The sequence below is a fragment of the Acidovorax sp. IB03 genome (assembly GCF_016406015.1).
Taxonomy (GTDB): Bacteria; Pseudomonadota; Gammaproteobacteria; order Burkholderiales; family Burkholderiaceae_C; genus Acidovorax; species Acidovorax temperans.
Genome location: NZ_JAEFCH010000019.1, coordinates 1 through 57671 on the forward strand (window position 1 = coordinate 1; position 57671 = coordinate 57671).

Here is a 57671-nt window from a genome sequence, read left to right on the forward strand (position 1 = left end):
AACACGCTCCCTTTTACTGGATCAAGCCGCCTGCGGGCTTAACTGACTGGCATTGGGCCAACGCCAGCCTTGGTGTGCAGTGATGAACGCACTGCGCACAGTGAAGCTCAGGTCGTGGCCCGCGCTGCCTCGTCATCCCCTGGGGCGGGAATCATCTCCTCACGCTCGGCCAAGGCGTCTGGCACGCGGTCGATGGCGCCCTCCCACTTGGCCACCACGGCGGTGGCAATGGCATTGCCCATCACGTTGGTCAGGGTACGGCCCATGTCAAGGAAGTGGTCAATACCCAAGATCAGCAGCACACCGGCCTCTGGCAGGTTGAACATGGGCAACACGGCCGCCACCACAACGAGCGACGCGCGCGGCACACCCGCAATCCCTTTGCTGGACACCATCAGTACCAGCAGCATGGTGATCTGCGCCGACAGCGGCATATCAATGCCATAGGCCTGGGCGATGAAAATTGCCGCGAAGGTGGTGTAGATCATCGAGCCGTCGAGGTTGAACGAATACCCCAGGGGCAACACAAAGCCCGTCACTTTGGGCCGAACACCAAACTTCTCCAGCTGTTCCATCAGCTTGGGATACACAGACTCGCTGCTGGCCGTGGAAAAGCCAATCAGCATGGGCGTGCGAATGAGCTTGAGCAGGCGAAACACATCGCGGCCCAGCACCACATAACCCGCAAACACCAGCACCAGCCACAGCGCCGCCAGCGCCAGGTAGAAGCTGAGCATGAACTTACCAAAAACACCCAGCATCCCCAGGCCTTGCGTGGTGATGGCACCGGCCACTGCGCCGAACACGCCCACAGGTGCAAAGCGCATCACGTAGTCGGTGACCTTGAGCATCACATGGACCACCTCGTCCAGCGTGGCGACCAGCGTGCGCGCAGCCTGGTTGTGCAAGTGACCCAGGGCCATGCCGAAGAACAGCGAGAACACCAGGATCTGCAAGATAGCGTTGTTGGCCATCGACTCCACGATGCTCTTCGGAAACACCTGGGTGATGAAATCGCGCAGGTTCAGCGCTCCGGTCTTGAGCTGCGTGGCGGTGCCCGCCTCAGGCAGCGGAATCGACATGGAACTGCCGGGCTGGGTGACGTTGGCAATCAGCAGGCCCAGCGTCAGCGAGATCAGCGAAGCGCCCATGAACCAAGCCAGCGCCCGCGTGCCGATACGCCCCACGGTGCGCGAATCGCCCATGGTAGACATGCCTGCAGCCAGGGTCGCAAACACCAGGGGCGCGATGATCATTTTGATCATGCGCAGAAAAATATCCGTCAGCAGGCCAAAGTAACCCGCGATTTCCTTGGCGGCTTCGGGTGTCGGCGCCCAAGCGTGGCAGGCATAGCCGACCAGTACCCCCAGAACCATGGCCAGGATGACCATGGTGGTCAAGCGATTGAGTTTCATGCGATGTGTGATGGATGAGTAAAGAAAACCCAGGTCTCTGCGCCCCATGAGACACCGTGCACAGACCAGGGTCACCGGGTAGCGCTCAGCAACGCTCCACACGATTGGCGCTGCACCGGGGCTCCGGGCTGCAGGTGCAATGGCACTGCACTAGCGGGACTTGCGCCCAGGTCCAGATCAGCGCGTTGACCACCGTGAGTTGTTGCATGGCTCGTCTCCAAAGAACGTTGGGCCGGCTATTGCGCGGCTTGCTGCTGTCATTGCACGCAACGTGCCAAGCCTGCGCGCTGATGCACTGCGCTCTAAGTCATTGATTTACCGAGCGTCATCAGTGCCCACCCCACGCACTTCGTTCGGTATTTCGAACATCTGCCTCGGCCCTGTCCGGAAACCAGAACACTGCATGGCCACACGCACAGCTCGCCCCCGTCTGCCTACGCCCCAGGCCCGTGGCACATCACCAAAGAAAAAGCCGGCCACAAGGGCCGGCTTTTCAGCAACGGGGAGCGCCCCAGAGGGGCGCCAGGGCTTTCGCCCTTCCATCAATCGGTCGTTGCCTCCTCAGGCTCCGCAGGCTCTGATTTGGCTGAGCGCTCTTTCTTGGGCAGTGGCTGAATGTCCAAGCGCACCTCAGAAGTCTCCACACCTTTGTCATCGGTCTTGACGTCAATGTCCACCGTCAGGCGGCCACCTTCCGTCAAGCGACCAAACAGCAGCTCGTCAGCCAGGGCACGGCGAATGGTGTCCTGGATGAGGCGCTGCATGGGACGTGCACCCATGAGCGGATCGAAGCCCTTCTTGGCCAAGTGCTTGCGCAAGGCGTCGGTGAAGGTGACTTCCACCTTTTTCTCGGCCAGCTGGGTTTCCAGCTGCAGCAGGAACTTGTCAACCACACGCAGAATGATCTGCTCGTCCAGCGCCTTGAAGTTGACGATGGCATCCAGCCGGTTGCGGAACTCGGGCGTGAACAGGCGCTTGATGTCACCCATTTCGTCACCCGCCTGGCGCGGATTGGTGAAGCCGATGGTGGCCTTGTTCATCGTCTCTGCGCCCGCGTTGGTCGTCATGATGATGAGCACGTTGCGGAAGTCGGCTTTGCGGCCGTTGTTGTCCGTCAATGTGCCATGGTCCATGACCTGCAGCAGCACGTTGAAGATGTCCGGGTGGGCCTTCTCGATTTCGTCCAGCAGCAGCACGGCGTGCGGCTTCTTGGTGATGGCCTCGGTCAGCAAACCACCCTGGTCGAAGCCAACGTAGCCGGGAGGCGCACCAATCAGGCGGCTCACGGCATGGCGCTCCATGTACTCGGACATGTCGAAGCGGATCAGCTCGATGCCCATGATGTAGGCTAGTTGCTTGGCCGCTTCGGTCTTGCCGACGCCGGTGGGGCCGCTGAACAGGAAGGAACCGATCGGCTTATCCCCCTTGCCCAGGCCGGAGCGTGCCATCTTGACGGAGCTGGCCAGCACTTCGAGAGCCTTGTCCTGACCGAACACCACGCTCTTGAGATCGCGTTCCAGCGTCTGCAGCTTGCCGCGGTCGTCATTGGACACATTGGCGGGCGGAATGCGAGCGATCTTCGCGACGATCTCTTCGATCTCGGCCTTGCCAATGGTCTTCTTGCGCTTGCTGGGCACGAGAATGCGCTGCGCTGCGCCTGCCTCATCGATCACGTCGATGGCCTTGTCGGGCAAATGACGGTCGTTGATGTACTTGGCGCTCAGCTCCGCCGCTGCTTGCAGGGCGGCTGCAGCGTACTTCACGCTGTGGTGCTCCTCGAAGCGGCTCTTGAGCCCTTTGAGGATGTCCACCGTCTCTGCCACGGTCGGTTCCACCACATCCACCTTCTGGAAGCGGCGGGACAGGGCAGCGTCCTTTTCGAAGATGCCGCGGTATTCCGTGAAAGTGGTCGCGCCGATACACTTCAGCTGGCCGCTGGACAGCGCCGGCTTGAGCAGGTTGGACGCGTCCAACGTGCCACCCGATGCGGCACCCGCACCGATGAGCGTGTGGATCTCGTCGATGAAAAGGATGGCGTTTGGCTTGTCCTTCAAGGACTTGAGGACACCCTTGAGGCGCTGCTCGAAATCACCGCGGTACTTGGTGCCCGCCAGCAGTGCGCCCATGTCGAGCGAGTACACCGTGGCCTCGGCCAGGATCTCGGGTACATCGTTTTGCGTGATGCGCCATGCCAGGCCCTCGGCGATCGCGGTCTTGCCGACGCCAGCCTCACCCACCAGCAGCGGGTTGTTTTTGCGGCGGCGGCACAGGATCTGGATCGTGCGCTCCACTTCGTAGTGGCGCCCGATCAGCGGATCGATCTTGCCGTCCTTGGCAGCCTGGTTCAGGTTTTGGGTGTACTGCTCCAGAGGCGACGCCTTCTCGTTGCGCTCACCACCACCCTCTTCGTTTTCGGTGGGGCTGTCAGTCTTGGCGGGCTCTGGCGGCTCACCCTTCTTGATGCCGTGGGCGATGAAATTCACCACATCGAGGCGGGTAACGCCCTGCTGGTGCAGGTAGTACACCGCGTGCGAGTCTTTCTCGCCAAAGATGGCGACGAGCACGTTGGCCCCGGTGACTTCCTTCTTGCCATTGCCCGTGGACTGCACGTGCATGATGGCGCGCTGGATCACGCGCTGGAAGCCCAGCGTTGGCTGGGTGTCCACCTCGTCGGTGCCCGCCACCTGAGGGGTATTGTCTTTGATGAAATTGGCCAGCGAGGACCGCAGGTCGTCGATGTTGGCCGAACACGCGCGCAGCACTTCGGCTGCGCTGGGGTTATCAAGCAGTGCAAGCAACAGATGCTCCACGGTGATGAACTCGTGGCGCTGCTGGCGGGCCTCAACAAAGGCCATGTGCAAGCTGACTTCCAGTTCCTGGGCAATCATGTGAACTCCTTTGTGCTTGCGTGGAAGGGATGACTGTAGATCGGGATCAAAGACCTGTTATTCAACAGGTTCACTGACACATTGGAGGGGGTGCCCCGCCTTTGCGGCGGCATCGAGCACCTGCTCCACCTTGGTGGCAGCAATGTCGCGGGAGTAGACCCCGCACACGCCTTTGCCATCCAGATGGATCTTCAACATGATTTGGGTGGCCTGCTCGCGGTCTTTGCTGAAAAACTCCTGCAGAACCACGATGACAAACTCCATGGGGGTGTAGTCATCGTTGAGCATCACCACCTGGTACATCTGCGGAGGCTTGGTTTTCTGGGTACGTCGTTCAAGCACGACTGAACCGCCGTCATCCCGCGCAGGCCGGGAGACGGGCAGCGCGGTGGGGGGAGAAGGTGGTTTTGTTGCCATGAAATTCATTCTAGCGACCCGCGAGACCGATGGCCGCATGAGAAAACTGGTGACTGCAGTCTATTTTTCAAGTGACTGCAGCCCCGCGTACCCATGAGGTGATGTGCAGTGCCCTGTTTCAGCGCCGCTCACTCGTAAACCACGGTAGCGGAGCCGCTTCCAGCCTGCGCGCTCCATGCCGCCAGCGCAGCGTCCGTCGGGAAAAACCGGCTCCCTTCACCCAGCTGCAGCTCCGCCACGGCACCGCCCTGGTCGGACTGGCAGCGCACGCCCATGCGCACGCGCAGGCCGTGCAGGATTTCACCCTCCTCGGTTTCTTCACGGCGCGGCGGAAACTCCGACACGAGACGCTTCACATCGGGCTGCGTATCCCCCATGGCAATGTGCAGATACTTGCCGAAGCGGCAACGCGCACCGGCCAAATCCCACACCTGTTGCACCTTGACCCGCAAGCCACCGCTGAAATGATCCATCTGCAGGCGCCCCACCACCACCACAAACTCATCTTCCTTGAGTTGATTTCGGTACGTGTTGAGCAGCGCTTCATCCGCCGAGGCTTCGATCATTCCCGACTTGTCGTCAATCTTGAACAAGCCCAGCTTGCCCCGTTGACCGTTGATCACCCGGAAATCGCTCACGATGCCTGCCAGCACCTGCGGTTCGCGGCTATCGATCAACTCGTCGATCTGCGTGCGGACAAACTTGCGCACTTCAGACGCCACCTCATCAAACAGGTGGCCTGACAGGTAAAAACCAATGGCGGTTTTCTCCTGAGTCAGGCGCTCCTTGATGCCCCACGGAATCGCATCTACCAGGTCGGGCTCTTGTGTGCTCGAGCCATGGGCGTCGTCGCCCATCATGTCAAACAACCCGCCCTGGTTCACGTTGGCCAAAGTGGCTGCGGCAAAGTCAAAGGCCCGGTCGATGGATGCCACCAGCGCGGCACGGTTCATGTTCATGGAGTCAAACGCCCCGGCTTTGATCAAGGCCTCCAGCGTGCGCTTGTTCAACCGCGCCTTGTCCACGCGAACACAGAAGTCGAACAAGCTCTTGAATGGGCCTTTGGTGGAGCCCTGAGGCCCTTCACCGCGGCCTTCGCGCGCAGCCACCATCGCCTCTATCGCCTGCTGACCGGTGCCCTTGATCGCACCCAAACCATAGCGTATGACCTTGTCGGTCACCGGCTCGAAACGGTAGGTGCCACGGTTGACGTCAGGCGGCTCAAAACTCAGACCGAAGTTTTTGACAGCATCTTCATAGAGCACCTTCAGCTTGTCGGTGTCATCCATTTCCACCGTCATGTTGGCGCAGAAAAACTCCGCCGTGTAATGGACTTTGAGCCAGCCGGTGTGGTACGCCAGCAAGGAATAGGCAGCCGCGTGCGACTTGTTGAAGCCGTAGCCCGCAAACTTCTCCATCAAGTCGAAGACCTCGTCCGCCTTGTCTTGATCGATCCCCTTTTCAGCAGCTCCCTTGCGGAAGATGGCCCGATGCTCGGCCATTTCTTCGGCCTTCTTCTTGCCCATGGCACGGCGCAGCATGTCGGCGCCGCCAAGGCTGTAGCCCCCCAGCACCTGGGCGGTCTGCATCACCTGCTCCTGGTACACCATGATCCCGTAGGTTTCGGCCAGCACAGGCTCCACCAGCGGATGTGGGTATTCCACCGGCTCTTTTCCATGCTTGCGGTTCACGAAGGTGGGGATCAGGTCCATCGGCCCTGGGCGGTACAGCGCGTTCAGCGCGATCAGATCTTCCAGACGGCTCGGACGTGCCTCTTTGAGCATGCCCTGCATGCCTCGGCTTTCAAACTGGAACACGGCCTCCGTTTTGCCGTCGGAGAACAGCCGGTAAGTGGGGCCGTCGTCCAACGGTATGTTCTCGTAGGCAAAGTTTTCCTGGCCCTTGTGGCGCTTGATGATGAATTCGCGCGCAATCTCCAGGATGGTGAGCGTGGCCAGCCCCAAGAAGTCGAACTTCACAAGGCCAATGGCTTCCACATCGTCCTTGTCGTACTGGCTCACTGCCGATTCGCTGCCTGGCTGCTGGTATAGCGGGCAGAAGTCTGTGAGCTTGCCCGGGGCGATGAGCACCCCGCCCGCGTGCATACCGATGTTTCGCGTCATGCCTTCGAGCTTTTGTGCCATCTCGATCACGGTCTTGACGTCTTCTTCCTTGCGCACGCGCTCGTACAGCATGGGCTCCAGCTCGAGCGCGTAGTTGTTCTTGTCGCCTTCTTTCTTCACTTCCGGCGGATACGCCAGCGTGTACGACATACCCGGTTTTCCGGGAACCAGCTTCGAGATGCCGTCGCAGAAGGTGTAGCTCATGTCCATGACACGGCCCACGTCACGAATCGCCGCCTTGGCAGCCATGGTGCCAAAAGTGGCGATCTGGCTGACGGCATTTTTGCCGTACTTTTCCTTCACATAGTCAATCACCCGGTCGCGATTGGACTGGCAGAAGTCGATATCGAAGTCGGGCATCGAAACCCGCTCGGGGTTCAAGAAACGCTCAAACAGCAGGTTGTATTCCAGCGGGTCCAAATCCGTGATCTTGAGGGCGTAGGCCACCAACGAACCGGCGCCCGACCCCCGACCCGGGCCCACGGGGCAGCCATTGTTCTTGGCCCACTGAATGAAGTCACCCACAATGAGAAAGTACCCGGGGAACCCCATCTTGAGGATGGTGCCCAACTCAAACTCCAGGCGCTCTACGTAACGCGGCCGCTCTTTGTCGCGCCGTGCCTCGTCCGGGTACAAGTGCTTGAGGCGCTCTTCCAGACCTTCAAACGAGGCAAAGCGGAAATACTCCTCCGCCGGCATGCCGTTGGGCGTAGGGAAAGCCGGCAACTGCGGTTTGCCCAGCACCAGCGTCAAACTGCAGCGCTTGGCAATTTCTATGGTGTTGGCTAACGCTGAGGGCACGTCTGCAAACAACTCTTGCATCTGCTGTGCCGACTTGAAGTACTGCTCGCGGGTAAAACGCCGCACGCGACGCGGGTTGGCCAGTATTTCGCCGCCCGCAATGCACACCCGCGCTTCGTGTGCCTCGTAGTCATCAGCCGTCAGAAACTGGATGGGATGGGTCGCCACCACCGGCAACTGGAGCCTTGCCGCCAGTTGCACGGCTGCCGCCACATGGCTTTCGTCATCAGCCCGCCCAGCACGCTGAAGCTCCATGTAGAAGCGATGGGGAAAGATGCCCGCGAGTTTCAACGCCAAGCTGGCAGCTCTTGTTTCATCCCCTTTGAGCAGCGCTTGCCCCACAGGCCCAGCCTGCGCCCCCGAAAGCGCCACCAAGCCTTCGGACAGTTCTTGCAGCCATGCCCAAGTGCACACCGCCAGGTTTTTGACGACGTTTTTCGTCCATGCCCTGGCGAGCAGCTCTGAAAGATTCAGATAACCCTGCTTGTTCTGCACCAGCACCAGCATCCGGGATGGGTCGCTACCTCCCTCGGTTTCAAGGTAAATCTCGGCGCCCAGCAATGGCTTGACACCCTTGCCACGCCCTTCCTTGTAAAACTTGATGGCTCCGAACAGATTGTTAAGATCAGTGATGGCAAGGGCGGGTTGCCCGTCTGCCGCAGCGGCTTTGACCACTTCATCGATACGAGTGGTGCCGTCAACGACGGAGAATTCTGTGTGCAGGCGCAAGTGAACGTACATGCCGCCATTGTAGAAAGCGCCCATGCTGCAAATCCCCATCCGCGCCCAATGTCGGGCACAAACAGGGCCATTACAATGCCGACTCGGTCCATTGCCTTGGTGGGTGAAACGCTCCTACAGAGCGATTCGAACTACCGCGGAAGATGCGTTCCTCTAATTGCCTGAAAGCTGCTTGCGATGCGTTTTGCTCCCCTGCCTGTTTGCTCCGTTGTGCTTGTATCTCTCGCACTTGTCGGGTGTTCCAGCACGCCAGAAGACAAAACTGCGGGCTGGAGCCCGAACCGCATTCATTCTGAAGCTAAGGACGAAATGAACAGCGGTGCCTACGACAAGGCCGTCCCGCTGCTGGAAAAGCTCGAAGGCCGTGCGGCAGGCACCCCGCTGGCGCAACAGGCGCAGCTCGATAAAGCCTACGCACAGTACAAAGGCGGCGAAAAAGCCCAGGCCATTGCAACGCTCGATCGCTTCATGAAGTTGCACCCCGCCAGTCCCGCGCTGGACTACGCGCTGTACCTCAAGGGCTTGGTCAACTTCAATGACAACCTCGGCATGTTCTCCTGGATTTCGCGCCAAGACCTGTCGGAGCGCGACCAAAAAGCGGCCAAGGACTCGTTCGAGTCCTTCAACGAGCTGGTCACCCGTTTTCCTGAGTCGCGTTATGCCCAAGATTCGCGTCAGCGCATGACGTACATCGTCAATTCGCTGGCCCAATATGAGGTGCATGTGGCCCGCTACTACTACGAGCGCGGCGCATACGTGGCAGCCATCAGCCGCGCGCAGGTGGCGCTGACCGACTACAAGGATGTGCCAGCGCTGGAAGAAGCGCTGTTCATCCTGATCCGCTCATACGACGCACTGGGCATGACGCAACTGCGCGACGACGCTCGCCGCGTGATGAGCGCCTCTTATCCTCAAAGCACCTACTTGCGCGACGGCAAGTTCAGAGAAAAGTCTGATCCGTGGTGGAAGTTCTGGTGACAGACGCCAGGTCTTCCAGGGCAGCATGAAATTCCTCAGCACCTGACAGCCGCCGCATGGGCGGCAGCGCGGCAATCAGTCGTTTGCCGTAACCCATGCGCACCAGGCGTGAATCGCAAACGACCAGAACGCCTCGGTCGCTTTCGTGGCGAATCAGGCGTCCGGATCCTTGCTTGAGCGCCAGGGCGGCTTCTGGAAGTGCGTATTCCTTGAACGCACTACCGCCAGACTGCTCGATCTGTAAGGTACGGGCCTCCACCAGAGGGTCACCCGGCGGGGGGAAGGGCAGCTTGTCAATTACCACCAATTGCAGCGCGTCCCCTGGCACATCAAACCCCTCCCAAAAACTGGCGGAAGCCACGAGAATGCAGCCGCCCTGTGGCCCTGCCCCTGCGCGGAACCGCTCCATCAGACGAAGTTTGGGCCACTCCCCTTGCGCCAGCACGTCCAGGTGTGAACCACGTTGCGCCAACTGCTGCCGCAGCACCTGAGCAATGATCGCAATGGCGCGCAACGTGGTCGTCAGGACCAGAGTGCGACCACTCAGCGACATGGCGGCATTCGCGACCAGCGCAGCCACAGCGCTACCGTGCCGTGGGTCGGAGGGTGACGGGAAATCCTCAGGCACATACATAGCGGCCTGCGCGGCGTAGTCAAATGGGCTGGGTACTCGCAAAATGCGCGCCCCTTCCAATCCGCAGCGTTTCACAAACCATGAAAGCTCTGCATCATGGCCCAGCGTGGCAGAGGTGAAGATCCACGCCCGCCCCAGGCCTTCACTGGTGGCAGGCCAGCCATCGTCGTCCACACTTTCTTGCGGCTGGGGCAAAAAACGGGTGCGCATGGCATCGGCAATATCCAGTGGAGACTCTACGAGCCGCAACCCGCCGCCCACATCAAGCCACCGCACACTGCCCTGCGGGCAAGGCTGACCAAAGCGCTCCAGGCGCGCCAACAGGGACGTACCGCGCTCCGCCAGGCGGGTGATGTCCGGGGCGATGTCGTGGTACGCGTCCAGCGCCTGCACCAGCAGGCTGCATGCCTGGAGCACCGCAGCCATGGCAGGCTCCCAGTCAGACGGAAAAACACCGTCGGGCGCACCTTGTGCCCAGCCTCGCTTTCCTGAAGATGCAAGACCATCGCCCGCTGCATGGCGCCACCGCAAGACCGCGCCTTCCAGGCCAGCTGCAAGTTGTGGCCAATCGGCATAGCCACGGGCATGCGCCAGACCGGCTGAGAGCGCATCGCGGGCAAATTCAACGAACTGCCCGGTCGATAGTTGGATTCCCAAAAACTGCAGGCCTGCATCGCTGAGCTGGTGCGCCTCGTCAAACACCACCACGCGCACTGATGGCAACAGCTCTGCTACCCCCGACTCGCGCACGGCCATGTCGGCAAAAAACAGGTGGTGGTTGACTACCACCAGATCGGCCGCCATGGCTTGCCGGCGGGCCTGGTTCACGTGGCAGTCCTTGGCATTGGGGCAATGGCTGCCCAGGCAGTTTTCGCGCGTTGAAGTGACCCAGGGAATGACGGGCGACCGGTCGTCCAGGCCCGTGAGCTCCGACAAGTCGCCGCTGCGGGTGCTGCGTGACCACTCTTCAATCTTTGCGAGCACACGGATCTGCTGCGGCGACTCGCCCCCCACGGCATGGCGCGCCATACCAAGGCGGTGCAAGCACAGGTAGCTGCTGCGCCCTTTGAGCAACGCCACACGCACGGGAACCTCCAGCGCCTGCACAAGGCGGGGAATATCGCGTGAAAACAACTGGTCCTGCAACGCCTTGGTGGCGGTGGACAACAGCACCCGCTCACCGCTGAGCAAGGCGGGCACCAGGTACGCATAGGTTTTACCCACACCGGTGCCCGCCTCGGCCACCAACACCTCCCCTGCTCCCATCGCATGGGCCACCGCCTGGGCCATGGCCAGCTGACCTTCCCGCGGCTGGTAATGCGGGTCCGCCCGTGCCAACACGCCATCCACCGAAAACACCGACTCCACCATGGCGCAAAGCTCCACAGCTGAGGTCTGGGAATCGGTCATCGTCATGCGTATCTCAAGCAGATGTTCCAGTGCACCAGGTGCGCTGGCGAAACGGGGCCAACCAGTGAATTTGTGAGGAGATGTTGGAGCAGACGGAGCTTGCCGTACTTTTCACCAAAGTCCGGTGCATACCAAAATGGCGAAAATGCCACAGGCGCGCCGATAATAAGCGGCTCAGCACCCCAAAACGACCGGCAGCGCTCCCGCACGCACCACAATCTTCAGAATGACCAAAGCGTTCCGTCTTATCGCCTCCACCGGTATCCACAAAGGAGACCGGGAGTACCAGCAGGATCAGGTGTCCTTGATTTCTCACAGCCGTCACAACGGCTGCGTGCTGGGGGTTGTGGCGGACGGCATGGGCGGGCGCAGTGGTGGCCGCAAAGCGTCTGACCAGGTCATGATGACGGCCCGCCAGCTTTTTGAGCGCTACTCCCCCGAAACCGACGACCCTGCCGCCATGCTCAAAGCCATGGTGGAAGAAGCGCACATCGTTATTCGGCTGACCGCCATTTCGGCAGAGCAGGAACCGCACAGCACCATTGCAGCATTCCTCATCAACCCGCGGGGCGACTGCCACTGGGTGCACGCCGGGGATTCGCGCATCTACCATTTCCAGGGTGGTCGGTTACTCCACCGCACCAGTGACCACTCCTACGTTCAGGCACTGGTAGATCGCGGAGAGCTGACGGAGGCTGAAGCCAACAACCATCCGCATTCGAACATTCTGGTCGGATGCCTGGGCACAGAAAGTGACCCACCCGCCACAACCCACATGATTTCGCAATTGCGCCCAGGGGATGTCCTGCTGGCCTGCAGTGACGGCGTGTGGCACTACTTCTCGCCCACCGAGCTGGCCTCCGTGGTGGATTCGCTCTCCCCGCGCGAGGCGACGGAATTTCTGATCGAGAAAGCACGCTCACGAGCCCGAGGCGGCGGCGACAACCTGTCGCTCGTCATCGTCAAGATCGAAGCGTTGGTCGAAGAGAAAAAGATACCGCGCCTGGCTTCCACCGCGCCTTGAGAGAAATGGGCGCCAGTCGCCCCCCATCCGCCCAAACCATTGCACTGCAATTGCAGTGATGCAGGCGGTATGCTTTCTGCCCCGCTTCTAGCCAAGAGTGCTCCAGCTCTTGCAAAGCGAGTAGCTGGCACGCTGTGCCGACCTAAAAGACGGTCAGCCGATCACTCTCCAGGCTCAACGCCTCTCAAGGAGGCGTGGGCAGGGTGGCCGCTGGCTTGTGTCCATTGGCTGCAGCATCCGCCTTCTCCTGCTCGCGCTTTGCGCGGCGGGCCTGAGCGGCCTTCTCCACCTCCAACTGCCTCTGGCGAGCCTGGGCCGCACGCTCTGTCGACTCCTTCTCTCGCAAGGCTTGCTCTGCCGCCTGGCTTTGCTGACGCTCGCGTTGCTGGCTGGCGCGGGCTGCGGCTTCTCGGTCGCGCAGCTTTACGGAACCGGCGGTATTTTCACGTGCCCCAGACCTGCCTGTCGGTTCAGCCTTGCGCACTACAGCCGATGCAGGCGGTGTCGTCGCCGCAGCAGCTGAGGCCTGCTTCTCCTCGATTTGCCGAAGACGTTGCTGGGCTTTTTCCTTGCGCTCGGCATCATTGAGCTGAACCTCGCGCGCGCGCAGCCGGGACTCAACCTCTCGCCACTGGTTGCGAACATCACGCAAGCAGTCCTCCACCGCAAACAACTGGTAGCACTTCGTTTGCGCTTGCGTGCGCTGTTCTGCGTTGCGTCGGCGTGCCTGCTCAATCGCTGCGCGCTCAGCATCCCGCTGGGAGGCTGCCGAAGCCTCCTGACCCGCTGCGGCGTGTTGACCGAGAGCCTCCTGCTCGCCCGACTGGGCCCCGGCCGTCCCCAGCCAGAGGGCAAGGACCGCTATGGTGGTGAGTTGTCGTGCTTTCATGTCAGCCCCGTGTCCACCAAGCGCCGCTCCAGATCCAGGAATTCTTTGGACTGCATTTCATTCAGGCGCGATACCGTGCGAGGAAACTCGTGGGACAGCGGCCCCTCGGTATACAACTGCTCTGGCGACACGGCAGCTGAGACGATCAGCTTGACGCGGCGGTCATACAGCACATCGATCAGCCAGGTGAAACGGCGTGCCGGCGAAGCCATGTTGACTGGCATGTAGGGCACGCCCGACAGCAGCACCGTATGGAACTGAGTGGCAATTTCGAGGTAATCGTTCTGCGAACGCGGGCCGCCGCACAGCGTAGTGAAGTCAAACCACACCACCCCGCCCGCCTTGCGGCGCGCACGAATCTCGCGCGCCTCAATGTGCAGCACCGGGTCTTCATCATGTACACCGACCAATTGGTTGAACGCTTCGTTCATGGCCGCGTCAGCCTCGGGCCCCAGCGGGGTGTGATAGAGCTTGACATGCTCCAACGCACGGCGGCGGTAGTCGGTGCCGTTGTCTACGTTGACGACTTCCATGCGCTCGTTGAGCAAGGCAATCGCAGGAAGAATGCGGTCACGGTGCAGACCGTCTGGGTACAGGCCGTCGGGCACGAAGTTCGAGGTGGTTACAAATCCCACCCCGTTGTCAAACAGGGACACCAGCAAGCGATGCAGGATCATCGCGTCCGTGATGTCAGCGACGTGAAACTCGTCGAAGCAAATGAGCTTGTAGCGCTTGGAAATGCGGGCGCCCAGCACATCCAGGGGGTTCACCATGCCCTGTAGCGCCACCAGTTCGCGATGCACCTCGCGCATGAATTCGTGAAAGTGCAGGCGCACCTTGCGCTTGATGGGCACCGCATTGAAAAAGCAGTCCATCAAAAAGCTTTTGCCGCGCCCCACCCCCCCGTACATGTAAACACCCTTCGGGATGTCGGGCCGGTTCAGCAGCTTTTTGAGGGCATTCGACCGCTTGGACTTGTACGCAGCCCAATCGTCGGCACAGCGCTGTAAAGCGTCGATCGCACGCAGCTGCGCAGGGTCACTTTGAAAGCCTTTGGCGGCCAGCTCGGCCAGGTACGCCTGTTTGACGCTCACGGTGTTGATGCCTCAGAAAAGGCTAACCCCCGCAGTGGCGCGATGGTTAGCTATTAATTTAATAGCTGCCAGCGCTTATCCATAGTGCGCTAGCGGCCATTTTGACTGAAATTCTGAAATCAGAAGTTCAGTGTGCGCTTGTCCACGGCCAGAGCCGCTTCCTTGGTGGCTTCGCTCAGGGACGGGTGGGCGTGGCAAATGCGCGCGATGTCTTCGGCGCTGGCCTTGAACTCCATGGCCACCACGGCTTCAGAGATCAGCTCGGAGGCCATGGGGCCCACGATGTGCACGCCCAGGATTTCGTCCGTGGTTGCGTCGGCCAGGAACTTGACCATGCCAGTCGTGTCACCCAGCGCGCGTGCGCGGCCGTTGGCCAGGAAGGGGAACGTGCCCGCCTTGTACTTCACGCCATCGGCCTTGAGCTGCTGCTCGGTACGGCCCACCCAAGCGATCTCAGGGCTGGTGTAGATGACCCAGGGGATGGTGTTGAAGTTGACGTGACCATGCTGGCCAGCAATGCGCTCGGCCACGGCAACGCCTTCTTCCTCGGCCTTGTGCGCCAGCATCGGGCCACGCACCACGTCACCCACAGCCCACACGCCGGGCAGGTTTGTCTTGCAATCGCCGTCCACCACGATCTCGCCACGCTCGCCCAGTTGCAGGCCCACGGCTTCGGCGTTCAGGCCAGTGGTGTTGGGCACGCGGCCGATGGAGACGATCAGCTTGTCGGCGTCCAATGTCTGGGCTTCACCCTTGGCATTGGTGTAGGCAATGCTCACGCCAGACTTGCTGTTCTTGATCTCGCCCACTTTCACGCCCAGTTCGATCTTCAAGCCTTGCTTGTCGAACGCCTTCTTGGCTTCCTTGGCGATCTGCTCGTCCACGGCGCCCAGGAACGTGGGCAGGCCTTCCAGAATCGTGACATCTGCACCCAGGCGGCGCCACACGGAGCCCATTTCCAGGCCAATCACGCCAGAGCCAATCACGGCCAGCTTCTTGGGGGTGGCACCAATGCGCAGTGCGCCATCGTTGGACAGCACATTCACTTCATCAAACGGCACGCCAGGCAGCGCGCGGGCATTGGAGCCCGTGGCAACGATGATGTGCTTGCCCACCAGCGTTTCTTCGGCAGCGCCAGCCACCTTGATCTCATAGCCGCCTTCGGCAGCCTTCACGAACGAACCACGGCCGTGGAAGAAGCTGACCTTGTTCTTCTTGAACAGGTACAGGATGCCGTCGTTGTTCTGCTTCACCACCGCATCTTTGCGGCCGATCATCTTGGCCACATCGATCTTGATGTCCTTGGCAGAAATGCCATGGTCGGCAAAGTGGTGGTTGGCGTGCTCGAAGTGTTCGGAAGATTGCAGCAATGCCTTGGAGGGAATGCAGCCCACGTTCGTGCAGGTACCGCCGGGTGCAGGGCCGCCCTTCTCGTTCTTCCATTCGTCGATACAGGCCACGTTCTTACCCAGTTGGGCGGCACGGATGGCCGCGATGTAGCCACCAGGGCCACCACCGATGACGATGACGTCGAATTGCTTGCTCATAAGAAATCTCGTTGATTCAGTTGAAGAAAAACCCACCAGTGAACAGCGCCGCGCAGTGTTTGCGCCAGGGGCTTCACAGGTGGGTTTCCGGTTTCAGAGGACGGGTGTCAAAGCTCGATCAGATGTCGAACAACAGACGGGCTGGGTCTTCCAGCGCTTCCTTCATGGCGACCAGGCCCAGCACGGCTTCGCGGCCGTCGATGATGCGGTGGTCGTAAGACATTGCCAGGTAGTTCATCGGACGGATCACGATCTGGCCGTTTTCCACCACAGCGCGGTCTTTGGTCGCGTGCACGCCCAGAATGGCGGACTGGGGTGGGTTGATGATGGGGGTAGACATCATCGAGCCAAAAGTGCCGCCGTTCGAAATCGAGAACGTGCCGCCAGTCATTTCCTCAATACCCAGCTTGCCTTCGGCCGCCTTCTTGCCGAACTCGGCGATCTTCTTCTCGATCTCGGCAAAGCTCATCTGGTCGGCATTGCGCAGGATGGGCACCACCAGACCACGGGGCGAACCCACGGCGATACCGATGTCGAAGTAGCCGTGGTAGACGATGTCGTTGCCGTCGACCGAGGCGTTCAGCACGGGGAACTTCTTCAGGGCGTGCACAGCCGCCTTCACGAAGAAGCTCATGAAGCCGATCTTCACGCCGTGTTCCTTGGTGAATGCGTCCTGGAACTTCTTGCGCATGTCCATCACGGGGGCCATGTTCACTTCGTTGAACGTGGTCAGGATGGCGTTGGTCGATTGCGACTGCAGCAGACGCTCGGCCACACGGGCGCGCAGGCGGGTCATGGGCACACGCTGCTCTGGACGGTCGCCCAGGTTGGGGGCGGCAGGAGCTGCCACCTGGGGCAGCGCCTTGGTGGGCACGCCTGTGGGGATCACGCTAGGAGCGACAGCGGGCTTGGCACCGCCGGCCACGGCGGCCAACACGTCACCCTTGGTCACGCGGCCATCCTTGCCGGAGCCAGCCACGTCGCCAACAGACAGGTTGTTATCGGCCAGCAGCTTGGCGGCGGCAGGCATGGCCACGTCGCCCTTGGAGCCACCAGCAGCAGGTGCTGCCACGGCTGCCACTGCGGCAGCAGGAGCCGCAGCTGCGGCTGCGGGGGCAGCTGCAGGTGCAGCGGCGCCAGCCTTGCCTTCGGTGTCGATCTTGGCGATGACCTGGTCAGACACCACGGTGCCGCCATCACCCACCACCAGCTCAGCCAGCACGCCAGCCGCAGGTGCGGGCACTTCGAGCACGACCTTGTCGGTTTCGATTTCGATCAGGATTTCATCGGCAGCAACAGCTTCACCGGCTTTTTTCTTCCAGGTCAGCATGGTGGCTTCCGCCACGGATTCAGACAACTGGGGGACTTTGACTTCTACGATAGCCATGACAAATTCTTTCAGTGAGGGTTTTGTTCTGTATTCGGGTTTCCGGCCTTACTTGGTCAGGACAAAACCCTTGAGCTTGGCGAAGGCGGCATCCACCAGAGCCTTTTGCTGTTCCTGGTGCAGGTGCGAGTAACCCACCGCAGGCGATGCGGAGGCTGCACGGCCGGCATAACCCAGCTTCTGGCCATCGAGCATGTTCTCGTGGATGTTGTGCTGGATGAAGAACCAGGCGCCCTGGTTTTGGGGCTCGTCCTGGCACCACACGATTTCGGTCGCATTGGGGTACTTCTTCAGCTCAGCGGCAAATGCCTTGTGCGGGAAGGGGTACAGCTGTTCCACACGAATGATGGCGACGTCGTCGGCTTCCTTTTCGGTGCGCTTCTTCACCAGGTCGTAGTACACCTTGCCCGAGCAAGCGATCACACGCTTGACCTTGGCTGCCTTCTTCTCGATGGCGTCATCCTGCTCAGGGATCACCGTCTGGAAGCTGCCCTTCGTGAACTCGGTCAGCGGCGAAGTGGCGTCCTTGTTGCGCAGCAGCGACTTGGGCGTGAAGATGACCAGCGGCTTGCGCAGGTCACGCACCATCTGGCGACGCAGCACGTGGAAGATCTGGCTGGCCGTGGTGGGCTGCACGAGCTGCATGTTGGCGTCAGCGGCCAGCTGCATGAAGCGCTCCACGCGGGCCGAGCTATGCTCCGGGCCCTGGCCTTCGTAGCCGTGCGGCAGCATCAGCGTGATGCCGTTCAAGCGGCCCCACTTCACCTCACCCGAGGCGATGAACTGGTCGATCACCACCTGCGCGCCGTTGGCGAAGTCACCGAACTGCGCTTCCCAGATCACCAGGGTGTTGGGGTCGTTAGAGGCGTAGCCGTATTCGAAGGCCAGCACGGCCTCCTCGGACAGGATGGAGTCGATGACAGTGAACGGAGCCTGGTTCTCGGCGACGTTCTGCAGCGGCACGTAGGTGCCTTCGTCCCACTTCTCGCGCTTTTGGTCGTGGATGACGGCGTGGCGGTGCGTGAACGTGCCGCGGCCGCTGTCCTCGCCCGACAGGCGCACCGGGTAGCCCGAGGCCACCAGCGATGCGAAGGCCATGTGCTCGCCCATGCCCCAGTCCACGTTGATCTCGCCACGGCCCATGGCGGCGCGGTCGTCGTATACCTTCTTCACCAGCTGGTGTGGGGTAACGGTCTCGGGGATCGTGGTGATCTTCTCGGCCAGGCGCTTCCACTCGGTCAGAGGAATGGCGGTGTCACCAGCGTCCGTCCACTTCTTGCCCAGGAAGGGCGACCAGTCCACTGCGTACTTGCTCTTGAAGTTGGTCAGCACAGGATCCACGGTGTGCTTGCCAGCGTCCAAGGCGGCCCGGTAGGCCTTGGCCATCTCATCGCCCAGAGTCTCACCCAGGCCTTGAGCAGCCAGCTTGTCGGCGTACAGCTTGCGCGTGCCGGGATGCTGGGCAATCTTCTTGTACATCAGCGGCTGGGTCAAAGCAGGAGTGTCCTGCTCGTTGTGGCCCAGCTTGCGGAAGCAGGTGATGTCCACCACCACGTCCTGGCGGAATTCCATGCGGAACTCCAGGGCCAGCTGGGTGGCCAGCACCACGGCTTCTGGATCATCGCCATTGACGTGCAACACGGGCGACTCGACCATCTTCACGATGTCGGTACAGAACGTACTGGAGCGCAGGTCGCGCGGGTCGGAGGTGGTGAAGCCGATCTGGTTGTTGATGATCAGGTGCACCGTACCGCCCGTGGTGTAGCCACGGGTTTCGGACAGGGCCAGGGTTTCCTGGTTCACGCCCTGGCCGGCAAAGGCCGCGTCACCGTGCACCAGCACGGGCAGCACCTGTTTACCCTTGGGGTCGCCGCGGCGGTCCATGCGCGAGCGCACCGAGCCCTCGACCACGGGGTTCACGATTTCCAGGTGCGAGGGGTTGAAGGCCAGCGACAGATGCACCGGGCCGCCGGTCGTGGAGACGTCGGAGGAAAAGCCCTGGTGGTACTTCACGTCACCGGCGGGCAGGTCCTCGGGGGCGGTGTGCTCGAACTCGGCGAACAGGTCCTTGGGCATCTTGCCCAGGGTGTTGACCAGCACGTTCAGGCGGCCGCGGTGGGCCATGCCGATCACCACTTCCTGCACGCCCTTTGCGCCTGCGGAGTTGATCAACTCGTCCATGGCGGCAATGAAGGACTCGCCCCCCTCGAGCGAGAAGCGCTTCTGGCCCACGTACTTGGTGTGCAGGTAGCGTTCCAGGCCTTCGGCGGCCGTCAGGCGCTCCAGGATGCGCTTTTTCTTGTCGGCAGAGAAGTTGGGCTTGCTGCGGATGCTTTCCAGCTTTTGCTGCCACCAGCGCTTTTGCACCTGGTCGGTGGCGTACATGTACTCCACGCCGATGGTGCCGCAGTAGGTCTCGCGCAGCGCGTTCAGCAGCTCGCGCAGGGGCATCTTGTCCTTGCCGAAGAACGTGTTGCTGGTGTCGAACACGGTTTCCTGGTCGGCGTCGCTGAAGCCGTAGAACGAAGGCTCCAGTTCTGGAATGTTGGGGCGCTCAGTGCGCTTGAGGGGGTCCAGATCAGCCCAGCGCTGACCCACGTTGCGGTAGGCGGCAATCAGCTGCTGAACGGCGGTGCGCTTGCGGCCCATTTCGGCGTCAGCGCTTGCAACCACCACTTTGGTGCCGCCAGCCTTGGCGCGTTCTGCGAACGCGTTGACCACGGGAAGGTGCGGAACGTCCTTGGCATTGGAGCCATCCACAGCGGGTACGTGCTGCAGTGCATCAAAGTATTCGCGCCACGTGTCGGGCACGCTGCCAGGATTGGCAAGGTAGTTTTCATACATCTCTTCGACATACGGCGCATTGCCGCCGAAGAGGTAGGTGTTGCCTTGGTAGGCTTGATAGACGGATGTCGTATCGCTCATATTCCGCTGACCTCCGCTCCCCTGCAGGGAGCATTAGCTGGTTGGTAAACCTTCCGCGACACGGCTGAACCGGTTGGCGGATGCGACTGTGGCTGGGGAAGGGCCTAGGGTTGCGGTGGCGATTGTGCCACTGAACCGGGCATTGACCAAGGTCGAGCTGGAAAGTGCCTTTGCTCTGCCGCGAAATAATCAGGTGGCGTGTCGTACATTGCGGGGCTGTATTGCCCGAATGCAACCTGGTAAATGACTCAACACCCACTTCAAAACAAGGCATTTCTGCTGCTGCTGGCCATCGTGAGCGTCGCATTTGGCGCCATCCTCTGGCAGTTCCATGGCGCAATTTTCTGGGGAATCGTGCTGGCTATCCTCTTCACCCCCCTGCACCGCATAATGCTGCAGCGCATGCCCCGGCGCGAAAATTTGGCCGCCCTTTGCACGCTGGGGCTGTGCATGGTCATGGTGATTTTGCCCATGACGCTCATCGGTGTGTCGTTGATACAGGAGGCCACGGCCATTTTTGAGCGGGTCAAAAGCGGCCAGCTCAACTTTGGGGCCTACGTTCAGCAGGTGGTAGCGGCGCTGCCCGCCTGGGTCACCCAGCTGCTGGAACGCTTGAACCTCACCACTTTGGCAGAGCTTCAGCAAAAGCTCTCGTCCGTGGCTGTTCAAGCCAGCCAATTCCTGGCCTCCCAGGCGGTGAGAATTGGCCAAAACACGCTGGAGTTTCTCGTCGGCTTCGGGATCATGCTGTACCTGCTGTTTTTCTTGTTGCGCGATGGGCGCGCTCTGGCGCTTCGCATCAACCATGCCACGCCGCTCGACAACGACCACAAGAGAAAGCTGGTGAGCAAATTCACCACCGTGATCCGCGCCACAGTGAAGGGCAACATCGTTGTGGCAGCATCTCAAGGGGCTCTGGGCGGGCTGATTTTCTGGATTCTGGGCATCCAGGGGCCGGTGCTGTGGGGCGTGCTCATGGCGTTTCTGTCGTTGCTGCCCGCTGTCGGGGCTGGCTTGATCTGGGTGCCGGTGGCCATCTACTTTTTGGCTACGGGGGCCATTTGGCAAAGCGCAGTGCTCACTCTTTTCGGCGTTTTCGTCATCGGCTTGGTGGACAACGTGCTGCGCCCGATACTGGTCGGCAAGGACACCAAAATGCCCGACTATGTCGTGCTGATCTCCACCCTGGGAGGTATGGCCTTGTTTGGATTGACCGGCTTTGTGATCGGCCCGGTCATTGCCGCCCTCTTCATGGCCTGCTGGGATCTGTTTGCTCCTGCGGAAGGTTCTGGAGCGCCGCCGCCCAACCCGTGATCTGCTGAAATAAAAAAGGGAGCCCTTCCGAGCCCCCTTCCATCCGTCAGTCCTTGTGGCCGCCATGCCCGCGGCCATTGCCACGAGGGTGCCGATCATCACGGTGCCCATGACGGTGGTCATCGCCATGCGGCCCCGCATGGTGACCGCCCCGCTTCGGCGGACGGCTTCCAGGCTCTTTCACGAAGTACACCGGCTGACCACAGGCGTTGTAGCGCCCACAGTGTTTGGCCCAGTTCTTCGCATGCCCTGGCGGCACATACATGTAAATAGGAGAGCGGTGAACCGCTACCGGGGGCCGTTGAATGATGACGGGCTCTGCATAGATCAACGGAGGTGGACCACCGCTTCCGATCTGAATCCGACCGTACACACCCGGCGCCAACTGTCCATCCACGGTGGCGTTTACGTAGCTCTGCGCCCAAGCCACGTTGCCCGCCAACCCCAGCAAAAGCCCTGCGCCAGCAGCCAAGAGCTTGTGCGGCAACAAATTCACGATCATTTGTTCACTCCAAAGTACTTTCATCATCATTTGTGACCGCCTCCGCTGGGCTGAACATTGCTCCACGATGTTTTTTTGTAAGCGGCTGTTGGCAGCCGTCCAGAAAATGAAACGGCTATCGCGTCACTTCACGCACCGATAGCAAGTACAGACGGCACTAAATATTTGGTAACCGGATTGGCGCAGTGGATTAGCATGCGCCAAACCCCCCTCATGAAAGCCTGCCATGCCCTATGAACGACGCCACTACGTGCGCGTGCAGTTTGATGCACCCGCTGTGTTGACCCTGGCCACAGCAGCCTTCAACGTGCAGGTGCTGGACTTGTCTCTCAAGGGTGCGTTGATCACCCTGCCTGAAAACGCGCAGGTTCCTGCCGGCATGCCCTGCCAGCTCGACGTGCCGCTGGCCGAGACGGAGGATTGCATCTCGATGACCGCAGGCATTGCCCATGTGGATGGGAATCGCGCAGGGCTGCTGTGCAGAAGTATTGACCTGGACAGCGTCACCCACCTGCGGCGCTTGATTGAACTGCAACTGGGCGACCCCGCATTGCTGGAGCGCGATCTGGCAGAACTCATTCAGTCATCGCGTTCTGCCGAGTAATCCCCCGCGCGTTGACGGGGGCGACCGTCAGGCCTTTGCCTCAGCGGCCAGCTCGCTTTCCTGCAACGCGCGCCACATCACCTTGCCACTGCCGCTCTTAGGCAAGGCGGGCACAAACTGCACGATGCGCGGCACCTTGTACACCGCCATGTTCTCGCGGCACCAGTCAATGATTTGCTGCTCGGTGGTGTCCTTGTGGGTAGCGCGCAGCACCACCACCGCTTTCACCGTTTCGCCCCGGTAGCTGTCCTTGGCGGCGATGATGCAGGCCTCTTGAATCGCTGGGTGGCGGAACATCAATGCCTCCACCTCGGCCGGCCAGACCTTGAAGCCGCTGGCGTTGATCATGCGCTTGAGCCGGTCCGTCAAAAAGAAATAGCCGTCTTCATCCATACGCCCCAGGTCGCCCGAGCGGAAAAACCGCTTGCCCTCGAACTCGATGAACGCCGAAGCCGTGGCGTCGGGCCGCTTCCAGTAGCCCTCAAACACCTCGGGGCCGTGGATGATGATCTCGCCCTGCTCACCCACAGGCACCTCCTGCAGCGTGTCAGGGTCAATCACCCGGGCATCAGTGCTCATGAAGGGGATTCCCAGGCACTGCTGCTTGGGATTGTCAGGCGGGTTGGAGTGCGACGGCGCAGCGGTTTCGGTCAGTCCATACCCCTCGGCATAACGCAGCCCATATTGCTCCAGCAACCGCTGTGCTACCGCCTGCGGCATGGCTGCGCCGCCACCGCCGATGTAGACCAGGCTCGACAGGTCATAGCTTGCAAAATGCGGGCTGGCCAGCAGGTCAATGACCATGGTGGGGATATTGGTCCAGTTCGTCACCTGCCAGCGTGAAATCAGGCGGCCCGCCAAATCGCGGTCCCATCGGGGCATGATCACAATGGTGGCAGCACTGTAGATCGAGGCATGCATCACGCTGACCATGCCGGTGATGTGGAACATGGGCACCACCGCCAGAGTAACGTTGTCGGCCGACCCAGCCCCCCAAAGCGCACTGGCCACCGCGTTGTGCATGATGCTTTTGTGCGGGTGCATACACCCCTTGGGCAGCCCGGTGGTGCCGCTGGTGTAGGGCAACAAAGCCAAGTCCTGCGGTCCTACCACCAGCTTGGGCGGTTCGCTGGCGCAGGCGATGGCATCGCTCCAGGCATGGGCCTGCCCTTGCTGCAGCGCAGGCAAAGGGTGGCGCGTGCCCAGCCAGTCTGCCCACGCAGGGGGCGGAGCATCATCACCGCTCACGCCGGCATCGAACGCATCGGTGAACTGGGTGACGACGAGGTGCACCAAGCGCTCGGCTGGTGGCAATGCATCACTGGCCTGAACCCATTCAGCCGCCAGGTCGCCCGTGGTGATGGCGATCTTGGTGTCGGGATCGGTGATGTAGTGCTTGAGTTCTTCGGCCCGGTTCATCGGGTTGACGGGCACTACCACAGCGTTGGCCCGCAAAATGGCAAAGTGCGCCATCACGAGTTGAGGGCAGTTCTGCATGCACAGAGCCACGCGATCGCCCCGTCTCACGCCCAAAGTCGCCAAATAGGCGGCAAGGCGTTCAGCGCCCTCCTTGAGCTGACGATAAGTCAGCGTCCGGCCAAAGAAAACCAGCGCCATCTTGTCCGGATAACGCTGGGCGCTGATGGCCAGGTTGTCCCACAGCGAGGTGGATGGAACAGTGATGGAATGGGGCAGACGACGGGGCCAGAACTTGTGGTGCGAGCGCATAGGGCGAACAGTCTCCTTTGCCTGCAAGCCTAGATGCCTACAGGCAAGCGGGCAATGGGGATCGCCCGCCAAGCCGTCACCAAGGTGACCAAGACACAGGCATCGCCGTCACCGCCGCCTGCGTGATCTGCTGAGCCCCTGGCGTGCCTTGATGGGCAAGGCACAGCGCAAGCAGCGAAGCCCCACCCTCAGCTGTTCACCTGCGCCCACAGCTTATCGAGCCGCTTCACGCTCACTGGCTGGGGCGTGCGCAGCTCTTGAGCAAAAAAGCTCACGCGCAGCTCTTCCAGCAGCCAGCGCAGCTCTTGCATGCGGGCGTCCACCGCGCCCTTGCGCTCGGCCACCAGACGCCAATAGCGCTGCTCTTGCGGGCGCAGTTCGGCCAGCTTGGCGGCGTCGCGGGCGGGGTCGGCGCGGTACTTGTCCAGGCGCAGGGTGATCGCTTTGAGGTAGCGCGGAAAGTGCGCCAGTTGCGCCCAGGGGGCCTGGGCAATGAACTGCTTAGGCATCAGGCGCTGCAGCTGCTGGGCCACATCGGCCGTAGCGTCCGGCGCGTTCTTGGTGTCCTTGAGCTTGCGGGCGGCAGCCGCGTATTCGATGAGGATGGTGCCCGCCAGCCGGGCCACCTCGTTGGCAATCAGCGTCAGGCGGCCCCGGCCTTCGTCCACGCGACGCTTGAAGTCGGCCTCATCGGTGGGCAATGGGTCCAGCAAGAAGGCGCGGTCCAGCGCCACATCGATGATCTGGGCACGCAGCTCATCCTGCGTGCCCAGCGGCATATAGGCCACAGCCATCTTCTGCAGGTCGGGGATGTTCTTCTCAAGGTACTTGAGCGCGTCCTTGATCTGCAGCGCAAACAAGCGACGCAGACCCGCACGGTGCTTGGCGGCGGCCACCTCGGGCTCGTCAAACACTTCGATGGTGACGGCATCCCCGCCATCGATCAGCGCCGGGAAGCCCACCAACGTCTGTCCGCCCTTTTTGATTTCCATGAGTTCGGGCAGCTCACCAAACGTCCAGGTGGTGTAGCGCTGGCCCGCCGGGGCTGCTGGCGCAGAAGCTGGTGCAGGGGCAGCCTTTGCTACATTTTTGATAGCTGGCTGCGCTTTACCTTCGGGCGCTGGAGCCGTTTTTTGCTCTGATCCACTCTGCCCGCCCAGCTTGAGCCCCGCCAGCGCCTGGAAGGCCCCCCGCGCCTTGGCGCCCCACTCGGCCTTGAGGGCACCCAGGTTACGGCCGTGGCCGAGCTGGCGGCCGTGCTCGTCCACCACGCGGAAGTTCATGAACAGATGCGGGCTGAGCATGTCGAGCTTGAAGTCCGCCCGCTTCACATCCAGCGAGGTCTCGTCGCGCACCTGCTTGAGAAGGGCGTCGGTCAGGCTGCCAGTGCCAAACCGCTCGGGCGCAGTGAACAACTCGGCCAGCCGCGTGGCCGATTCGGGCAGCGGCACAAAGCGGCTGCGCGGGCGCTGGGGCAGGCTTTTGAGCAGGGCCTGGATCTTGTCCTTGAGCATACCGGGCACCAGCCATTCGCAGCGCTCCTCGCTCACCTGGTTCAGCACAAACAGCGGCACCGTCACGGTGATGCCGTCGCGCGCATCGCCTGGCTCGTGCAGGTAGCTGGCGGTGCAGTCCACGCCGCCCAGGCGCACGGTCTTGGGGAAGGCGCTGGTGGTAATCCCCGCGGCCTCGTGTCGCATCAACTCATCGCGGGTGAGCTTAAGCAGCTCGGGGTTCTCGCGGCTTGCGTCCTTGTACCAGCGCTCGAAGCTCGCGCCGCTGCACACGTCCTGCGGCACCTGCTGGTCGTAGAAAGCGTAGATCAGCTCGTCGTCCACCAGCACGTCCTGGCGGCGGGATTTGTGCTCCAGCTCTTCCACCTTGGCGATCAGCTTCTGGTTGGCGGCCAGAAACGGCAGGCGGGTTTCCCACTCGCCCTGCACCAGCGCCTCGCGCAGAAAGATGTCGCGCGCACCGTGGGGGTCCACCTTGCCAAAGTCCACCCGGCGGTTGTTGTAGATGACGATGCCGTACAGCGTGGCGCGCTCCAGCGCAGTGACCTGGGCGGCCTTTTTCTCCCAGTGCGGGTCCAGCATCTGCTTCTTGAGCAGGTGGCCGCCAATCTGCTCTATCCATTGCGGCTCAATCGCGGCAATGCCCCGGCCAAACAGGCGCGTGGTCTCCACCAATTCGGCCGCCACGATCCAGCGGCCCGGCTTCTTGTTCAGGTGCGCGCCGGGGTGCTTGTAAAACTTGATGCCGCGCGCGCCCAGGTACCAGTCGTCCTCGTCGCTCTTGCAGCCCACGTTGCCCAGCAGGCCTGCCAGCATCGACAGGTGAATCTGCTCATAGCTGGCCGGTTGCGTGTTGATGCGCCAGCCGTGCTCGGTCACCACTGTGAGCAGCTGGGTGTGGATGTCGCGCCACTCGCGCAGGCGGCGGATGCTGATGAAGTTCTGCCGCAGCAGCGCTTCGTACTGGCGATTGCTGAGCTTGTGCGTGGGTGCAACCTCAGGCGTTGCGGCGGGCGCAGGAGCTGGCGCTGCGGCCCGCTGCCCCACGGGCAAGATGGCCTGCGAAGGCGCTTTCTTGAGCGCCATGGCCTTTTGCGCACGGGCCGATGGCAGGCTGGGTGCCCCGCCCCGAGCTTCGCTGATCCACTTCCACAGCTTCAGGTAGCCGCTGAACTCGCTCTTTTCGTCATCAAACTTGGCGTGCGCCTGGTCGGCCTGCTGCTGTGCTTCCAGCGGGCGGTCGCGCACATCTTGCACGCTCAGGGCGCTGGCAATCACCAGCACCTCGTCCAGCGCTCGGCGTTCGCGGGCTTCCAGAATCATGCGGCCCACGCGCGGGTCCAGCGGCAGCTTGGACAGCTCCACGCCCATGGGCGTCAGCTCGTTCGCATCGTCCACCGCGCCCAGTTCGGACAGAAGTTGGTAGCCGTCGGCAATGGCGCGGCCCGAGGGCGCCTCGATGAACGGAAACTGCGCTACGTCGCCCAGGTGCAGCGACTTCATGCGCAGGATGACACCGGCCAGGGACGAGCGCAGGATTTCCGGGTCTGTAAAGCGCGGGCGGCTGTTGAAGTCCGCCTCGTCATACAGGCGAATACAGATACCGTTGGCCACGCGGCCGCAACGGCCCGCGCGCTGGTTGGCAGCAGCCTGGCTGATGGGCTCCACCAGCAACTGCTCCACCTTGCTACGGAAAGAATAGCGCTTGACGCGCGCTGTGCCTGCGTCAATCACATATCGGATACCTGGCACCGTGAGCGAAGTCTCGGCCACATTGGTGGCCAGCACGATGCGGCGGCCCGTGTGGCCATCAAAAATACGGTCTTGCTCGGCCTGCGACAGGCGCGCGAACAGTGGCAGCACCTCGGCGTTGCGCATTACCGGCTGGTGCGACAAGTGCTTGCGCAGGTGGTCGGCCGCCTCGCGGATCTCGCGTTCGCCTGGCAGGAAGATCAATATGTCTCCACCCGCATTGCCCTGCCACAGCTCATCCACCCCATCGGCAATGGCCTCGTTCAGGCCGTAGTCGCGGCTGTCTTCAAACGGGCGATAGCGCTGCTCCACCGGAAAGGTGCGGCCCGACACCATGATGACGGGCGCGGGGCCTTTGGCGCTCTCAAAGTGTTTGGCAAACCGGTCCGCGTCGATGGTGGCCGAGGTGACGATAACTTTCAGATCTGGCCGGCGCGGCAGGATCTGGCGGATATAGCCCAGCAGAAAGTCGATGTTGAGGCTGCGCTCGTGCGCCTCGTCGATGATGAGCGTGTCGTAGTTTTTGAGCAGCGGATCGGTCTGCGTCTCGGCCAGCAAGATACCGTCCGTCATCAGCTTGACAGAGGCTTCGCGGCTCAGCCGGTCCTGGAAGCGCACCTTGTAGCCCACCACCTCGCCCAGCGGCGTCTTCAGCTCTTCGGCAATCCGCTTGGCCACGCTGCTGGCGGCAATGCGGCGCGGCTGGGTGTGGCCAATCAGCTGGCCTTTTTGCCCCGGCTTGGCATTGCACTTGCCCCGGCCCAGGGCCAGCGCAATCTTGGGCAGCTGCGTGGTCTTGCCCGAACCCGTCTCGCCGCACACGATGACGACCTGGTGCTTTTCGATGGCAGCCATGATCTCTTCGCGCTTGCCCGATACCGGAAGCGACTCAGGAAACTCGATGTGCAGGGGGGCTGCGGGGCGCGAAGGGGTGCGGGGAAGCTCTGGCGGACGCTGTTCTGAAGACATAGCCGTGCATTATCGATAGCCACGCCCCTGTTCCAGCCCGAAACAAACCGTGGCCACGCTGTTTCCACGGTTTCATGCCACTTCTTTTTTCCACACATCAGCGCTTCGCATGCTTATGATGCGCGACTTGGCGACCCCGGCGGTCGCCTTCCGTCATCTGTGCCTCCTGCATATTCCAAGGCTTCTTCCCCACCGCCATGTCTGCCGTTTTCAATTTCACTTTCGTGCCCTGGTTCCGGTCGGTGGCGCCCTACATCCACAAGTTTCGCAACCAGACCTTTGTGATCGGGCTGACGGGTGAGGCCATTGCCGCCGGCAAGCTGCACAACATTGCGCAAGACTTGGCGCTGATCCAGGCCATGGGGGTCAAGATCGTGCTGGTGCACGGCTTCCGCCCTCAGGTGAATGAACAGTTGGCCGCCAAGGGGCACGCCGCCAAGTACTCGCACGGCATCCGCATCACGGATTCGGTGGCGCTGGATTGCGCGCAGGAAGCCGCTGGCCAGTTGCGTTACGAGATTGAAGCCGCCTTCAGCCAGGGGTTGCCAAACACGCCCATGGCAGGCGCCACGGTGCGGGTAATTTCAGGTAACTTTCTCACCGCACGGCCCGTGGGCATTGTGGATGGGGTGGATTTCCAGCACTCGGGCCTGGTGCGCAAGGTGGATGTGGCCGGCATCCAGCGCACGCTGGACATGGGCGCGCTGGTGCTGCTGTCACCCTTTGGTTTTTCCCCCACGGGCGAGGCGTTCAACCTGAGCATGGAAGAAGTAGCCACCAGCGTGGCGATTGAGTTGCGGGCAGACAAGCTGATTTTCCTCACGGAAGTGCCCGGCATTCGCATGCAGCCCACCGAGCCCGAGAGCGAGGACAACCCCATCGACACCGAACTGCCGCTGGCGGCAGCACAGGCCTTGCTGGCAAAGCTGCCGCCCGCGCAGCAACCGACTGATACGGGGTTTTATCTGCAGCACTGCGTGAAGGCCTGTAAAGCGGGCGTGGAGCGCAGCCACATCATTCCGTTTGCACTCGACGGCTCGCTGCTGCTGGAGGTGTATGTGCACGACGGCATCGGCACCATGGTCATCGACGAAAAGCTGGAAGAGCTGCGCGAGGCCACCATTGATGACGTGGGCGGCATCTTGCAACTGATCGAGCCGTTCGAGAAAGATGGCACGCTGGTCAAGCGCGACCGCACCGAAATCGAGCGCGATATCGCCACCTACACCGTGATCGAGCACGATGGGGTGATTTTTGGTTGCGCAGCCCTCTACCCCTACCCCGAAGCCAAGACAGCGGAGATGGCGGCGGTCACGGTATCGCCCCAAAGCCAGGGCACGGGCGACGGTGAAAAGCTGCTCAAGCGCATTGAGCAGCGCGCCCGCGCCATGGGGCTGGACAGCATCTTTGTGCTGACCACCCGCACCATGCACTGGTTCATCAAACGCGGCTTTCAGCCCGTGGACCCTGACTGGCTGCCCGATGCACGCAAGCGCAAGTACAACTGGGACCGCCGCAGCCAGGTGCTGGTGAAAAAGCTCTGATTTACTGCCCGGCGAGCTGCATGCGCAGCCATGCCGGGCAGCCCTGACTGACCAAAGCGACTACAACGCCACGGCCTCGAAGGCCGGGTAAAGCTCGTCGATCCAGTGGTTGAGCTCATCCTGCGTGACATGCAGGTGGTCCATGCATGCCTGGCCGTGCAGCGTCCATTCACGGGTCGGCGTCAGGTTTTCGTGGTGGTGGACCAAATATTCCGCCAGCAACCCCAGCGCTACCAGATGCCGCACGGTGGCATCGAATCGTTCATCGCTCAGGCAGGAAAAGTCGTGATGCAGCCAGATGGCCTGGGCCACATCAGGGGGCAGATGCCAGGTGCGCGCCACGATGGCGCCCATCACCGCATGGTCCGTGCGGTGTGCGGCATTCTCGGTTTGCGTGAAGGTGCGGTCTTTGCGCGCCAGGGCTTCTGTCACTGTGCCCGCATAGCCGCGCACCGCCTTCACCAGCACAGGCATGCCCACATGGCAAAAAAGACCAAAGCTGTAGCCCAGCCCCGGGTCAAAGCTGTAAAGCTGGCGGCCAATGTATTCACAGGCGATGGCCTTGCGCTGGGAGCTTTCCCAAAAATGCTCCAGTAGCGGAGTTCGCACATGCAGGGCATTGCGGGTGATGAAGGCGGAAAGCAATTCCAGGGCAGGCTGCAAGCCCAGCACCGTGAGTGCCATGCCCACGGTCTGCACCGGTTGCGCCAAGGCGTACAACGGGCTGTTGGCGGTGCGGATCACCGCAGCCGCCATGGCCACATCTGACGAAGCCAGTTGCTCCAAGGCCTGCGAATCGAGCTCGGGGGCCGACGCGATCTCCTGCAACCTCACCAGCGAGTCTGGGCAGGGCGGAATGACGATGGCGCGCACGCTGGGGTGGGCGCGGGCGGTCTCGATGTCATGGTCTATGGAGTGGGAGGTCGCGGCGGTGGATCGCACTGACATCAAAGCCGGCATGGTCGCGCTTTCGGTACGGGTTCGACACGGTTTCAATTGGTTGCATTGTGCCGCCAAAAAGATCGCCAACGGGTTCTGCCGCACGGTAACGAGGGGGCATTGCGCAATGCCCGCCTCCCCAGCACCTCAAATACCAGCGCCGCCCACGCCCTGCAGTCCCGCGCGGCTGTCCAGGCTGTTGCGCCCCGGCATGGTCTCGCCCAGGTAGTCCAAAAACCGGCGCACTGCAGGCGAGAGCCCCCTGCGAGACGCGAACACTGCATGCACGATGGCAGGCTGAGGCGCCCAGTCGGGCAGCACGCGCACCAGCCGCCGATCGCGCATCTCCTCCTGGCACATGTAATCGGGCAGCCAGCAAATGCCCGTGCCCGCCACGGCGGCAAATTTGAGGGTGAGCAGGTCATCTGCGACGTAGCGCGGGGTGTAATGCACCACCTGGTGGGCGCCACCGGGGCCGATCAAGTTCCAGGAAGCCCGCCCGTCGGGCGCCGACATGGCAATGCTGTCCAGTTTGGCAAGGTCTTCCAGCTTGGTGGGTGTGCCCTGGCGAATGAGCAAGTCGGGGCTGGCCACCAGCACCTGGCGGGCTTGGTCCAGGCGTTTGACCACCATGCTGGCACTGTCTTCGAGCGAGGGACGCACCCGCAGCGCCACGTCAATGCCCTCCTCCACCACGTTCACCGCCCGGTTGGTCACCTGCATTTCCACACGAACCAAAGGATGCTGGGCCAGGAAGGCGGGCATCAATTCAGCCAACACGGTCTGGGCCAGGGTGACGGGGCAACTCACCCGCACGGTGCCACGCGGCTCGGTCTGCACCTGGGCCACTGCATCAGCCGCCGCCTGGGCCGATTCGCGAATGGACTGGCAGTGCCGCAGGTAAGCCTCTCCCACTTCGGTCAATGACAGCTTGCGGGTGGTGCGCTGCAAGAGCCTCACGCCCAGATGGGCTTCCAGATCAGACACACGCCTGGACAGTCGCGATTTGGGAATGCCCAGCGCCCGGCCGGCGGCAGCAAAGCCGCCACGCTCCACCACCTCGGCAAAGTACAGCATGTCGTTCAGATCTTGCATGTCGCGCTCCCTCCGTTGTCAGCTTGAATACTGTTCCATTAATAGAACAATCTATCGCGATTCGGGCGGCTTATCAAATTTTTTGAACAAATCGACAATTCACCTCAAGCCGTGACCGTCGCGGCAACTTAACGAGGAGAACCCCATGCAACTGCTTCACATCGACTCATCCATCACTGGCGATGCTTCCGTTTCGCGTCAACTCACGGCCCAGGTCGTGGAAGCCTGGAAGGCCAGCCACCCAGGCACGCAAGTCACTTACCTGGACCTGGCTGTCAACGCCCCCAACCATTTCACGATGGACGCAATGGCCCCCCGCACTGGCCAGACCGATGGTTTGACAGAAGCGCAGAAGCGTGAAAACGCCGTGTCCGAACAGCTCGTGAGCCAGTTCCTGGCAGCAGACGTGGTGGTCATTGGCGCCCCGTTCTACAACTTTGGCATCCCCACCCAGCTCAAGGCCTGGATTGACCGCATCGCCCAGCCTGGCCGCACATTCAAATACGGTGCCAACGGCCCCGAAGGCCTGGCCAAGGGCAAGACCGTGATCGTGGCATCTGCCCGGGGTGGCGTTTATTCGACCAGCGCTGGCGGCCAGGCCATGGAACACCAGGAAAGCTACCTGCAGACCGTGATGGGGTTCTTTGGTGTGACGGACGTGCGCTTCGTGCGCGCCGAAGGCGTCGCCATGGGGCCTGATGCCAAAGCGCAAGCCCTGGCTGCCGCCGCCGAGCACACACGCCAGCACACAGCGGCCTGACCGTCGCCACAAAGCCCCGGCTTCTGAATGTTGCACCCATGCGCAACATTCAGAAGCCGGGGCTTTTTTCATTTGCAAACAATTATTACCCCTACGCACAAAAAACCAGGCAGTAATGTCACACTTACACTGTAAGCATCTTTCGGTGGTGTACGAGATGTGAGTGGGTACCTGGGACGATTGATTTGGCAGCTTCGTATGTGCGTCGGTTGTTGGCGTTTTTGGTCTGTGGCCTTCCCTTCATGGGCTGGGCCCAGGCGGTAGCATTCATCAATCCGGGCCATCCAGACGAGCCGTATTGGCGCACGGTCAGTGAGTCGATGAACGCTGCCGCGCGCAGTCTGGGTGTGCCACTGGAAGAATATTTTGTGCGGCGAGAGCACCTGCGCTCGTTTGAAATCGCCCGCTCCATCGTGGCCCGCCCGGCTGAAAAACGGCCCGATTACGTCATCGTCACCAACGACTACGGCACCGGCCCCGAGATGCTGCGGATTTTCGAAGGCAGCGGCATCCGCGTGTTCCTGGCCTTCAGCACCCTCACCGCTGCCCAGAAGGCAGAGCACGGCGGGCCACGGGAGCGCTTCAGTCACTGGATCGGATCACTGGAACCACGGGCCGCGGATGCCGGATATCTCACCGCCCAGGCACTGATTGCTTCTGGCAGAGCCCAACGCGCCCATGGCCCGGATGGCAAGCTGCATCTGTTGGCGATTGCGGGGGACCGGTCCACCACCTCCTCCATTCAGCGCAACGAAGGCATGCTCAAGGCTGTGGGTGAGGCACCCGATGTGGTGCTGCACCAGACGGTGTACGCGGGCTGGTCGCGCACCAAAGCCGAAGAGCAGATGACCTGGCTGCTGCAGCGTCACCCCCAGGCCCGTCTGGTGTGGACAGGAAGCGACCTGATGGCTTTTGGCGCCATGGATGCACTCGCCAAGGCCGGCACGGCAGCGCCTGGCCAGGACATGTGGTTCAGCTCCGTCAATACCACCACAGAAGCCATCAAGCGCTTGCGCAACGGGCAGCTCACAGCGTTGGCAGGCGGGCATTTCATTGCGGGTGCGTGGGCCTTGGTCATGGTCTATGACTACCATCGCGGGCGCGACTTTGCATCCGAAGGGCTGGAGCTGGAACGGCCCATGTTCGCCTTGCTTACGCCTGATCTGGCCCACCGCTACCAGCAGCGCTTCGGTAACGGTTTTGCCAGCCTGAACGTGCGCAGCTACAGCAAGGTGCTCAATCCCAAGGTGAAGCGCTACCAGTTTGGCTTCGAGCAGCTGCTTTAATCGCTGTATGACCGCGCGTCCCTTTCGCTCCATTGCCAGCGTGCTGATCCAGCGCACCATCGTGCTGGCGGTGCTGTGCATGGTGGTCTTTTTCTGCGTGCAGAGCTGGCTGCTGCGCTCCGAGCACCAAAGGCAGTTCGAGGCCGTGATGAGCGATGTGGCCAACACCAGCGTGCCCCTGCTGGCCGCCGCGCTGTGGGACATTGAAACCCAGGCCGTCCAGGCCCAGCTGCAATTCATTGCGAAAAAGCCCGCCATCGGTTTTGCCCGGCTGCAGGCCGCCGGGGGCCAGGTGTTTGAGGCAGGCAACTCTGAACTGGCACAGCAAGAGGCAATACGCAGCATCACCATCTACGCCCCGCACGGCACCCAGGCGCTGGGCGTGCTGCACCTGAGCGGCAACCCGCAGTACCTTTGGCAAGGATTGAAGGCCGAGGCGCTGCGCATTTTGCTGGGCTATAGCGCACTCACCGCCAGCATTTGCGCGCTGATCGCCTTCATGCTCAAGCAACTACTGCAAAAACCGCTGTCCACCGTTGCCGGGTTTGCGAGCGAACTCACACCCCACCAGCTGACCACGCCCTTGCGGCTGAACCGAGCCCCCCCCAACCCCACAGCGATGAGATTGACCTGCTGGAGCAAGGCGTGGTCAAGCTGCAGAAGGCCCTGCACGAGCACATCCACAACCTTGACGATCTGGTGAATGAACGCACGGCCCAGCTCGAAAAACTGCTGGAAGAAATTCGCCACCTGTCCGCCACCGACGGCCTGACCGGCTGCTACAACCGGCGTGCGCTGCAAGACAAGCTGCCCGAGGAAATCGAACGCGCCCAGCGTTACCACCGCCCGCTGGCGGTGGTGTTCATGGACATTGACCACTTCAAGCAGTTCAACGACCAGCACGGCCACCAGTTGGGCGATGAAGTCTTGCGCAGCGCGGCAAAGCATGTCGCCGGCACGCTGCGCCAGGGGGTGGACTGGATTGCGCGCTACGGCGGTGAAGAGTTTGTGCTGGTGCTGCCCGAAACCCCACTCGAAGCCGCCATCGCCATAGCCCACCGGCTGTGCGACGCCCTGCCAGAGCACGCGGTGCCCAACCCCCGGGGGGGCTCGGTGTACATCAGCGCCAGCTTCGGGGTCACGGCCTACCGGCCGAGTGAGGATGCCCTTGCCCTGCTCTCGCGCGCCGACACCCTGGTCTATCAGGCCAAGTCGGCAGGCCGGCAACAGGTGGTGGCTGGCGCTTGAACGAGCAAGTCGCCTAACGGGCACAATCGCTACCAAATCAATAGCTGGTAGCGCTTACCCAGAGCGCCTTAGAGGCTAATTTGACCTAAATGACCGGCGTGGGGGCTGCATCACCCACTCCACAGCCTGAGCGGGCGGCGGCACGTCATTCAGCGCATTCACCCCATCACGGCCGAAAAAAAGCGGGCCGAAGCCCGCTGAATGTTGGAGCCTGGTACCGGCGTCGCCACCAGCACCCACCTGCCCCTTAGAAACCAGGGATCACAGCGCCCTTGAACTCGGTCTGGATGAACTTGCGCACTTCTTCCGACTGGTAGGCCTTGACCAGCTTGGTCACCCAGGGCTTGTCCTTGTCGGCTTCGCGCACGGCAATCAGGTTGACGTAGGGGCTCTTCGCGCTTTCCTGCGCAATGGCGTCCTTGCCAGGGTTCAGGCCTGCGGACAGAGCGAAGTTGGTGTTGATGGCAGACGCGTCCAGGTCATCCAACGAACGGGGCAACTGGGCGGCGTCCAGCTCCACGAACTTGATCTTCTTGGGGTTGTCGATCACGTCCAGCGGCGTAGCCTTCAGGCCCGCTTCGGGGCGCAGCTTGATCAGGCCCTTTTCCTGTAGCACCAGCAGCACGCGGCCGCCATTGGTGGGGTCGTTCGGAATACCGAACTTCGCACCTTGCTTGAGGTCGTTCAGGTTCTTGATTTTCTTGGAGTAGATACCGATGGGGAAGTTGACGGTGTAGCCCGCAGACACGAACTTGTAGCCACGGTCCTTCACCTGCTGGTCCAGGTAAGGCTTGTGCTGGTAGCTGTTGGCGTCCAGGTCACCCGAAGCCAGCGCGGCATTGGGCTGCACGTAGTCGCTGAACTCGATGACCTGGATCTTCAGGCCGTCTTTCTCGGCAACCTTCTTCACCACTTCAAAAATCTGTGCGTGGGGGCCACCCGTCACGCCAATTTTCAAGGGCTTGTCTTGCGCCATGGCGCTGGCAGAGAAACCAGACACCAGGGCCAGAGCGAGGGCGGATTGCAACAGAGAGCGCTTGTTCACAGAAAACACCTTTCGTATGGAGATGTTTCCGATCGTACGCAGCAATTCTTAAAACTCAAAAGAATAAGTTTTAATTATCTTAGCCAGCAATTAGCATGAAGGGCATCAGCCGTGGCAGCCACGGTCGCATGCAAACTGGGCCCGCCAGCCTCAATGCGCTCCGCGCAGCGCGACGTTGTTGAGCTTGTCCAGGCGTTCTGGCCAGGGCCCGCCCTCGGCGGCTTGCAGCAGGATGCGCGTCCAGGCCACCCAGGCGTCCCACTGCACGCGCTTGTCCCACGAATTGCCCCAGGCACTGAACAGGTGCAGCGCGCTGCTGGCGGCCTGCTTGGCATCGTCGTGGCGGCCTGCGGAGAGGTACAGCTGCGCCAGCACCATTTGCGGCTCGCCCACCCAGGGGTTGTGGCGCACCGCGCTTTCAAGCACACCCGTGGCCACGTCCAGGTCCACCAAAGGCTGGTCTTGCTGGATGACCGACCAATACAGCGACGCCGCTGCGGCCTCGTTGGCAGCCGACAAATGGTGATTGCAATGGCCAAACACCGGCGGCGTGGGCAGCAAGTCCTTGAGGCCGGGATGCTTCAGCGCTTTGGACAGCCCATTGATCTGGTGAACCATGCGGCCGGTGGGGCGCATGGGCCCCGGCCACAGCGACGCCGCCCAGTGCACCGCCTGCGGCCGGTGCTGCACATGCGGAAAGCGCGAGTAGATATCGTCCTGCCAGCTGAACCACTGCTCAATGGTGTCTGCCATGCTCACGATGGTGAAGGCGGCCACCTCGTAGGGCGTGAGCCGGTGCTGCGTGCCGTCTTTGTCGAGCAGCAGGCTACCGTCCTCCTCCATGCCCTGCCCCAGCACCTTCTGCACGAACTGGGTGCGCGACTGCGTGCAAAACAGGTAGACCAAATGCTCGGCACTCTCGCCCACCAGCTCACGCAGGCGCGCACGTTCGCTGGCAGGGTCAAACTTGACCAGATCCACAAACGCATTGCCATACACGCTGTGCAGCAAGCCCAGCAGGCGCACATCGCGCGGTTGCTGCCACACGGTGAGCGAACGGGTCACCCCCACCAGGTGGTGCCGGAAGGTGCCCGCCTTGTGCCAGTCCTGCCCCACATTACGCGCCAGCACGGTGGGCAGCACGGGCGCCAGTTCAGGGTCGCGGGCCAGCCACTCGTCGTCCAGCAGGGGCTGGGCGCGGGCAAACAGGTCAGGGTCGAAGGTCTGGAACGGAATGGGCATGGTGGTGTTGTCTCCAATCGGGTTTGAGTGGTGTGCTCATGCGGCACGTTGTGGTGCACCAAGTATGGCGCGAACACACCGAGAAGCCACGCGGTAAAGCCCTTGCCAGAGCAGAACGGTTGGAACAGAAGCTGCTTTGCCTGATACTGCAACAACGTTGTGCCGCGCTTGGCTGCCGGCCATCGCGCCGGGATTCTCTGCGGCTTCCCCCTCTTTCTTGGCTGACCCACACCTTCCACCAGGCATGGACCACAACCTGACCTTGATCACCACCATCGCTGCCGGATTTGGCGGGGCGCTGGTGCTTGGCTTCATCGCCGAAAAGCTGCGCCTGCCGGCCCTGGTGGGCTACCTGCTGGCCGGCATTCTGATTGGCCCTGCCACGCCGGGCTTTGTGGCCGATGTGCACATTGCCTCGCAGTTGTCCGAAATTGGCGTGATGCTGCTGATGTTTGGCGTAGGGCTGCACTTTTCACTGGGCGATCTGCTCTCGGTGCGCCGCCTGGCGGTGCCGGGCGCGGTGGTGCAGATGAGCGTGGCCACCCTGCTGGGCATGGGGCTGGCGTGGTGGATGGGATGGGGCGTGGGCAGCGGTTTGATTTTTGGGCTGTCGCTCTCATGCGCCAGCACGGTGGTATTGCTCAAGGCCCTGGAGGCGCGGGGCGTGCTCGACTCGATGAACGGCCGCATTGCCGTGGGCTGGCTGGTGGTGGAAGACCTGGCCTGCGTGCTGGTGCTGGTGCTGATGCCGCCGCTGGCCGGTTTGATTGGCGGCGGCGCCGCGCCTGCCGAAGAGTCACGCCCGCTGTGGCAGGCCTTGGGCCAGACCCTGCTGCAGGTGGCGGCATTCATCGCGCTGATGCTGCTGGTGGGCCGCCGCGTGCTGCCCTGGCTGCTGTGGCAGGTGGTGAAAACGGGCTCGCGCGAATTGTTCACGCTCTCGGTAATTGCTGCGGCCATCGGCATTGCCTACGGGGCTTCGGCGCTGTTCAGCGTTTCGTTCGCTTTGGGGGCCTTCTTCGCTGGCACGGTGATGCGCGAATCGGCCCTCAGCCACCGCGCCGCGCAAGAGTCGCTGCCGCTGCGCGATGCGTTCTCGGTGCTGTTTTTTGTATCGGTGGGCATGCTGTTTGAGCCCAAGGTGCTGGTGGAACAGCCGCTGCCCGTGCTGGGCGTGGTGGCCATCATCATGGTGGGCAAGTCGCTGGCCGCATTGGCGCTGGTGCTGTCGTTCCGCTACCCCTTGAACACCGCCCTGACCGTGGCGGCCAGCCTGGCGCAGATTGGCGAGTTTTCGTTCATCCTGGCCGGCCTGGGCGTGGCCCTGGGACTGCTGCCCGCCGTGGGCATGAGCCTGGTGCTGGCGGGTGCCTTGATCTCGATTGCGCTGAACCCCTTACTGTTTGCTGCCATCGCACCGCTGCAAGCCTGGCTGCTCAAACGCTCACAACTCGCCCGCGAGCTGGAAAGGCGCGACGACCCCTTTGCCGAGCTGCCCATGAGCACCGAACGCAAGTATCTGGAAGGGCAAGTGGTGCTGGTGGGCTACGGCCAGGTGGGCCGGGGCATTGCCAAGGCACTGGCTGCGGCCAGCATTCCCTGCATCGTGGCCGAACAAAACCGGGAGCTGGTGGAATCGCTGCGCCACGCGGGCATTGCCGCCGTGTCGGGCAACGCAGCAGAGCCGGAAGTGCTGATCCAGGCCCATATCGCCAACGCCGCCATCCTGGTCATTGCCATCCCAGACACCCTGCATGTGCGGCAGATGGTTGAAATTGCCCGTGCGCTGAACCCCCACATCGAGATCGTGGTGCGCAGCCACAGCGAAGAAGAATCGGCCCTGCTGCGTGCCGACCAGGTGGGCACGGTGGTGGTGCGCGACGAAGCCCTGACCCAGGCCATGACGCGGCACATCCTGCAGCGCTTCGAGGCCGACCCGGCATCAGCACGCGCCCCCCTGCAGACAAGCCCGCAGCACTGAGGGCGGCGGGCTTCTGCAGATTCAGGGCTCTACAGGCAGCGGCCGCACCAGCCGCACCGGCAGCTTCGCGTCTTTGCTCACGTCCTTGCGCGACTCCCCCGTGCGCATGTGCACCGCCCAGCCATGCAAATACGACATCTGGTTGACCGTGCTGCCAGTGCGGCTCTGCATCGCGTTGCCATAGGCGTATTGGTTTTGCTGCGCCGACTTCACGTCGGAGGTCGATGTCCAGGTCCAGTCCAGCGGCGCGGCGGGGAACACCGTCAAATCCAGCCCCGGTGGCTGGGCCGATTTGTTGAACAGACGCTGCAGCTCTGGAACGCGCGGCAGGCGCCAGTTCACGCCCTCAGCCTTCCAGCGCTCCACCGCACGGGCCCGGGCCTCGGCGCGGTCCAGCATCAGCGGCTTGCCGGTGCAGGTTTTGCCATCCCAGGCCATGCCCTCCACGCAGCGCGCCCAGATCAGTTTGAGCCGCTCGTCGGTGACGTAGGTGCCGTCTGCAGACACCACCAGCCCGTTGGCAGCCACCGGTTCGGCCTGCGCCATTGCGGCACCCGCGCTGGCAAGGCCCAGCCAGGCCATGCATGCGCCCCGCAGCATGGATACGGCAACCCGATGGGAGATGGACAGAGGTTGAAGACGTTTCATGGCAGCCATTCTTTCATGCACCCGGCCAGACCGGTGAGCGTTTGTACATCCACGCAGGCACTTTGCCCATTTCACCACTGCAGGCTCTGATGCAGATCCAAGGTAGTGCTCTGGGGCACTGCCCTGCTTTTGCCACAGGGGTGTGGTCTGCGGTCAGTGGCCGCCAATCAACTTCAAACAAAAATAGCTGCCAACGTTTGTACAGAAAGCGCTGGCAGCTATCAAAAGAGAAGCAAATCACAGCCCTGGGCTGCGAAGCCCCCAGGCTTTAGCGGTGGCTGAGCTTGCGCACCGCCCAGTCGCCCAGGCTTTGCACGGCCTGCACGAAGAAGATCAGCACTAGCACCACGGCCAGCATGATTTCCGGCAGGAAGCGCTGGTACCCGTAGCGGATGCCCAGATCACCCAGCCCACCGCCGCCAATGGCGCCGGCCATGGCCGAATAACCGGTCAGACTCACGAAGGTAATGGTCAGGCCCGCCACAATGCCGGGCAGCGCCTCGGGCAGCAACACCTTCCAGACGATCTGGCTGGTGGTGGCGCCCATGGCCTGGGCGGCCTCGACCAGACCGTGGTCCACCTCACGCAAGGCGGCTTCCACAAGGCGCGCCACAAAGGGCGCCGCAGCAATGGTGAGCGGTACCACGGCAGCGGCCGTGCCGATTGACGAGCCCGTCACAAAGCGCGTGAGCGGAATGATGGCCACCAGCAAGATGATGAAGGGCGTGGAACGCACCGCGTTCACCACCCAGCCCACCAGTTTGTTGACGGGGCCGTTTTCCAGCACGCCGCCATGGTCGGTCAACCGCAGAAACACGCCCAGGGGAATGCCCAGCAAAGCGCCCACCACGCCTGAAATGCCCACCATGACGATGGTTTCCCACAGCGAGGTGACGAACAGCTCCAGCATGGCTTCGGTGAAATTTGCAAACATGGCCCTTACCTCCCGCTCTCAACAACTTGCACTTCCACGCCGCTGGCGCGCAAATGCTCTACCGCCCCGTTCAGGCGCGCTGGCTCGCCCGTGGCATACAGCGCCAGCGAGCCAAAGGTCTGGTCCTGGATTTCATCCACCTGCCCATGCAGGATGCTCATGTCCACACCGTACTCGCGCACCATGCGCGAGAGCACCGGCTGGTAGGCGTTGTCGCCCGAGTACGACAGGCGCAGCAACTGGCCCACATGCCCCGGCGCCGTGGTGCGCAACTGGCTGGCCAGCTGGTGCACATGCTGCAGCACGCTGGCGGGCAGCTCTTGCGGCAGGATTTCGTCGATCAGGCTCTTGGTGATGGGCTGCTGCGGGCGGGTGAACACGTCCAGCACGCGCCCTTGCTCCACGATCTGGCCGGCGTCGATCACGGCCACACGGTCTGCCACCTGCTTGATGACCTGCATCTGGTGGGTGATGAGCACCACCGTCAGGCCCAGCTCGCGGTTCACCTGGCGCAGCAGGTCGAGGATCGAGCGGGTCGTCTCCGGGTCCAGCGCCGAAGTGGCTTCGTCGCTGAGCAGCACCTTGGGCCGGCTGGCCAGCGCGCGAGCAATGCCCACGCGCTGCTTTTGCCCACCGCTGATCTGCGCGGGGTAGCGGTCGGCCAGCGCGGCCAGGCCCACCAGCTCCAGCAGCGGGCTCACGCGTTCGCGAATGGCGGCTTTGTCCATGCCCGCCAGCTCCAGCGGCAGAGCCACGTTGTCGTACACGGTACGTGATGACAGCAAGTTGAAGTGCTGGAACACCATTCCGATGTCGCGGCGCGCCTCGCGCAGCTGCGAGTCGTTCAGCTTGGTCAGGTCGCGGCCATTGACGATGACTTCGCCCCGCGTGGGCCGGTTGAGCAGGTTGATAACGCGCACCAGCGAGCTTTTGCCCGCGCCGCTGCGCCCGATGATGCCGAACACCTCGCCTGGGGTGATCTGCAGGTCAATGCCCCGCAGGGCCTCCACCGGGCCTTGTGAACCCTGGTACGTCTGGGTGATGCCCCGTAAATGAATCATGCAAACAAATCGCGCCGCCCAGGTGCATCACCCGCTGCGGCGCTGGAAAGTTGGGTAAGGGGCTGGACTGTATAACTTTGCTATAAAAAATCAAACCATCGAATAATTACGTCATAAGAAGCGCAGGTTATTAGGCCGCAGCACTGCGCAGACGCAACGACTGCGAAATGACTACGCCCAACGCAATCACCCCCACCGCCGCCGCCGTGAACACCGGCACCAGCCAGCCCCTGTCCACGCTCAACGCCATCAAAAACACCCCGGCGGATTGCCCCAGAAACAGCAGGCACGCAAACAGCGTAACCGCCATGCCCCGCGCCTGCGGCGCCATCTGGGTGGCCTGCGTCTGCAGGGTGTTGTGCAGCATGTAAAAGCCCAGCCCCGCCGCAAAGCAGCCTGCCACGGCCCACGCAACGGAGGGCGACCAAGCCAGCAGCAACAAGCCGGTGGCGATGGCGCTGGCACCCAGCAGCGCCAACCCATGCTCACCCAGCAAAGCCAGCCAACGGCGCGCGAACAAGCTGTACACCAGACCGCCAATGCCATACAGCACCATCACACCGCCTGCGGCCGCTGCCGACAGGCCATACCCCTCCACCATGCGGCTGGGCACAAAGGCCAGCGTGCCAAACGCCAGTGCGCCTTCAATGGTGACCACGGTGAGCACCCAGCGCACGCGCGGCATGGCCAGCAGCTGGCGGGTGTTGGCAAGGTAAGCGGCCAATGAAAAAGGCGCAGAGGATTGACTCGCGCTGCCAACACCTGGCGTGGACGCATTCACCTGCCGCCACAGCAGTGTGGCGGCCGTGGCGAACAGGAAGGCCAGCACGCCAAAAGCCACGCGCCAGCCCAGCGCCTCTACCGCAAAGCCGCCAAACCACTGGCCGGCCATCATCCCCGACACCGTGGCCACCATCAGCCCGGCCAAAGTCTCCTGGCGCTGCTCGTAGGGCACCTGATCGCCAATCCAGGCCATGCACAGCGGGATGATGCCCGCCGCCGAAGCACCCATGGCTGCCCGCGACACCACCAGCGCCGTGAGGTTGGGCGCCAGCGCCGTGATGGCGCTGAAAAATGCACACGCCGACGTGGCACCCAGCACCACGCGGGTTTTGCCCAGCCGGTCGCCCAGCGGGCCATAAAACAGTTGCAGCACGCCATAAGCCACCGCAAAGGCCGCGATCACGGCCGAGGCATCGCCGGTGCTGACGTTGAACTCCTGGGACAAGGCCGGCAGCATCGGGTCGCACACACGCATCGAGGCCATGCTGGAAAAAGCCGCCAGCGCCATGAAGCGCAACGTGCGTTGGGTGGATTCAGGGGAAGTGGAATGCATGGCGGCGATTGTCACGACTTCGTCAACAGAGCGCTGGGCGGGGTCTGCAATGCCCCACATTCGTGCACGAGGCGGAAATGCAAACAAAAAAGGGCCGACTGCCACCCTGGGCAATCGGCCTCTTCATTCAGTTTGCAAACAGCGGTGGTTCAGCGCAGCAAGGTCACGCCGGTTTTGGACTGGATCTGCTCAAAGCTCACGCCAGGAGCCAGTTCCACCAGCTTCAGGCCCTCGGGCGTCACGTCCATCACGCCCAGGTCAGTGATGATGCGGTCCACCACGCCCACGCCGGTCAAGGGCAAGGTGCAGCTGGGCAGAATCTTCAGGTCTTCGGTGCCGTCCTTCTTGCGGGCCACATGCTCCATGAGCACGATCACGCGCTTGACGCCCGCCACCAGGTCCATGGCACCGCCCATGCCCTTGACCATCTTGCCGGGGATCATCCAGTTGGCCAGGTCGCCCTGCTCGCTGACCTGCATGGCACCCAAAATGGACAGGTTGATCTTGCCGCCACGGATCATGGCAAAGCTGTCGTGGCTGCCAAAAATGGACGAGCCGGGAATGGTGGTCACGGTCTGCTTGCCGGCGTTGATGAGGTCGGCGTCCACCTTGTCTTCTGTGGGAAACGGGCCAATGCCCAGCATGCCGTTCTCGGACTGCAGCCACACTTCCTTGTCGCCGGTGAAGTTGGCCACCAGCGTGGGAATGCCGATGCCCAGGTTCACATAGAAACCGTCTTCGAGTTCTTGGGCCGCACGGGCGGCCATCTGGTCTTGGGTCCAAGGCATGGTCAGGCTCCTGCTTTCTCTGTGACAGTTCTTTTCTCGATGCGCTTTTCAGGGTGGGCGTTGTGCACGATGCGGTGCACATAGATGCCGGGCAGATGGATCTGGTCGGGGTCGATCGCGCCCGTCTCCACCACCTCTTCCACCTCCACGATGCACAGCTTTCCAGCCATGGCCACGGCCGGGTTGAAGTTGCGTGCCGTCAGGCGAAACTGCAGGTTGCCCGACTGGTCGGCGCGCCAGGCCTTGACCAGCGAAACATCGGGCACCAGCGAGCGCTCCATCACATAGGTTTCGCCATCGAACTCGCGCAGCTCCTTGCCTTCGGCCACGATGGTGCCCACGCCGGTTTTGGTGAAGAAGGCAGGAATGCCTGCACCGCCCGCACGCAGCTTTTCGGCCAGCGTGCCCTGGGGGGTGAATTCCAGCTCCAGCTCGCCCGCAAGGTACTGGCGCTCGAACTCTTTGTTTTCACCCACGTACGAAGAAATCATCTTCTTGATCTGCCGGGTCTCCAGCAGCTTGCCCAGGCCAAAACCGTCCACGCCGGCGTTGTTGGAGATGACCGTGAGGTCCTTCACGGCCGAGTCGCGCAAGGCATCAATCAGGGCTTCCGGGATGCCGCACAGCCCGAAGCCGCCCACAGCCAGCAGCTGGCCGTCAGCCACCACGCCTTCGAGCGCCTTGGCTGCGGAGGGAAATAACTTGTTCACCGCGATCTCCTTGCGAATATTTGGATTGGGATGCACTACGATACTACGTAGACCCGTAAGTAGTACCCCGTAAAGATTTGCCCTCATTGGGGCCCGCCCCGCCCAGAACAACCACCCCGCCCCATGGACGTAGATTACCGATTGGCTTTTGACTTGGCCCCCGTGGGCCTGGTGCTTTCACGCAACCGCACGATGGTGGACTGCAACCGCCATGTGTGCGAAATGTTTGGCGCGTCGCGCGAGGTATTGATGGGCCAGTCGTTCCAGATTCTCTATCCCAGCGCCGATGAGTACGAACGCCTGGGCGCACACATGGCGCCCATCCTCAACGCCAAGGGCCACTACGCAGACAACCGCGTGATGAAGCGCGCCAATGGCGAGCTGTTCTGGTGCCATGTGTCGGGCCGCGCGCTCAATCGCGATGATCCGCACGCCTCGGGCATCTGGAGTTTTGAAGACCTCAGCTCACAGCGGCCCGTGCGCGCTGAACTCACCGGGCGCGAACGGGAGGTGGCCGCCCGCCTGCTGGAAGGGCTCACCTCCAAGGAAATCGGCAAGGCCCTGGAGATCAGCCACCGCACGGTCGAAATCTACCGCGCCCGCCTCATGCGCAAGTACAACGCATCCACAGCGGCAGACCTGGTGCACAAGCTGCTGGCCGGGGGCTGAAAGAAAGACGTTCAGCCCTGCTTCGGCCCGTCGATCACCTCAGCGGCCGTGCGAAAAGCCTCCACCGCCGTGGGCACGCCGCAGTAGATGCTGGCGTGCAGCAACACTTCCTGGATTTCTGCCGCCGTCGCACCGTTGTTGAGCGCGCCGCGCACATGGCCCTTGAGCTCGTGCTGCTTGCCCAAGGCGGTAAGAAAAGCCACCGTGATCAGGCTGCGCGTCTTCATGTCGAGTCCTGGGCGCTGCCATACATCGCCCCACGCATTGCGAGTGATGAACTCCTGAATAGGCTGCGTGAACTCTGTCACACCGTCGAGAGCACGTGCAACGAAATCCTCTCCCATCACCGCTTTACGCTGAATCAATCCAGCGTCGTACTGGGCCTGTTGGTGCGCGTCCATGGTCTTGTACCTTTATACAAAACCGTCATCATGCGGCAAGGCTTAGAATGCCTATCGCCACCATGCAGAAATACGATCCCCGCGACCTTGCGGTAAAAATAGCAATAATTGATAATCATTTTACTGGCGATACAGATGATCTATTCATCAGGTGCCGCCAAGCCTTCCCGCTTGCGCCTTGGCATTGCTGTGGCACGAGCGTTTTCCAGCCAGTCTGACCACCAATGAAAGGGACATCGCCATGACCAAACTCACCACCGTTGCAGGCGCGCCGGTTGCCAACAACCAGGACTCGCTGACCGCCGGCCCGCGCGGCCCCATGCTGCTGCAGGATGTGTGGCACCTGGAAAAGATGGCCCATTTCAACCGCGAAGTGATCCCCGAGCGCCGCATGCATGCCAAGGGTTCGGGCGCGTTTGGCACTTTTACCGTCACCCAGGACATCACGCGCTACACGGCGGCCAAAATCTTTTCTGCAGTGGGCAAGCAGACCGAAATGTTCGCGCGTTTTTCTACCGTGGCCGGCGAGCGCGGTGCGGCAGATGCCGAACGTGACATCCGCGGGTTCGCCATGAAGTTCTACACCGAAGAAGGCAACTGGGACCTGGTGGGCAACAACACGCCGGTGTTCTTCTTTCGCGACGCGCTCAAGTTCCCCGACCTGAACAAGGCCGTCAAGCGCGACCCGTACACCAACATGCGCAGCGCCGAGAGCAACTGGGACTTCTGGACCAGCCTCCCCGAAGCGTTGCACCAGATCACCATCGTGATGAGCGACCGCGGCATTCCGCGCGGCTACCGGCACATGCACGGCTTCGGCTCGCACACCTACAGCTTCATCAACGCGGCCAACGAGCGCTTCTGGGTCAAGTTCCACTTCGTGAGCCAGCAGGGCATTGAAAACCTGTCGGATGCCGAAGCCGCCGCCGTGGTCGCGGGTGACCGCGAAAGCAGCCAGCGCGACCTGCTCGAAGCCATCGACCGGAGCGAGTTCCCCCAATGGAAACTGTGCGTGCAGATCATGCCCGAGGCAGATGCCGCCACCTACCGCTTCCACCCGTTCGACCTGACCAAGGTCTGGAGCAAGAAGGACTATCCGCTCATCGAAGTGGGCATCGTCGAGCTCAACCGCAACCCGCGCAATTACTTTGCCGATGTCGAGCAGGCCTCGTTCACCCCCGCCAACATGGTGCCGGGCATTGGCCCCTCGCCCGACCGCATGCTGCAGTCGCGCCTGTTCTCTTACGGTGACGCGGCGCGCTACCGCCTGGGTGTCAACCACCACTCCATCCCGGTGAACGCGCCCCGCTGCCCCGTGCACAGCTACCACCGCGACGGTGCCATGCGCGTGGACGGCAACCACGGCGGCACGATTGCGTATGAGCCCAACACCAAGGGCGAATGGCAAGAGCAGCCTGCCTACGCAGAGCCACCGCTGGCCCTGCACGGCCCCGCCGACCGCTGGGACTACCGCGCCGACGACAACGACTACTTCACCCAGCCGGGCGACCTGTTCCGCCTGATGACACCCGACAAGCAGCAGCTGCTCTGCGAGAACACGGCACGCAACATTGCCGGGGTGTCCCAGCACATTGTTGACAAGCACATCGCGCACTGCACGCAGGCCGACCCGGCCTACGGCGCAGGCGTGGCGCGCGCCATCGAAGCGCAGCGCGCCGGTCGCCTCTAAAACGCCCCTGCGCGGACCAGCGCAGCAGCCCCCGCAACCGCGCTGGCGGTGCGGGGGCTTTTTCATGGCTATGCTGGAGCCCTGACATTCGTAAGGAGACAACCCCCATGGCCGCGCGCTACCCTTTTCCCGATCTGAACACCCTGCCCGAGGACATCCGCACCCGCATCCTTGAGGTGCAGGAGAAGGCGGGCTTCATCCCCAACGTGTTTCTGGCGTTTGCGCGCCGCCCGGCCGAGTGGCGGGCGTTTTTCGCCTACCACGACGCACTCATGCTCAAGGAAGAAGGCAGCCTGACCAAGGGCGAGCGCGAGATGATCGTCACTGCCACCAGCGCGGCCAACCAGTGCCTGTATTGCGTGGTGGCGCATGGCGCGATCCTGCGCATCTACGAGAAGAAACCGTTTGTGGCCGACCAGGTGGCCGTGAACCACCGCAAGGCCGACATCACGCCGCGCCAGCGTGCCATGCTCGACTTTGCGATGAAGGTCTGCCAGCGCTCGCATGAGGTGGAAGACGCCGACTTCACCGCCCTGCACGCCCATGGCTTTGACGACGAGGACATCTGGGACATCGCGGCCATCACGGCGTTCTTTGGCCTGTCCAACCGCATGGCCAGCTTTGCGGGCATGCAGCCCAATCCCGAGTTCTATCTGATGGGTCGGGTGCCCAAGCAGAAGTGATCAGCACGACACAATTGCTGCATTTTTGATAGCTGCCAGCGCTTATCCATAAAGCGCTGGAGCCCTATTTCACTAAATTTTCAGTCCGCCGTCACCAGCGTCCGCATCCAGTCCGGCAGCGGCGCCGCCTTCTGCTGCGGGAAGTCCACCCAGATGGTGGTGGCACCACCGGCCGCACAGATGACGCCCGGCTGGTCCACCCGCTCCATCGTGCCCCAGGTCTCGAACGTGGTACGGCCCGGGTCGCTCACGTAGAGTTTGAGCAGCACATCGGCGGGGTATTCGAGCTGCTTGTAGAAGTTGCAGAACGCATTGACGATGACCGGCCCCTGCCCGCGCGGGTCGGGGTTGCAGCCCACCGACACCATCCAGTCGATGCGGGCCGTTTCCAGGTAGCGAAAGTAGACGGTGTTGTTGACATGGCCCATGGCGTCCATGTCGCCCCAGCGCACCGGGAAGCGTGTCTCAAAAACGAGCTTTTTGACCTCGGGGATTTCGATCTTCATACCGCGAAGCCGTCGTCCGCCGCAATCACCGCGCCGTTGATGAAATGGCTCTGGTCGCTGGCCAGCATCACCAGCAGTGCGTCCAGGTCTTCGGGGCTGCCCACGCGCTTGCGCGGCAGCATGTTCACCAGCTTCTGGCCTTGCTCGGTCTGCCAGTGGTGGTGGTTGATTTCGGTGTCGATGTAACCAGGACAGATGGCGTTGGTGTTGATGCCGAACTTGCCCCACTCCAGCGCCATGGCGCGCGTCATCTGCACCACGGCGGCCTTGCTCATGCAATAGGCGCCAATCTGCGGCAGCACCTTCAGGCCGGCCATCGAGGCAATATTGATGATGCGCCCGCCCGTGAAGCTGCCGGGCGCCGCGCCGCGCGAGCGGGCCAGCATGCGCTTGCCCACCTCTTGCGCCACAAAGAAGGCGCCCTTGACGTTGGTGTTGAAGATGAAGTCGTAGTCCTCAGGCGTCACGTCCTGGATGCGCTGGGTCGTGCTCACGCCCGAGTTGTTGACCAAGATGTCGATGGAGCCCATCTCCGTCTCGGCGTGTGCCACGGCGGATTTGATGGAATCGTGGTCCGTCACGTCCAGCTCCACCACATGGGCGTCGCCGCCCTCGCCTTCAATGCGGGCGCGCAGCTCCTTGAGCTTTTCGATGCGGCGGCTGGCCAGCACCACGCCTGCGCCCGCACGGGCCAGGGTGCGCGCGAATTGGGCGCCAAGGCCGCTGGAAGCGCCGGTCACGAAGGCCACGCGGCCAGACAGGTCGATGCTGTATGCCATTTGAATTTCCTCCAAATTCCGAAAAATAGAACGATCGTTCGATTGTGTGCGTTCGCTTGCATACAATCAGTCCCCAGCCAGACAGTGGACGCACCATTGCCGGTAGAAAATCAAACCATTATCAAACGCCCGACGAGACGCTCATGACAAACGAAGAAATTCTTGCCCAGTACGGTCCCCGCGAATCCATGGAGTACGACGTGGTGGTGGTCGGCGGTGGCCCCGCCGGTCTGTCGACAGCCATTCGCCTCAAGCAACTGGCTGCTGAAAACGGCAAGGATGTGTCCGTGGTCGTGCTGGAAAAAGGCTCTGAGGCCGGTGCGCACATTCTGTCGGGCGCCATCATGGACCCCAAGGCCCTGACCGAGCTGATCCCCGACTGGAAGGCCAAGGGCGCGCCACTGAACCAGCCGGTGACCGACGATGCCTACATCTTCCTGAGCCAAAAGTCGGGCTTTCGCGTACCCAACCCGCTGCTGCCCCCCTTTGCACACAACCACGGCAACTACATCGTGAGCCTGGGCGCCGTCACCAAGTGGCTGGCCGAGCAGGCCGAAGCCCTGGGCGTGGAAATCTTCCCCGGCTTCGCGGCGGCTGAGGTGCTGTACAACGAAGACGGCTCGGTGCGCGGCGTGGCCACGGGCAACCTGGGTATCAGCAAGGAAGGCGAGCCTACCGACAACTTCCAGCTCGGCATGGAACTGCTGGGCAAGTACACCGTGTTTGCCGAAGGCGCACGCGGCCACCTGGGCAAGCAGCTGATTGCCAAGTACCACCTGGACGAAGGCCGTGACCCGCAAAGCTTCGGTATCGGCATCAAGGAACTGTGGGAAATCGACCCCAAGCGCCACCAGCCCGGCTTTGTGATGCACACCGCTGGCTGGCCCATGGAGAACGACACTTATGGCGGCGCGTTCCTGTACCACCTGGAAGGCAACAAGGTCGCCGTCGGTTTTGTGACGGGTCTGGGCTATTCCAACCCCTACCTCAGTCCGTTTGAAGAATTCCAGCGCTGGAAGACGCACCCCAACGTCCGCTACTACTTCGAGAACGAAAAGGGTGAAGTCACCGCCAAGCGTCTGTCCTACGGCGCGCGCGCCATCAACGCCAGCGGCATCAACGCGCTGCCCAAGACGGTGTTCCCTGGCGGCGCACTGGTGGGCTGCAATGCGGGTTACCTCAACGTGGGCCGCATCAAGGGCAGCCACGCCGCCATCAAGACCGGCATGCTGGCCGCAGAAGCCGCCTATGAAGCCGTAGTGGCAGGCCGCCAGCACGACGAGCTGAGCGCCTACCCCAAGGCGTTTGAAGCCAGCTGGCTGCACACCGAACTGAACAAGGACCGCAACTTCAAGAACTGGTTCAAGTACGGCCTGACCACCGCCACGCTGATGAACGGCTTTGAACAATTCGTGCTGCGCGGCCATATCCCCTGGACGCTGCACCGCGACAAGCCCGACCACGCCTACCTGAAGCCTGCAGCGCAGTGCAAGCCCATCGACTACCCCAAGCCCGATGGCAAGCTGACGTTTGACCGCCTCTCCAGCGTGTTCATCAGCAACACCAACCACGAAGAGAACCAGCCAGCGCACCTGACGCTGAAAGACGCCAGCGTGCCCGTCAACATCAACCTGGCCAAGTACGCAGGCCCCGAGGCGCGCTACTGCCCCGCCGGCGTGTACGAGTTTGTGCCCGACACCACCAAGGGCGGCGATGCCCAGCGCCTGCAGATCAACGCGCAAAACTGTGTGCACTGCAAGACCTGCGACATCAAGGACCCCACACAGAACATCGTGTGGGTCACGCCCGAAGGCGGTGGCGGTCCGAACTACGCTGGCATGTAAGCCTGCAAAAACCATAGCGCCTCGCGCTGGAGGGGCCTGCCTTGCAGGCCCTTTTTGTTTGGATAGCCGATGGCGGCATGAAAAGCCGAGCACCCGCGTGGGACGGCTGCCGCCAGCAGGCGGCCTGCCAGGCACAGCGAAGTAAACTCATGGGCTGGCCCCAACGCAGCCTCACCGGGGCCCGCGGTATCTCTCCCCCTCAGAAAGTCCCCGAAGATGAACTTGAAGCAATTGCCCTGGATGTCCCTGGGTGCCCTCGCCCTGGCCGTAGCCGCCATCTCCCCCGCCAGTGCACAGCAAAAATCCGTGGCCGTGACGGCCATCGTGGAACACCCTGCCCTCGACTCCGTGCGCGACGGTGTGCAGGCAGCCCTGAAAGAAGCAGGCTTCGAGTCCGGCAAAAACCTGAAGTGGCAGTACCAAAGCGCGCAGGGCAACACCGGCACTGCTGCGCAAATCGCCCGCAAGTTCGTGGGTGACAATCCCGACGCCATCGTGGCCATTGCCACACCCTCGGCCCAGGCCGTGATTGCATCGACCAAGACGGTGCCCGTGGTCTTCTCCGCCGTGACCGACCCCGTGGCCGCCAAGCTGGTCAAAGACTGGGAGCCATCGCGCGGCAACGTGACTGGCGTGTCCGACCTGCTGGCGCTGGACAAGCAGATGGAACTGGTCAAGCAGGTGGTGCCCAACGCCAAGCGCGTGGGCGTGGTCTACAACCCCGGCGAAGCCAACTCGGTGGTCGTGGTCAAGCAACTGCAGACCCTGCTGCCCAAGCTGGGCATGACGCTGGTGGAGGCCGCAGCGCCCCGCTCGGTGGACGTGAGCAGCGCCGCACGCAGCCTGATCGGCAAGGTCGATGTGATCTACACCAGCACTGACAACAACGTGGTGTCGGCCTACGAGGCACTGGTGAAGGTGGGCCAGGACGCCAAGATTCCGCTGGTGGCATCCGACACCGACAGCGTCAAGCGCGGCGCCATCGCCGCCTTCGGCATCAATTACCGCGACCTGGGCGAGCAGACCGGCCGCATGGTGGCGCGCATTCTCAAGGGTGAAAAGCCCGGCGACATCAAGCCCGAGATCAGCACCAAGATGGAACTGTTCGTGAACCCAGGCGCTGCCGAAAAACAGGGCGTGAAGCTGTCTGACGCGCTGGTCAAGTCGGCCGCGCAAGTGGTGCAGTAAGCACCGCCGTGCTGCAGGGCTGGGCGCATGCCCGGCCCCTCCGGCAGGAGCCATGCCCCGCGTGGCTCCTGCTTTGTTTTTCCCCTTGCTGGCCCCGCTGCCCATGTCCTTCTTTTCCCTGCTCGGCGCCGTTGAAATCGGCCTGATCTTCAGCCTGGTGGCCCTGGGCGTTTTCATTTCGTTCCGGCTGCTGCGCTTTCCTGACCTCACGGTGGATGGCAGCTTTCCGCTGGGCGGCGCCGTCTGCGCCATTCTGATTTCCACCGGCACCAACGCCTGGGTGGCCACGCTGGCTGCCACGGCGGCTGGCGCCGTGGCCGGGCTGATCACCGGCTGGCTCAACGTCAAGCTCAAGATCATGGACCTGCTGGCCAGCATCCTGATGATGATCGCGCTGTATTCGATCAACCTGCGCATCATGGGCGGGCCCAACGTGCCCCTCATCAACGACCCCACGCTGTTCGTGCTGCTGCAGCCCGAAGGCATGCAGGACTACATTGCGCGCCCGCTGATCCTCGCCGTCATCGTGGTGGCCGCCAAGCTGCTGCTGGACTGGTTCTTTGCTACCGAACGCGGCCTGGCCATTCGCGCCACCGGCTCAAACGCCCGCATGGCCCGCGCGCAGGGCGTGAACACCGGCGCCATGCTGCTGCTGGGCATGGCCATCTCCAACGGGCTGGTGGGTCTGGCCGGTGCGCTGTTTGCGCAGACGCAGGGCGGCTCCGACATTTCCATGGGCATTGGCACCATCGTCATCGGCCTGGCTGCCGTGATCGTGGGCGAGAGCATTCTGCCCTCGCGCCGCCTGATCTATGCCACGCTGGCGGTCATCATCGGCGCCATCGCCTACCGCTTCTTCATCGCCCTGGCGCTCAACAGCGACTTCATCGGCCTCAAGGCACAAGACCTGAACCTGGTCACCGCCGTGCTGGTGGCCGTGGCGCTGGTGATTCCGCAGCTCAAGCGCAAGTTCGCCAAGCGCAAGTTCGCCAAGCGCAAGCCGTCCTGAACCCGCGCACCGAAAGAGCCCCATGCTGAGCGCCCAACACCTCGAAATCACCTTCAACCCCGGCACGCCGATCGAAACCCGCGCATTGCGCGGCATGTCGCTGGACATTCCGGCCGGGCAGTTCGTCACCGTCATTGGCTCCAATGGCGCCGGCAAGTCCACCTTTCTGAATGCCATTTCGGGCGATCAGACAGTGGACAGCGGCCGCATCGCCATCGATGGCGTGGACGTCACCCGTATGCCCGTGTGGGCCCGTGCCGAGCGCGTGGCGCGCGTGTTCCAGGACCCGATGGCGGGCACCTGCGAAGACCTCACCATCGAAGAGAACATGGCACTGGCCCAGCGCCGTGGCACGTTCCGCAACCTGGGCCGCGCCGTCAAGGCATCGATGCGCGAGGGCTTTCGCGAGCGCCTGGCCACGCTGGGCCTGGGGCTGGAAAACCGCCTGACTGACCGCATCGGCCTGCTCTCTGGCGGCCAGCGCCAGGCCGTGAGCCTGCTGATGGCAGCGCTGCAGCCCTCGCGCATCCTGCTGCTTGACGAGCACACCGCCGCACTCGACCCGCGCACCGCCGACTTCGTGCTGCGCCTGACCGAACGCATCGTGGCCGAACAGAAGCTCACCACCATGATGGTCACGCACAGCATGCGCCAGGCGCTGGATGTGGGCGACCGCACGGTGATGCTGCACCAGGGCCAGGTGGTGCTGGATGTGTCGGGCGAAGAGCGCAAGCGCCTGGATGTGCCCGACCTGCTGCAGATGTTCGAGAAGGTGCGCGGCGAAAAGCTGGCCGACGACGCGTTGCTGCTGGGCTGACAGCAGCCAGCCACCCCACCAAAACGCTACTGAATTGATAGCTGCTGGCGCTTACTGGGTAAGCGCCAGCAGCTATTTTTGTTCATAACGCCCCCATTACACGCCCAACGGTAGATCCGCCTTTTTCAGCGTGCGCAGCACAAAGCTGGAACGGCTGTGGCGAATGCCTTTGATCTTGTAGAGCTTCTCACGCAGCAGGCGCTCGTAGTCGCGCGTGTCTTTCACCACGATGCGCAGCAGGTAGTCGTAGTCGCCCGATACCAGGTGCGCCTCGATCACCTCCGGGATGCTGGCCAGCGTCTCACCAAACTTCTCCAGCGTGTTGTCTGAATGGCTGTCGAGCGTGACCTGTACCAGCACCGTATCGGCCAAATCGAGCGCCTGCGGGTTGATACGCACCGTGTAGCCCTGGATCACCCCGGCTTCTTCCATCTTCTTGATGCGCCCCCAGCAAGGCGAAGGGCTCAGCCCCACGGCCTGCCCAATCTCTTGCAGGCTGGCGCGGGCATCGGCCTGCAGTACAGCGAGAATTTTTCGGTCAATCTTGTCCATGGCAGCCATTATTCCGCCACGGACACCAAATCAGAAGATATTTCTGTTTTATTCAAAATTTGAAGACAAAACAGAAAACAAAACCGGGGCGCACTCTGCATACTCACTGCATCAAGGCGCTCTTACCGGAGCCGCCCCAACTGCCAAGGCCCCGGCTGGTTACCGCCAGCACGGGGCGCTTGCCATTTGGGGCCCACTGCACTGCAGGGCAGACTGCGCAGTTGCCCAGGCGACTGATAAGCACACTTACCAGCACAAACCCCGATGCTCTGGCGCGACAGAGGCCAACATAATGGCTCTGAACCGGCGCGCCACCGTGGCTGCGCCCCACCACAGGAGACACCATGCAATTGACCAAACTCGTCGTCGGCCTGAGCCTTGCTTTGGGCTTTGTTGCCACAGCGGCCGCACAGACCACCATGCGCATCAGCATCTCTACGGCCCAGAACTCGCACCAGGGCGTGGCCATCGACACGTTTGCCAAGGAAGTGGAAAAGCGCACGGGCGGCCGCTACAAGGTGCAGACCTTCTACAACGGTGCACTGGGCGGTGAGCGCGAATCCATCGAAGCCGTGCAGTTGGGCACGCAAGAGCTGGCCTTCAGCTCCAGTGGCCCCATCCCCAACTTTGTGCCCGAGACCAAAATCCTCGACGTGCCCTTCCTGTTCCGCGACAAGGCCCATGCCCGCGCGGTGCTCGATGGCCCCATCGGTCAAGAGCTGCTGGCCAAGTTTGACGCCAAGGGTTTCAAGGCCCTGGCCTGGGCAGAAAACGGCTTCCGTCACATGACGAACAGCAAGCGTTCGGTGAACGGACCTGAAGACCTCAAGGGTCTGAAGATGCGCACCATGGAGAACCCCGTGCACATCGCTGCCTACAAGGGTTTTGGCATCATCACCACGCCCATGGCCTTCCCTGAAGTGTTCACTGCCCTGCAGCAAGGTACGGTGGACGGCCAGGAGAACCCGCTGCCCGTGATCATCTCGGCCAAGTTCGACCAGGTGCAAAAGCACCTGACGCTGACGGGCCACGTCTACTCGCCCTGCATCTTCGTGATGAACAAGGCCGCTTTTGACAAGCTCAGCGCTGCAGACAAGCAGGCCTTCATCGACGCCGCCAAGGAAGGCACCAAGGCCAACCGCGCCCGTGTGGACGAGGACGACGCCAAGGGCGTGGCCGACCTGCGCGCCAAGGGCATGACGGTGGTGGACAACCCCGACAAGGCCAAGTTCGTGGCAGCCCTGGCCCCAGTGAATGCCGAGTTTGAAAAGCAGTTCGGCAAGGCCACGCTCGACAAGATCCGTGCCGTGAAGTAATCGCATGGAATCTTCGCGTTCGCTACACAAATCATAGCTAGTACCGCCCGTTGGCATTGCGCCAACGGGCTTTTTCGTTCATGAAAAAAACTTTTCTTCAATTAGAGCGGTGGACCACCGGCGCAGCCATGGCAGCGGCCTGCCTGATGCTGGCCATCGCCTCGTCGCTGGGCATGTTCCAGATCGTGATGCGCTTCGTGCTGGAGCAGCCTGCCGAGTGGACCGAGGTGCTCATCCGCTTCAGCCTCATCTGGATGGTGTTTCTGGCCATTCCCGCCGCCTTTCGCCAGGGGGCAATGGTGAGCGTGGACGTCCTCTACCGCTGGAGCCCGCCAGCCCTGCGCCGTGTGCTCGATGCGGTGGTGAGCCTGGCCGCGCTGGCGCTGATCGCGGTGATCGTCTGGTTTGGCTGGGACTATGCCAAGCGCGGCGGCGTGCAGACCATGGCGGGGCTGGAATCGGTGTCCATGTACTGGGCCTATTTGGCGCTGCCTGTGGGAGGCCTGTTCAGCGCCGTTGGAATCATCGGCAACTGGGTTGACCCCCAACGCCAGGAACTGGAGACAGCGCAATGACCACCACCATGCTTTTCACCATGGTGTTGTGCTTTGCACTCACCGTCTCGGTGGCCGTGTCCATCGGGCTTGCGTCCATTCTGGGCATTCAGGTGTCCAACGCCAACATGCTGATCTCGGTGAAGGAAATGTTCGCCTCGATCAACAAGTTTCCGCTGGCGGCCATTCCGTTCTTCATTCTGGCCGGCAACCTGATGGAAACCGGCGGCATCTCGCGCCGCCTGGTGGAATTTGCCAAGAGCATTGTGGGCGGCGTGCAAGGCGGCCTGCCCATGACCTGCGTGCTCACCTGCATGATCTTTGCGGCGGTGTCGGGCTCGTCTGTGGCCACCACGTTTGCGATTGGCGCCATTTTGATTCCTGCGCTCA

Annotated in this window: 47 protein-coding genes (1 of these 47 running past the window's edge); 20 read left to right on the forward strand and 27 right to left on the reverse strand. The window is 62.2% G+C overall.

The annotated features are described in order from the left end of the window. Nucleotides 1-107: 107 nt before the first annotated feature. The 4 genes from IHV84_RS11835 to dnaE all read right to left on the reverse strand — a co-directional run bounded on the left by IHV84_RS11835 (nt 108) and on the right by dnaE (nt 8385). A complete protein-coding gene (locus IHV84_RS11835; RefSeq protein WP_198847009.1) occupies nt 108-1415 on the reverse strand; it encodes a dicarboxylate/amino acid:cation symporter in 1308 nt (435 codons plus the stop codon). A 542-nt stretch (nt 1416-1957) separates the two neighbouring features. Then, entirely contained in the window at nt 1958-4303 is a 2346-nt protein-coding gene (clpA, locus tag IHV84_RS11840; RefSeq protein WP_198847010.1) for an ATP-dependent Clp protease ATP-binding subunit ClpA, read from the reverse strand. A gap of 57 nt (nt 4304-4360) precedes the next feature. Continuing rightward, on the reverse strand, nt 4361-4729 hold the full coding sequence (gene clpS / locus IHV84_RS11845; protein ID WP_198847052.1) for an ATP-dependent Clp protease adapter ClpS: 369 nt from the start codon (nt 4727-4729) through the stop codon (nt 4361-4363). A 119-nt stretch (nt 4730-4848) separates the two neighbouring features. Then, nucleotides 4849-8385, reverse strand: a complete 3537-nt coding sequence (dnaE, locus tag IHV84_RS11850) for a DNA polymerase III subunit alpha (RefSeq protein ID WP_198847011.1) — start codon at nt 8383-8385, stop codon at nt 4849-4851. Between the two features lie 177 nt (nt 8386-8562). Here dnaE and IHV84_RS11855 point away from each other — a divergent pair, with 177 nt between their 5' ends. Then, a complete protein-coding gene (locus IHV84_RS11855; RefSeq protein WP_044402093.1) occupies nt 8563-9363 on the forward strand; it encodes an outer membrane protein assembly factor BamD in 801 nt (266 codons plus the stop codon). Here IHV84_RS11855 and IHV84_RS11860 read toward each other — a convergent pair. Beyond that, nucleotides 9326-11413 (reverse strand): ATP-dependent DNA helicase, encoded by a 2088-nt coding sequence (locus IHV84_RS11860; protein ID WP_233099969.1) that lies wholly within the window; start codon nt 11411-11413, stop codon nt 9326-9328. The two genes, IHV84_RS11855 and IHV84_RS11860, sit on opposite strands and share 38 nt — an antisense overlap. Nucleotides 11414-11633: 220 nt before the next feature. Here IHV84_RS11860 and IHV84_RS11865 point away from each other — a divergent pair, with 220 nt between their 5' ends. Beyond that, nucleotides 11634-12431: a PP2C family serine/threonine-protein phosphatase gene (locus IHV84_RS11865; protein WP_198847012.1), complete on the forward strand. Its 798-nt coding sequence runs from the start codon at nt 11634-11636 to the stop codon at nt 12429-12431. A 184-nt stretch (nt 12432-12615) separates the two neighbouring features. Here the strand turns inward: IHV84_RS11865 and IHV84_RS11870 are convergent, their stop codons facing one another. The 5 genes from IHV84_RS11870 to IHV84_RS11890 all read right to left on the reverse strand — a co-directional run bounded on the left by IHV84_RS11870 (nt 12616) and on the right by IHV84_RS11890 (nt 20273). Beyond that, the gene (locus IHV84_RS11870) at nt 12616-13320 is read right to left on the reverse strand and encodes a hypothetical protein (protein WP_198847013.1); all 705 of its coding nucleotides are present in this window, start codon (nt 13318-13320) and stop codon (nt 12616-12618) included. Beyond that, on the reverse strand, nt 13317-14414 hold the full coding sequence (zapE, locus tag IHV84_RS11875; RefSeq protein WP_198847014.1) for a cell division protein ZapE: 1098 nt from the start codon (nt 14412-14414) through the stop codon (nt 13317-13319). The genes IHV84_RS11870 and zapE overlap by 4 nt, the downstream gene beginning before the upstream one ends. 119 nt (nt 14415-14533) lie before the next feature. Beyond that, nucleotides 14534-15961 carry a dihydrolipoyl dehydrogenase gene (gene lpdA / locus IHV84_RS11880; protein ID WP_198847015.1) on the reverse strand — a complete coding sequence of 476 codons (1428 nt, stop codon included), beginning with the start codon at nt 15959-15961 and terminating at the stop codon, nt 14534-14536. Between the two features lie 118 nt (nt 15962-16079). Further along, nucleotides 16080-17348, reverse strand: a complete 1269-nt coding sequence (gene odhB, locus IHV84_RS11885) for a 2-oxoglutarate dehydrogenase complex dihydrolipoyllysine-residue succinyltransferase (RefSeq protein WP_044402080.1) — start codon at nt 17346-17348, stop codon at nt 16080-16082. 48 nt (nt 17349-17396) lie between these two features. Next, nucleotides 17397-20273 (reverse strand): 2-oxoglutarate dehydrogenase E1 component, encoded by a 2877-nt coding sequence (locus IHV84_RS11890; protein ID WP_142084375.1) that lies wholly within the window; start codon nt 20271-20273, stop codon nt 17397-17399. 243 nt (nt 20274-20516) lie between these two features. Between IHV84_RS11890 and IHV84_RS11895 the strand changes: the two genes are divergently transcribed. After that, nucleotides 20517-21587, forward strand: a complete 1071-nt coding sequence (locus IHV84_RS11895; RefSeq protein WP_198847016.1) for an AI-2E family transporter — start codon at nt 20517-20519, stop codon at nt 21585-21587. Between the two features lie 46 nt (nt 21588-21633). On the opposite strand, the gene IHV84_RS11900 is transcribed toward IHV84_RS11895, so the two are convergent. Further along, on the reverse strand, nt 21634-22089 hold the full coding sequence (locus IHV84_RS11900; protein ID WP_082758853.1) for a hypothetical protein: 456 nt from the start codon (nt 22087-22089) through the stop codon (nt 21634-21636). 226 nt (nt 22090-22315) lie between these two features. Here IHV84_RS11900 and IHV84_RS11905 point away from each other — a divergent pair, with 226 nt between their 5' ends. Continuing rightward, nucleotides 22316-22693, forward strand: coding sequence for a PilZ domain-containing protein (locus IHV84_RS11905; protein ID WP_198847017.1), 378 nt, complete (start codon nt 22316-22318; stop codon nt 22691-22693). A gap of 27 nt (nt 22694-22720) precedes the next feature. On the opposite strand, the gene IHV84_RS11910 is transcribed toward IHV84_RS11905, so the two are convergent. Together IHV84_RS11910 and hrpA are read right to left on the reverse strand one after the other, a co-directional pair. Next, nucleotides 22721-24421 (reverse strand): long-chain fatty acid--CoA ligase, encoded by a 1701-nt coding sequence (locus IHV84_RS11910; RefSeq protein ID WP_198847018.1) that lies wholly within the window; start codon nt 24419-24421, stop codon nt 22721-22723. A 188-nt stretch (nt 24422-24609) separates the two neighbouring features. Next, nucleotides 24610-28656, reverse strand: coding sequence for an ATP-dependent RNA helicase HrpA (hrpA, locus tag IHV84_RS11915; RefSeq protein WP_198847019.1), 4047 nt, complete (start codon nt 28654-28656; stop codon nt 24610-24612). 197 nt (nt 28657-28853) lie between these two features. Here hrpA and argA point away from each other — a divergent pair, with 197 nt between their 5' ends. After that, complete coding sequence (gene argA / locus IHV84_RS11920; protein WP_198847020.1) at nt 28854-30200, forward strand: amino-acid N-acetyltransferase; 1347 nt, start codon at nt 28854-28856, stop codon at nt 30198-30200. A 60-nt stretch (nt 30201-30260) separates the two neighbouring features. On the opposite strand, the gene IHV84_RS11925 is transcribed toward argA, so the two are convergent. Together IHV84_RS11925 and IHV84_RS11930 are read right to left on the reverse strand one after the other, a co-directional pair. Then, nucleotides 30261-31160: an HDOD domain-containing protein gene (locus IHV84_RS11925; protein ID WP_198847021.1), complete on the reverse strand. Its 900-nt coding sequence runs from the start codon at nt 31158-31160 to the stop codon at nt 30261-30263. 126 nt (nt 31161-31286) lie between these two features. Then, nucleotides 31287-32234, reverse strand: a complete 948-nt coding sequence (locus IHV84_RS11930; protein ID WP_142084384.1) for a LysR family transcriptional regulator — start codon at nt 32232-32234, stop codon at nt 31287-31289. A 145-nt stretch (nt 32235-32379) separates the two neighbouring features. Between IHV84_RS11930 and IHV84_RS11935 the strand changes: the two genes are divergently transcribed. The 4 genes from IHV84_RS11935 to IHV84_RS11950 all read left to right on the forward strand — a co-directional run bounded on the left by IHV84_RS11935 (nt 32380) and on the right by IHV84_RS11950 (nt 35528). Next, nucleotides 32380-32994: an FMN-dependent NADH-azoreductase gene (locus IHV84_RS11935; protein ID WP_198847022.1), complete on the forward strand. Its 615-nt coding sequence runs from the start codon at nt 32380-32382 to the stop codon at nt 32992-32994. Nucleotides 32995-33179: 185 nt separating this feature from the next. Continuing rightward, entirely contained in the window at nt 33180-34280 is a 1101-nt protein-coding gene (locus IHV84_RS11940) for an ABC transporter substrate-binding protein (RefSeq protein WP_233099970.1), read from the forward strand. Nucleotides 34281-34287: 7 nt separating this feature from the next. Then, complete coding sequence (locus IHV84_RS11945) at nt 34288-34983, forward strand: hypothetical protein (protein ID WP_198847023.1); 696 nt, start codon at nt 34288-34290, stop codon at nt 34981-34983. Next, nucleotides 34926-35528, forward strand: coding sequence for a GGDEF domain-containing protein (locus IHV84_RS11950; protein WP_170207416.1), 603 nt, complete (start codon nt 34926-34928; stop codon nt 35526-35528). Before IHV84_RS11945 ends, IHV84_RS11950 begins: the two co-directional genes overlap by 58 nt. Before the next feature lie 247 nt (nt 35529-35775). Here IHV84_RS11950 and IHV84_RS11955 read toward each other — a convergent pair whose 3' ends face one another. Together IHV84_RS11955 and IHV84_RS11960 are read right to left on the reverse strand one after the other, a co-directional pair. Then, nucleotides 35776-36573: a MetQ/NlpA family ABC transporter substrate-binding protein gene (locus IHV84_RS11955; protein WP_198847024.1), complete on the reverse strand. Its 798-nt coding sequence runs from the start codon at nt 36571-36573 to the stop codon at nt 35776-35778. A 150-nt stretch (nt 36574-36723) separates the two neighbouring features. Next, nucleotides 36724-37815 (reverse strand): tetratricopeptide repeat protein, encoded by a 1092-nt coding sequence (locus IHV84_RS11960; protein ID WP_066696696.1) that lies wholly within the window; start codon nt 37813-37815, stop codon nt 36724-36726. A gap of 244 nt (nt 37816-38059) precedes the next feature. Here IHV84_RS11960 and ybaL point away from each other — a divergent pair, with 244 nt between their 5' ends. After that, nucleotides 38060-39796, forward strand: coding sequence for a YbaL family putative K(+) efflux transporter (gene ybaL / locus IHV84_RS11965; RefSeq protein ID WP_198847025.1), 1737 nt, complete (start codon nt 38060-38062; stop codon nt 39794-39796). Between the two features lie 21 nt (nt 39797-39817). Here the strand turns inward: ybaL and IHV84_RS11970 are convergent, their stop codons facing one another. The 6 genes from IHV84_RS11970 to IHV84_RS11995 form a co-directional block, all read right to left on the reverse strand. Next, nucleotides 39818-40444, reverse strand: coding sequence for a DUF1566 domain-containing protein (locus tag IHV84_RS11970; RefSeq protein WP_233099971.1), 627 nt, complete (start codon nt 40442-40444; stop codon nt 39818-39820). 268 nt (nt 40445-40712) lie between these two features. Then, complete coding sequence (locus IHV84_RS11975) at nt 40713-41378, reverse strand: methionine ABC transporter permease (RefSeq protein ID WP_066696705.1); 666 nt, start codon at nt 41376-41378, stop codon at nt 40713-40715. A gap of 5 nt (nt 41379-41383) precedes the next feature. Beyond that, the gene (locus IHV84_RS11980) at nt 41384-42439 is read right to left on the reverse strand and encodes a methionine ABC transporter ATP-binding protein (protein WP_044402034.1); all 1056 of its coding nucleotides are present in this window, start codon (nt 42437-42439) and stop codon (nt 41384-41386) included. 130 nt (nt 42440-42569) lie between these two features. Beyond that, on the reverse strand, nt 42570-43775 hold the full coding sequence (locus tag IHV84_RS11985; protein ID WP_198847026.1) for an MFS transporter: 1206 nt from the start codon (nt 43773-43775) through the stop codon (nt 42570-42572). Nucleotides 43776-43924: 149 nt separating this feature from the next. After that, nucleotides 43925-44563: a CoA transferase subunit B gene (locus IHV84_RS11990; protein WP_198847027.1), complete on the reverse strand. Its 639-nt coding sequence runs from the start codon at nt 44561-44563 to the stop codon at nt 43925-43927. 2 nt (nt 44564-44565) lie between these two features. After that, nucleotides 44566-45273, reverse strand: coding sequence for a CoA transferase subunit A (locus IHV84_RS11995; RefSeq protein WP_198847028.1), 708 nt, complete (start codon nt 45271-45273; stop codon nt 44566-44568). A 123-nt stretch (nt 45274-45396) separates the two neighbouring features. Here IHV84_RS11995 and IHV84_RS12000 point away from each other — a divergent pair, with 123 nt between their 5' ends. Beyond that, a complete protein-coding gene (locus tag IHV84_RS12000) occupies nt 45397-45942 on the forward strand; it encodes a PAS and helix-turn-helix domain-containing protein (RefSeq protein WP_198847029.1) in 546 nt (181 codons plus the stop codon). An 11-nt stretch (nt 45943-45953) separates the two neighbouring features. On the opposite strand, the gene pcaC is transcribed toward IHV84_RS12000, so the two are convergent. Next, complete coding sequence (gene pcaC, locus IHV84_RS12005; RefSeq protein WP_111868430.1) at nt 45954-46343, reverse strand: 4-carboxymuconolactone decarboxylase; 390 nt, start codon at nt 46341-46343, stop codon at nt 45954-45956. Between the two features lie 241 nt (nt 46344-46584). Between pcaC and IHV84_RS12010 the strand changes: the two genes are divergently transcribed. Continuing rightward, nucleotides 46585-48033: a catalase gene (locus tag IHV84_RS12010; RefSeq protein ID WP_111868442.1), complete on the forward strand. Its 1449-nt coding sequence runs from the start codon at nt 46585-46587 to the stop codon at nt 48031-48033. Between the two features lie 107 nt (nt 48034-48140). Continuing rightward, nucleotides 48141-48716, forward strand: a complete 576-nt coding sequence (locus tag IHV84_RS12015; protein ID WP_198847030.1) for a peroxidase-related enzyme — start codon at nt 48141-48143, stop codon at nt 48714-48716. Nucleotides 48717-48796: 80 nt separating this feature from the next. On the opposite strand, the gene IHV84_RS12020 is transcribed toward IHV84_RS12015, so the two are convergent. Beyond that, nucleotides 48797-49222: a thioesterase family protein gene (locus IHV84_RS12020; protein WP_198847031.1), complete on the reverse strand. Its 426-nt coding sequence runs from the start codon at nt 49220-49222 to the stop codon at nt 48797-48799. Continuing rightward, on the reverse strand, nt 49219-50001 hold the full coding sequence (locus IHV84_RS12025) for an SDR family oxidoreductase (RefSeq protein ID WP_066697772.1): 783 nt from the start codon (nt 49999-50001) through the stop codon (nt 49219-49221). The genes IHV84_RS12020 and IHV84_RS12025 overlap by 4 nt, the downstream gene beginning before the upstream one ends. A 143-nt stretch (nt 50002-50144) precedes the next feature. On the opposite strand from IHV84_RS12025, the gene IHV84_RS12030 reads away from it, so the two are divergent. The 4 genes from IHV84_RS12030 (at nt 50145) to IHV84_RS12045 (ending at nt 54859) form a co-directional block, all read left to right on the forward strand. Continuing rightward, a complete protein-coding gene (locus IHV84_RS12030; RefSeq protein ID WP_198847032.1) occupies nt 50145-51845 on the forward strand; it encodes an electron transfer flavoprotein-ubiquinone oxidoreductase in 1701 nt (566 codons plus the stop codon). Nucleotides 51846-52061: 216 nt separating this feature from the next. After that, entirely contained in the window at nt 52062-53033 is a 972-nt protein-coding gene (locus tag IHV84_RS12035) for an ABC transporter substrate-binding protein (protein WP_156451548.1), read from the forward strand. Nucleotides 53034-53136: 103 nt separating this feature from the next. Next, entirely contained in the window at nt 53137-54042 is a 906-nt protein-coding gene (locus IHV84_RS12040) for an ABC transporter permease (RefSeq protein WP_198847033.1), read from the forward strand. Between the two features lie 22 nt (nt 54043-54064). Then, nucleotides 54065-54859, forward strand: a complete 795-nt coding sequence (locus tag IHV84_RS12045; RefSeq protein WP_066697352.1) for an ABC transporter ATP-binding protein — start codon at nt 54065-54067, stop codon at nt 54857-54859. 96 nt (nt 54860-54955) lie between these two features. Here the strand turns inward: IHV84_RS12045 and IHV84_RS12050 are convergent, their stop codons facing one another. Further along, nucleotides 54956-55411, reverse strand: a complete 456-nt coding sequence (locus tag IHV84_RS12050; protein WP_044402098.1) for an Lrp/AsnC family transcriptional regulator — start codon at nt 55409-55411, stop codon at nt 54956-54958. Between the two features lie 344 nt (nt 55412-55755). Between IHV84_RS12050 and IHV84_RS12055 the strand changes: the two genes are divergently transcribed. The 3 genes from IHV84_RS12055 to IHV84_RS12065 all read left to right on the forward strand — a co-directional run. Further along, a complete protein-coding gene (locus IHV84_RS12055) occupies nt 55756-56727 on the forward strand; it encodes a TRAP transporter substrate-binding protein (protein WP_044402008.1) in 972 nt (323 codons plus the stop codon). 80 nt (nt 56728-56807) lie between these two features. Next, a complete protein-coding gene (locus tag IHV84_RS12060) occupies nt 56808-57302 on the forward strand; it encodes a TRAP transporter small permease (protein ID WP_198847034.1) in 495 nt (164 codons plus the stop codon). Further along, a protein-coding gene (locus IHV84_RS12065) for a TRAP transporter large permease (RefSeq protein ID WP_198847035.1) crosses the window boundary here: on the forward strand, nt 57299-57671 show its start. It continues 905 nt past the right edge of the window; the window shows 373 of its 1278 coding nt (coding positions 1-373); it begins with the start codon at nt 57299-57301; its stop codon lies off the right edge, out of view. Before IHV84_RS12060 ends, IHV84_RS12065 begins: the two co-directional genes overlap by 4 nt.

Excerpts from the sequence above, each read along its gene's own strand:
- IHV84_RS12045 (WP_066697352.1), top strand. The coding sequence starts at position 54,065 with ATGCTGAGCGCCCAACACCTCGAAATCACCTTCAACCCCGGCACGCCG.
- IHV84_RS11970 (WP_233099971.1), bottom strand. The coding sequence starts at position 40,444 with ATGAAACGTCTTCAACCTCTGTCCATCTCCCATCGGGTTGCCGTATCC.
- IHV84_RS11855 (WP_044402093.1), top strand. The coding sequence starts at position 8,563 with ATGCGTTTTGCTCCCCTGCCTGTTTGCTCCGTTGTGCTTGTATCTCTC.
- lpdA (WP_198847015.1), bottom strand. The coding sequence starts at position 15,961 with ATGAGCAAGCAATTCGACGTCATCGTCATCGGTGGTGGCCCTGGTGGC.
- IHV84_RS11870 (WP_198847013.1), bottom strand. The coding sequence starts at position 13,320 with ATGAAAGCACGACAACTCACCACCATAGCGGTCCTTGCCCTCTGGCTG.
- odhB (WP_044402080.1), bottom strand. The coding sequence starts at position 17,348 with ATGGCTATCGTAGAAGTCAAAGTCCCCCAGTTGTCTGAATCCGTGGCG.
- ybaL (WP_198847025.1), top strand. The coding sequence starts at position 38,060 with ATGGACCACAACCTGACCTTGATCACCACCATCGCTGCCGGATTTGGC.
- IHV84_RS12025 (WP_066697772.1), bottom strand. The coding sequence starts at position 50,001 with ATGGCATACAGCATCGACCTGTCTGGCCGCGTGGCCTTCGTGACCGGC.
- IHV84_RS11975 (WP_066696705.1), bottom strand. The coding sequence starts at position 41,378 with ATGTTTGCAAATTTCACCGAAGCCATGCTGGAGCTGTTCGTCACCTCG.
- IHV84_RS11890 (WP_142084375.1), bottom strand. The coding sequence starts at position 20,273 with ATGAGCGATACGACATCCGTCTATCAAGCCTACCAAGGCAACACCTAC.
- IHV84_RS12040 (WP_198847033.1), top strand. The coding sequence starts at position 53,137 with ATGTCCTTCTTTTCCCTGCTCGGCGCCGTTGAAATCGGCCTGATCTTC.
- IHV84_RS12000 (WP_198847029.1), top strand. The coding sequence starts at position 45,397 with ATGGACGTAGATTACCGATTGGCTTTTGACTTGGCCCCCGTGGGCCTG.
- IHV84_RS11835 (WP_198847009.1), bottom strand. The coding sequence starts at position 1,415 with ATGAAACTCAATCGCTTGACCACCATGGTCATCCTGGCCATGGTTCTG.
- IHV84_RS11935 (WP_198847022.1), top strand. The coding sequence starts at position 32,380 with ATGCAACTGCTTCACATCGACTCATCCATCACTGGCGATGCTTCCGTT.
- hrpA (WP_198847019.1), bottom strand. The coding sequence starts at position 28,656 with ATGTCTTCAGAACAGCGTCCGCCAGAGCTTCCCCGCACCCCTTCGCGC.
- IHV84_RS12015 (WP_198847030.1), top strand. The coding sequence starts at position 48,141 with ATGGCCGCGCGCTACCCTTTTCCCGATCTGAACACCCTGCCCGAGGAC.
- IHV84_RS11865 (WP_198847012.1), top strand. The coding sequence starts at position 11,634 with ATGACCAAAGCGTTCCGTCTTATCGCCTCCACCGGTATCCACAAAGGA.
- IHV84_RS11925 (WP_198847021.1), bottom strand. The coding sequence starts at position 31,160 with ATGCCGGCTTTGATGTCAGTGCGATCCACCGCCGCGACCTCCCACTCC.
- IHV84_RS11895 (WP_198847016.1), top strand. The coding sequence starts at position 20,517 with ATGACTCAACACCCACTTCAAAACAAGGCATTTCTGCTGCTGCTGGCC.
- IHV84_RS11900 (WP_082758853.1), bottom strand. The coding sequence starts at position 22,089 with ATGATCGTGAATTTGTTGCCGCACAAGCTCTTGGCTGCTGGCGCAGGG.
- pcaC (WP_111868430.1), bottom strand. The coding sequence starts at position 46,343 with ATGGACGCGCACCAACAGGCCCAGTACGACGCTGGATTGATTCAGCGT.
- IHV84_RS11960 (WP_066696696.1), bottom strand. The coding sequence starts at position 37,815 with ATGCCCATTCCGTTCCAGACCTTCGACCCTGACCTGTTTGCCCGCGCC.
- IHV84_RS12030 (WP_198847032.1), top strand. The coding sequence starts at position 50,145 with ATGACAAACGAAGAAATTCTTGCCCAGTACGGTCCCCGCGAATCCATG.
- IHV84_RS12010 (WP_111868442.1), top strand. The coding sequence starts at position 46,585 with ATGACCAAACTCACCACCGTTGCAGGCGCGCCGGTTGCCAACAACCAG.
- IHV84_RS11905 (WP_198847017.1), top strand. The coding sequence starts at position 22,316 with ATGCCCTATGAACGACGCCACTACGTGCGCGTGCAGTTTGATGCACCC.
- clpA (WP_198847010.1), bottom strand. The coding sequence starts at position 4,303 with ATGATTGCCCAGGAACTGGAAGTCAGCTTGCACATGGCCTTTGTTGAG.
- IHV84_RS11910 (WP_198847018.1), bottom strand. The coding sequence starts at position 24,421 with ATGCGCTCGCACCACAAGTTCTGGCCCCGTCGTCTGCCCCATTCCATC.
- IHV84_RS12055 (WP_044402008.1), top strand. The coding sequence starts at position 55,756 with ATGCAATTGACCAAACTCGTCGTCGGCCTGAGCCTTGCTTTGGGCTTT.
- dnaE (WP_198847011.1), bottom strand. The coding sequence starts at position 8,385 with ATGTACGTTCACTTGCGCCTGCACACAGAATTCTCCGTCGTTGACGGC.
- IHV84_RS12020 (WP_198847031.1), bottom strand. The coding sequence starts at position 49,222 with ATGAAGATCGAAATCCCCGAGGTCAAAAAGCTCGTTTTTGAGACACGC.
- IHV84_RS12060 (WP_198847034.1), top strand. The coding sequence starts at position 56,808 with ATGAAAAAAACTTTTCTTCAATTAGAGCGGTGGACCACCGGCGCAGCC.
- argA (WP_198847020.1), top strand. The coding sequence starts at position 28,854 with ATGTCTGCCGTTTTCAATTTCACTTTCGTGCCCTGGTTCCGGTCGGTG.
- IHV84_RS11930 (WP_142084384.1), bottom strand. The coding sequence starts at position 32,234 with ATGCAAGATCTGAACGACATGCTGTACTTTGCCGAGGTGGTGGAGCGT.
- IHV84_RS11945 (WP_198847023.1), top strand. The coding sequence starts at position 34,288 with ATGACCGCGCGTCCCTTTCGCTCCATTGCCAGCGTGCTGATCCAGCGC.
- IHV84_RS11985 (WP_198847026.1), bottom strand. The coding sequence starts at position 43,775 with ATGCATTCCACTTCCCCTGAATCCACCCAACGCACGTTGCGCTTCATG.
- clpS (WP_198847052.1), bottom strand. The coding sequence starts at position 4,729 with ATGAATTTCATGGCAACAAAACCACCTTCTCCCCCCACCGCGCTGCCC.
- IHV84_RS11860 (WP_233099969.1), bottom strand. The coding sequence starts at position 11,413 with ATGACGATGACCGATTCCCAGACCTCAGCTGTGGAGCTTTGCGCCATG.
- IHV84_RS11980 (WP_044402034.1), bottom strand. The coding sequence starts at position 42,439 with ATGATTCATTTACGGGGCATCACCCAGACGTACCAGGGTTCACAAGGC.
- IHV84_RS12035 (WP_156451548.1), top strand. The coding sequence starts at position 52,062 with ATGAACTTGAAGCAATTGCCCTGGATGTCCCTGGGTGCCCTCGCCCTG.
- IHV84_RS11990 (WP_198847027.1), bottom strand. The coding sequence starts at position 44,563 with ATGCCTTGGACCCAAGACCAGATGGCCGCCCGTGCGGCCCAAGAACTC.
- IHV84_RS12050 (WP_044402098.1), bottom strand. The coding sequence starts at position 55,411 with ATGGACAAGATTGACCGAAAAATTCTCGCTGTACTGCAGGCCGATGCC.